This window comes from Streptomyces sp. NPDC006624 (assembly GCF_040611555.1).
Classification (GTDB): domain Bacteria; phylum Actinomycetota; class Actinomycetes; order Streptomycetales; family Streptomycetaceae; genus Streptomyces.
Genome location: NZ_JBEXOM010000005.1, coordinates 226,598 through 281,565, shown reverse-complemented (window position 1 = coordinate 281,565; position 54,968 = coordinate 226,598). Strand labels below are relative to the sequence as shown.

General features: G+C 73.5%; 53 protein-coding genes (2 of these 53 running past the window's edge). 23 read left to right on the top strand and 30 right to left on the bottom strand.

Annotation, left to right across the window (positions count from 1 at the left end):
* A protein-coding gene (gene fdhD, locus ABZY20_RS12025; protein ID WP_356440290.1) for a formate dehydrogenase accessory sulfurtransferase FdhD crosses the window boundary here: on the top strand, window positions 1-401 show its final stretch. 487 nt of this gene lie to the left of the window's left edge; the window shows 401 of its 888 coding nt (coding positions 488-888); its start codon lies off the left edge, out of view; it ends in the stop codon at window positions 399-401.
* A gap of 99 nt (window positions 402-500) precedes the next feature.
* Here the strand turns inward: fdhD and ABZY20_RS12020 are convergent, their stop codons facing one another.
* On the bottom strand, window positions 501-938 hold the full coding sequence (locus ABZY20_RS12020) for a MarR family winged helix-turn-helix transcriptional regulator (RefSeq protein ID WP_356440288.1): 438 nt from the start codon (window positions 936-938) through the stop codon (window positions 501-503).
* A 103-nt stretch (window positions 939-1,041) separates the two neighbouring features.
* On the opposite strand from ABZY20_RS12020, the gene ABZY20_RS12015 reads away from it, so the two are divergent.
* The 3 genes from ABZY20_RS12015 (at window position 1,042) to ABZY20_RS12005 (ending at window position 5,231) form a co-directional block, all read left to right on the top strand.
* Window positions 1,042-1,959, top strand: coding sequence for a zinc-binding dehydrogenase (locus tag ABZY20_RS12015; protein WP_356440286.1), 918 nt, complete (start codon window positions 1,042-1,044; stop codon window positions 1,957-1,959).
* A 153-nt stretch (window positions 1,960-2,112) separates the two neighbouring features.
* Window positions 2,113-3,981, top strand: coding sequence for a sialidase family protein (locus ABZY20_RS12010; RefSeq protein WP_356440283.1), 1,869 nt, complete (start codon window positions 2,113-2,115; stop codon window positions 3,979-3,981).
* An 11-nt stretch (window positions 3,982-3,992) separates the two neighbouring features.
* Window positions 3,993-5,231, top strand: coding sequence for a DUF4185 domain-containing protein (locus ABZY20_RS12005; RefSeq protein WP_356440280.1), 1,239 nt, complete (start codon window positions 3,993-3,995; stop codon window positions 5,229-5,231).
* Here the strand turns inward: ABZY20_RS12005 and ABZY20_RS12000 are convergent.
* Window positions 5,167-6,180 carry a bile acid:sodium symporter family protein gene (locus ABZY20_RS12000; protein WP_356440737.1) on the bottom strand — a complete coding sequence of 338 codons (1,014 nt, stop codon included), beginning with the start codon at window positions 6,178-6,180 and terminating at the stop codon, window positions 5,167-5,169. The two genes, ABZY20_RS12005 and ABZY20_RS12000, sit on opposite strands and share 65 nt — an antisense overlap.
* A 162-nt stretch (window positions 6,181-6,342) precedes the next feature.
* On the opposite strand from ABZY20_RS12000, the gene ABZY20_RS11995 reads away from it, so the two are divergent.
* From ABZY20_RS11995 to ABZY20_RS11985, 3 genes are all read left to right on the top strand, one after another.
* Complete coding sequence (locus ABZY20_RS11995; RefSeq protein ID WP_356440277.1) at window positions 6,343-7,221, top strand: LysR substrate-binding domain-containing protein; 879 nt, start codon at window positions 6,343-6,345, stop codon at window positions 7,219-7,221.
* Window positions 7,222-7,521: 300 nt separating this feature from the next.
* Window positions 7,522-9,348, top strand: coding sequence for an AMP-dependent synthetase/ligase (locus ABZY20_RS11990; protein ID WP_356440274.1), 1,827 nt, complete (start codon window positions 7,522-7,524; stop codon window positions 9,346-9,348).
* 156 nt (window positions 9,349-9,504) lie between these two features.
* The gene (locus ABZY20_RS11985; RefSeq protein ID WP_356440735.1) at window positions 9,505-10,296 is read left to right on the top strand and encodes an aldo/keto reductase; all 792 of its coding nucleotides are present in this window, start codon (window positions 9,505-9,507) and stop codon (window positions 10,294-10,296) included.
* A 78-nt stretch (window positions 10,297-10,374) separates the two neighbouring features.
* Here ABZY20_RS11985 and ABZY20_RS11980 read toward each other — a convergent pair whose 3' ends face one another.
* Both ABZY20_RS11980 and ABZY20_RS11975 read right to left on the bottom strand, forming a co-directional pair.
* Window positions 10,375-11,298 (bottom strand): class I SAM-dependent methyltransferase, encoded by a 924-nt coding sequence (locus ABZY20_RS11980; RefSeq protein ID WP_356440272.1) that lies wholly within the window; start codon window positions 11,296-11,298, stop codon window positions 10,375-10,377.
* Between the two features lie 149 nt (window positions 11,299-11,447).
* The gene (locus ABZY20_RS11975; RefSeq protein ID WP_356440269.1) at window positions 11,448-13,169 is read right to left on the bottom strand and encodes a glycoside hydrolase family 6 protein; all 1,722 of its coding nucleotides are present in this window, start codon (window positions 13,167-13,169) and stop codon (window positions 11,448-11,450) included.
* A 401-nt stretch (window positions 13,170-13,570) separates the two neighbouring features.
* Between ABZY20_RS11975 and ABZY20_RS11970 the strand changes: the two genes are divergently transcribed.
* Window positions 13,571-16,489 (top strand): glycoside hydrolase family 48 protein, encoded by a 2,919-nt coding sequence (locus ABZY20_RS11970; RefSeq protein ID WP_356440266.1) that lies wholly within the window; start codon window positions 13,571-13,573, stop codon window positions 16,487-16,489.
* Between the two features lie 151 nt (window positions 16,490-16,640).
* Entirely contained in the window at window positions 16,641-19,277 is a 2,637-nt protein-coding gene (locus ABZY20_RS11965) for a cellulose binding domain-containing protein (RefSeq protein WP_356440263.1), read from the top strand.
* Between the two features lie 104 nt (window positions 19,278-19,381).
* Here the strand turns inward: ABZY20_RS11965 and ABZY20_RS11960 are convergent, their stop codons facing one another.
* A complete protein-coding gene (locus tag ABZY20_RS11960) occupies window positions 19,382-20,173 on the bottom strand; it encodes a class I SAM-dependent methyltransferase (RefSeq protein WP_356440261.1) in 792 nt (263 codons plus the stop codon).
* 4 nt (window positions 20,174-20,177) lie between these two features.
* The gene (locus ABZY20_RS11955) at window positions 20,178-20,483 is read right to left on the bottom strand and encodes a 4a-hydroxytetrahydrobiopterin dehydratase (RefSeq protein ID WP_356440258.1); all 306 of its coding nucleotides are present in this window, start codon (window positions 20,481-20,483) and stop codon (window positions 20,178-20,180) included.
* 150 nt (window positions 20,484-20,633) lie between these two features.
* On the opposite strand from ABZY20_RS11955, the gene ABZY20_RS11950 reads away from it, so the two are divergent.
* Complete coding sequence (locus ABZY20_RS11950) at window positions 20,634-21,440, top strand: helix-turn-helix transcriptional regulator (RefSeq protein WP_356440255.1); 807 nt, start codon at window positions 20,634-20,636, stop codon at window positions 21,438-21,440.
* On the opposite strand, the gene ABZY20_RS11945 is transcribed toward ABZY20_RS11950, so the two are convergent.
* Window positions 21,422-21,847: a hypothetical protein gene (locus ABZY20_RS11945; protein WP_356440248.1), complete on the bottom strand. Its 426-nt coding sequence runs from the start codon at window positions 21,845-21,847 to the stop codon at window positions 21,422-21,424. The two genes, ABZY20_RS11950 and ABZY20_RS11945, sit on opposite strands and share 19 nt — an antisense overlap.
* Window positions 21,848-22,081: 234 nt before the next feature.
* Here ABZY20_RS11945 and ABZY20_RS11940 point away from each other — a divergent pair, with 234 nt between their 5' ends.
* Both ABZY20_RS11940 and ABZY20_RS11935 read left to right on the top strand, forming a co-directional pair.
* Window positions 22,082-22,945, top strand: coding sequence for a helix-turn-helix transcriptional regulator (locus ABZY20_RS11940; protein WP_356440246.1), 864 nt, complete (start codon window positions 22,082-22,084; stop codon window positions 22,943-22,945).
* Window positions 22,946-23,096: 151 nt separating this feature from the next.
* Window positions 23,097-23,579: a molecular chaperone TorD family protein gene (locus ABZY20_RS11935; RefSeq protein WP_356440244.1), complete on the top strand. Its 483-nt coding sequence runs from the start codon at window positions 23,097-23,099 to the stop codon at window positions 23,577-23,579.
* 49 nt (window positions 23,580-23,628) lie between these two features.
* On the opposite strand, the gene dnaK is transcribed toward ABZY20_RS11935, so the two are convergent.
* The 5 genes from dnaK to ABZY20_RS11910 all read right to left on the bottom strand — a co-directional run bounded on the left by dnaK (window position 23,629) and on the right by ABZY20_RS11910 (window position 29,838).
* Window positions 23,629-25,494 carry a molecular chaperone DnaK gene (gene dnaK / locus ABZY20_RS11930; RefSeq protein ID WP_356440242.1) on the bottom strand — a complete coding sequence of 622 codons (1,866 nt, stop codon included), beginning with the start codon at window positions 25,492-25,494 and terminating at the stop codon, window positions 23,629-23,631.
* A gap of 67 nt (window positions 25,495-25,561) precedes the next feature.
* Entirely contained in the window at window positions 25,562-26,302 is a 741-nt protein-coding gene (locus ABZY20_RS11925) for a glycerophosphodiester phosphodiesterase family protein (RefSeq protein WP_356440239.1), read from the bottom strand.
* A 247-nt stretch (window positions 26,303-26,549) separates the two neighbouring features.
* On the bottom strand, window positions 26,550-26,978 hold the full coding sequence (locus ABZY20_RS11920; protein ID WP_356440236.1) for an OsmC family peroxiredoxin: 429 nt from the start codon (window positions 26,976-26,978) through the stop codon (window positions 26,550-26,552).
* A 138-nt stretch (window positions 26,979-27,116) separates the two neighbouring features.
* Window positions 27,117-29,192 (bottom strand): phage holin family protein, encoded by a 2,076-nt coding sequence (locus tag ABZY20_RS11915; RefSeq protein WP_356440233.1) that lies wholly within the window; start codon window positions 29,190-29,192, stop codon window positions 27,117-27,119.
* A gap of 244 nt (window positions 29,193-29,436) precedes the next feature.
* Entirely contained in the window at window positions 29,437-29,838 is a 402-nt protein-coding gene (locus tag ABZY20_RS11910; protein ID WP_356440230.1) for a hypothetical protein, read from the bottom strand.
* Window positions 29,839-29,921: 83 nt separating this feature from the next.
* Between ABZY20_RS11910 and ABZY20_RS11905 the strand changes: the two genes are divergently transcribed.
* Together ABZY20_RS11905 and ABZY20_RS11900 are read left to right on the top strand one after the other, a co-directional pair.
* Window positions 29,922-30,695, top strand: a complete 774-nt coding sequence (locus ABZY20_RS11905) for an MBL fold metallo-hydrolase (protein WP_356440227.1) — start codon at window positions 29,922-29,924, stop codon at window positions 30,693-30,695.
* Between the two features lie 35 nt (window positions 30,696-30,730).
* Entirely contained in the window at window positions 30,731-31,369 is a 639-nt protein-coding gene (locus ABZY20_RS11900; protein WP_356440732.1) for a VTT domain-containing protein, read from the top strand.
* On the opposite strand, the gene ABZY20_RS11895 is transcribed toward ABZY20_RS11900, so the two are convergent.
* From ABZY20_RS11895 to ABZY20_RS11880, 4 genes are all read right to left on the bottom strand, one after another.
* The gene (locus tag ABZY20_RS11895) at window positions 31,355-32,437 is read right to left on the bottom strand and encodes an MBL fold metallo-hydrolase (RefSeq protein WP_356440224.1); all 1,083 of its coding nucleotides are present in this window, start codon (window positions 32,435-32,437) and stop codon (window positions 31,355-31,357) included. The genes ABZY20_RS11900 and ABZY20_RS11895 overlap by 15 nt on opposite strands.
* Entirely contained in the window at window positions 32,434-33,681 is a 1,248-nt protein-coding gene (locus ABZY20_RS11890) for an aminotransferase class I/II-fold pyridoxal phosphate-dependent enzyme (protein WP_356440221.1), read from the bottom strand. Before ABZY20_RS11890 ends, ABZY20_RS11895 begins: the two co-directional genes overlap by 4 nt.
* A gap of 276 nt (window positions 33,682-33,957) precedes the next feature.
* Complete coding sequence (locus ABZY20_RS11885) at window positions 33,958-34,638, bottom strand: hypothetical protein (protein WP_356440218.1); 681 nt, start codon at window positions 34,636-34,638, stop codon at window positions 33,958-33,960.
* A 157-nt stretch (window positions 34,639-34,795) separates the two neighbouring features.
* Window positions 34,796-35,587: an RNA polymerase sigma factor SigF gene (locus ABZY20_RS11880; protein WP_356440215.1), complete on the bottom strand. Its 792-nt coding sequence runs from the start codon at window positions 35,585-35,587 to the stop codon at window positions 34,796-34,798.
* A 242-nt stretch (window positions 35,588-35,829) separates the two neighbouring features.
* Here ABZY20_RS11880 and ABZY20_RS11875 point away from each other — a divergent pair, with 242 nt between their 5' ends.
* Complete coding sequence (locus tag ABZY20_RS11875) at window positions 35,830-37,623, top strand: thiamine pyrophosphate-requiring protein (RefSeq protein ID WP_356440212.1); 1,794 nt, start codon at window positions 35,830-35,832, stop codon at window positions 37,621-37,623.
* 24 nt (window positions 37,624-37,647) lie between these two features.
* On the opposite strand, the gene ABZY20_RS11870 is transcribed toward ABZY20_RS11875, so the two are convergent.
* The 3 genes from ABZY20_RS11870 to ABZY20_RS11860 all read right to left on the bottom strand — a co-directional run bounded on the left by ABZY20_RS11870 (window position 37,648) and on the right by ABZY20_RS11860 (window position 39,652).
* A complete protein-coding gene (locus ABZY20_RS11870) occupies window positions 37,648-38,640 on the bottom strand; it encodes a nitroreductase family protein (protein WP_356440209.1) in 993 nt (330 codons plus the stop codon).
* A gap of 32 nt (window positions 38,641-38,672) precedes the next feature.
* Window positions 38,673-38,960 (bottom strand): dsRBD fold-containing protein, encoded by a 288-nt coding sequence (locus ABZY20_RS11865; protein WP_356440207.1) that lies wholly within the window; start codon window positions 38,958-38,960, stop codon window positions 38,673-38,675.
* An 89-nt stretch (window positions 38,961-39,049) separates the two neighbouring features.
* Window positions 39,050-39,652, bottom strand: coding sequence for a hypothetical protein (locus ABZY20_RS11860; protein ID WP_356440204.1), 603 nt, complete (start codon window positions 39,650-39,652; stop codon window positions 39,050-39,052).
* Window positions 39,653-39,862: 210 nt separating this feature from the next.
* Between ABZY20_RS11860 and ABZY20_RS11855 the strand changes: the two genes are divergently transcribed.
* Window positions 39,863-40,750, top strand: coding sequence for a universal stress protein (locus ABZY20_RS11855; RefSeq protein ID WP_356440201.1), 888 nt, complete (start codon window positions 39,863-39,865; stop codon window positions 40,748-40,750).
* Window positions 40,751-41,072: 322 nt separating this feature from the next.
* Complete coding sequence (locus ABZY20_RS11850) at window positions 41,073-41,960, top strand: universal stress protein (RefSeq protein ID WP_356440199.1); 888 nt, start codon at window positions 41,073-41,075, stop codon at window positions 41,958-41,960.
* A 96-nt stretch (window positions 41,961-42,056) separates the two neighbouring features.
* Here ABZY20_RS11850 and ABZY20_RS11845 read toward each other — a convergent pair whose 3' ends face one another.
* The 3 genes from ABZY20_RS11845 to ABZY20_RS11835 form a co-directional block, all read right to left on the bottom strand.
* The gene (locus ABZY20_RS11845; RefSeq protein ID WP_356440196.1) at window positions 42,057-43,082 is read right to left on the bottom strand and encodes a 6-phosphofructokinase; all 1,026 of its coding nucleotides are present in this window, start codon (window positions 43,080-43,082) and stop codon (window positions 42,057-42,059) included.
* Window positions 43,083-43,185: 103 nt separating this feature from the next.
* Window positions 43,186-44,181 (bottom strand): alpha/beta fold hydrolase, encoded by a 996-nt coding sequence (locus tag ABZY20_RS11840; RefSeq protein ID WP_356440193.1) that lies wholly within the window; start codon window positions 44,179-44,181, stop codon window positions 43,186-43,188.
* A 271-nt stretch (window positions 44,182-44,452) separates the two neighbouring features.
* Window positions 44,453-44,629 carry a hypothetical protein gene (locus ABZY20_RS11835; protein ID WP_356440191.1) on the bottom strand — a complete coding sequence of 59 codons (177 nt, stop codon included), beginning with the start codon at window positions 44,627-44,629 and terminating at the stop codon, window positions 44,453-44,455.
* Window positions 44,630-44,788: 159 nt separating this feature from the next.
* On the opposite strand from ABZY20_RS11835, the gene ABZY20_RS11830 reads away from it, so the two are divergent.
* The 3 genes from ABZY20_RS11830 to ABZY20_RS11820 all read left to right on the top strand — a co-directional run bounded on the left by ABZY20_RS11830 (window position 44,789) and on the right by ABZY20_RS11820 (window position 46,302).
* A complete protein-coding gene (locus ABZY20_RS11830) occupies window positions 44,789-45,190 on the top strand; it encodes a DUF2795 domain-containing protein (protein ID WP_356440188.1) in 402 nt (133 codons plus the stop codon).
* Between the two features lie 81 nt (window positions 45,191-45,271).
* Window positions 45,272-45,706: a CBS domain-containing protein gene (locus ABZY20_RS11825; RefSeq protein ID WP_356440185.1), complete on the top strand. Its 435-nt coding sequence runs from the start codon at window positions 45,272-45,274 to the stop codon at window positions 45,704-45,706.
* A 53-nt stretch (window positions 45,707-45,759) separates the two neighbouring features.
* Window positions 45,760-46,302: a type 1 glutamine amidotransferase domain-containing protein gene (locus tag ABZY20_RS11820; protein WP_356440182.1), complete on the top strand. Its 543-nt coding sequence runs from the start codon at window positions 45,760-45,762 to the stop codon at window positions 46,300-46,302.
* A 16-nt stretch (window positions 46,303-46,318) separates the two neighbouring features.
* Here the strand turns inward: ABZY20_RS11820 and ABZY20_RS11815 are convergent, their stop codons facing one another.
* Window positions 46,319-46,606 (bottom strand): DUF6158 family protein, encoded by a 288-nt coding sequence (locus tag ABZY20_RS11815; RefSeq protein WP_356440179.1) that lies wholly within the window; start codon window positions 46,604-46,606, stop codon window positions 46,319-46,321.
* Window positions 46,607-46,671: 65 nt separating this feature from the next.
* On the opposite strand from ABZY20_RS11815, the gene ABZY20_RS11810 reads away from it, so the two are divergent.
* Window positions 46,672-47,769, top strand: coding sequence for a Vms1/Ankzf1 family peptidyl-tRNA hydrolase (locus ABZY20_RS11810; protein WP_356440177.1), 1,098 nt, complete (start codon window positions 46,672-46,674; stop codon window positions 47,767-47,769).
* A 43-nt stretch (window positions 47,770-47,812) separates the two neighbouring features.
* Here the strand turns inward: ABZY20_RS11810 and ABZY20_RS11805 are convergent, their stop codons facing one another.
* Together ABZY20_RS11805 and ABZY20_RS11800 are read right to left on the bottom strand one after the other, a co-directional pair.
* Window positions 47,813-49,432, bottom strand: a complete 1,620-nt coding sequence (locus ABZY20_RS11805) for an ATP-binding cassette domain-containing protein (RefSeq protein WP_356440174.1) — start codon at window positions 49,430-49,432, stop codon at window positions 47,813-47,815.
* An 81-nt stretch (window positions 49,433-49,513) separates the two neighbouring features.
* The gene (locus ABZY20_RS11800) at window positions 49,514-50,056 is read right to left on the bottom strand and encodes an MOSC domain-containing protein (protein WP_356440172.1); all 543 of its coding nucleotides are present in this window, start codon (window positions 50,054-50,056) and stop codon (window positions 49,514-49,516) included.
* Between the two features lie 90 nt (window positions 50,057-50,146).
* On the opposite strand from ABZY20_RS11800, the gene ABZY20_RS11795 reads away from it, so the two are divergent.
* Window positions 50,147-51,637 (top strand): diacylglycerol kinase family protein, encoded by a 1,491-nt coding sequence (locus tag ABZY20_RS11795; protein ID WP_356440169.1) that lies wholly within the window; start codon window positions 50,147-50,149, stop codon window positions 51,635-51,637.
* A 101-nt stretch (window positions 51,638-51,738) separates the two neighbouring features.
* Window positions 51,739-52,569 carry a class I SAM-dependent methyltransferase gene (locus tag ABZY20_RS11790; RefSeq protein WP_356440166.1) on the top strand — a complete coding sequence of 277 codons (831 nt, stop codon included), beginning with the start codon at window positions 51,739-51,741 and terminating at the stop codon, window positions 52,567-52,569.
* Window positions 52,570-52,617: 48 nt separating this feature from the next.
* Here the strand turns inward: ABZY20_RS11790 and ABZY20_RS11785 are convergent, their stop codons facing one another.
* The 5 genes from ABZY20_RS11785 to ABZY20_RS11765 all read right to left on the bottom strand — a co-directional run.
* A complete protein-coding gene (locus tag ABZY20_RS11785) occupies window positions 52,618-52,881 on the bottom strand; it encodes a gas vesicle protein K (RefSeq protein WP_356440730.1) in 264 nt (87 codons plus the stop codon).
* 62 nt (window positions 52,882-52,943) lie between these two features.
* The gene (locus tag ABZY20_RS11780; protein WP_003994122.1) at window positions 52,944-53,132 is read right to left on the bottom strand and encodes a gas vesicle protein; all 189 of its coding nucleotides are present in this window, start codon (window positions 53,130-53,132) and stop codon (window positions 52,944-52,946) included.
* A gap of 16 nt (window positions 53,133-53,148) precedes the next feature.
* Window positions 53,149-53,904, bottom strand: coding sequence for a GvpL/GvpF family gas vesicle protein (locus ABZY20_RS11775; protein ID WP_356440163.1), 756 nt, complete (start codon window positions 53,902-53,904; stop codon window positions 53,149-53,151).
* Entirely contained in the window at window positions 53,901-54,239 is a 339-nt protein-coding gene (locus ABZY20_RS11770; RefSeq protein ID WP_356440160.1) for a gas vesicle protein, read from the bottom strand. Before ABZY20_RS11770 ends, ABZY20_RS11775 begins: the two co-directional genes overlap by 4 nt.
* Window positions 54,236-54,968, bottom strand: partial view of an SRPBCC family protein gene (locus ABZY20_RS11765; RefSeq protein WP_356440157.1) — the 3' portion only. 410 nt of this gene lie beyond the right edge of the window; 733 of the gene's 1,143 nt are visible here — the last part of the coding sequence; the start codon falls outside the window, past its right edge; its stop codon occupies window positions 54,236-54,238. The genes ABZY20_RS11770 and ABZY20_RS11765 overlap by 4 nt, the downstream gene beginning before the upstream one ends.

Sequence of the window (54,968 nt, the reverse complement as noted above, 5' to 3'; positions counted from 1 at the left end):
TGCCCGGCCGGCTGCGCGCGGCCCAGCGGGTCTTCGACCGGACCGGTGGGCTGCACGCGGCGGCCCTGTTCTCCGAGGAGGGCGAGCTGCTGGACGTCCGGGAGGACGTGGGCCGGCACAACGCGGTCGACAAGCTGGTCGGCCGCGCCCTGCAGAACGGGGACCTGCCGCTGTCGCGGACGGTCCTGCTGGTCTCGGGGCGGGCCTCCTTCGAGCTGGCGCAGAAGGCCGTGATGGCCGGTATCCCGGTCCTGGCGGCGGTGTCGGCGCCGTCCTCGCTGGCGGTGGACCTGGCCGCCGAGACGGGCCTGACGCTGGTGGGCTTCCTGCGGGGCAGCTCCATGAACGTGTACGCGGGAGAGGAGCGCATCGCCCTGCGGGCCGCGGCCGCCCAGGGCTGAGCAGGTCCCCCCTCGCGACACGGCGGCGGGGCCCCGACCGGCGGGGAGCGCCCCCTGCGCCGCAGGGGCCCCGTCTCGGCCCGGCCCTCTCGCGGAGCCTCAGCCGCCCGTGCCGGATATGCGCCGCAGCATGCCGATGAACTGCTCGCGTTCGGCGTGCGACAGCGGGGCGAGCAGTTCGTCGTTGGCGGCGCGTGCCGCCTGCTCGCAGCGCGTCAGCAGCCGGGCTCCCCGGGCGGTGAGGGACACCGCGTTCTTCCGCCGGTCCTTCGGGTCCGGTTCGCGCACCACCAGACCCGCCGTCTGCAGGTCGTTGAGGATGCCGACCAGGTCCTTCGGGTCCAGCCGGATCCCGCGGCCCAGGTCGGCCTGGGCGACGGGGCCGAGGTCCCGGACGGCGGACAGCACGACGTGGTGCCACATCCGCATGTCCTGCTCGGCCAGGGCCTCGGCCACCAGGGCCCGGCCGCGGGCGGCGGCACGGCCGAGCAGCCAGCTGGGCAGGGAGCGGATCGCGGGGAGGGGGGCTTCCGACATGGCCGCAGCCTAACCAAGGAATCGTTGGTTCTCCCTATGATCGTCCTATACCGTTGGGTGCCCCAACGACTTCATCGGGCTACCGACGACATCCGGAGGTGCGATGCGCCGCGTCCGCTACGAATCCCGAGGCGGCCCCCTGTTCGTGGAGGAGGCACCGGTCCCCGAGCCCGGCCCCGGGGAACTGCTGGTGCGGGCGGAGGCGATCGGCGTCACCCTCCCGGTCGTGCGCGAGGTCGCGGAGGCGGCGGAGCCGGTCCCGCTCGGCGGCGAGATCGCCGGGGAGGTCACCGCCGTGGGCGAGGGCGTCACCGGTTTCGGCCCGGGCGACCGTGTGACCGGGCTCTGCTGCGGCCACGGCTACGCCGACTTCGCGCTCCTGCACGAGGCCATGGCCTCACCGGTCCCGGCCGACGCCGGCGCCGTCGACGCGGTCGCCCTGGTCCGCAGCGGCCTGGTCGCCCTCGGCGCACTGGAGGCGGCCCGGCCCGAGCCGGGCGAGGCGGCCCTGGTCACCGCAGCGGCGAGCGGCGTCGGCCATCTGGCCGTGCAGCTGGCCAGGACGCGCGGCGCCGGACGCGTCGTGGGCGCCGTCTCCGATCCGGCCAAGGCCGCCTTCGTGCGCGGCCTCGGCGCCGACCACGTCATCACCTACGGCGACGACAGCTGGGGCACCCCGGTCGACTACGTCCTCGACGCGGTCGGCGGCGCCCTGCTCACCCCCGCCCTGCACGCGCTCGTGCCCGGGGGACGGCTGGTGGCGTACAGCTCGGGCGGCGGCGCCGTCCAGGCGTACGACCTGCTGACGGGCGCCAAGTCGGTCATCGGGTTCCAGACGGCCCGGGTCGCCCGCTGCAGACCGGAGTTGCACGAGCAGTGGCGCACCGAGCTGTGGCGGCTGTTCGCCTCCGGCTCGCTCAAGCCCGTCGTGCACGGGGAGTTCGCCCTGGAGGACGCGGCGAAGGCGCACGGGGAGATCGAGGCGCGGTCCAACCTCGGCAAGGTCGTCCTGATCCCCTGACGCGGGTCCTTGTGAGGGTTCTGAGAGCCAAGTACCGTCTGTGGCCCGCACATGGGACGTGGGATGTCCGGTTGTCCGCACGACCGCTCCCCGGTCGCCCGTTCCCATGCCCCGGTGGTCCAGCCGACCGACGCATGAAGGGCAGGTCGCACCATGCCGTCAAGTCTTCGCACCCGTCTGAGATCCACCCTGACAGCCGTTCTCGCCGCGGCGGCGCTCCTGGCGCCGTCCGGCCCGGCCCACGGCCAACCCGCTCCGCAGACGCCGGAGTTCGAGCAACAGGTCCTCTTCAAGGCCTCCCAGGACCCCGGTTACGCGTGCTTCCGGATCCCGGCGATCGTGCGGACCACGGCCGGCACGCTGCTCGCCTTCGCCGAGGGCCGCGTCCTCAACTGCGGTGACGCCGCCGACATCGACATCGTCCTCAAACGCTCCACCGACGGCGGCCGCACCTGGGGACCGCTCCAGGTCGTCAACGAGGGCGCGGGCGACACACACGGCAACCCGGCGCCCCTCGTGGACCGCAGGACGGGCCGGATCCTGCTGGCCGAGACGTACAACACGGGCCGCACGGACGCCGGCAACTGCGCCATCCCCTGCGACCGCACCCCGCACCTGCAGTACAGCGACGACGACGGCCGGACCTGGTCCCAGCCGCGCGACCTGAGCGACCAGATCCTGCCCGGGCACTGGAACTCCTGGTACGCCACCGGGCCCGTGCACGGCATCCAGCTCACCCGCGGGAAGCACGCCGGACGGCTGGTGTTCGGCGTCAACACCGAGACGTGGGACGGCAGCCGGGTCTCCGCCAACCACGCGGCGCTCATCGTCAGCGACGACGGCGGCGACCACTGGCGGATCGGCGCCACGGACTCCTGGCCGATAGCGCCGGAGGGCACGTTCCGGCAGAAGCCGTCCGAAGTCACCCTCACCGAACGGGCCGACGGGGCCGTCCTCGTCAGCGGCCGCGAGCAGGACGGCACCGACCTGGGCCACCGCTCCCAGACCCTCAGCCGGGACGGCGGCGACAGCTTCGCCACGCCCTTCCGCGCCCTGCCGGACCTCTACACCCCGCAGGTCCAGGGCGCGACGCTGCGCCTCGGCGACCGGCTCCTGCTGTCCGCGCCCGCCGACCCCGACCGCCGCCGGACGATGATGATCCGCTCCTCCTACGACGGCGGGCGCACCTGGGACAGCGTGGACCGGGGCACGGTCGTCACCCGGGACTGGTCCGGCTACTCCGACATGGCCGTGGCCGGCCCCTCGACGGTGGGCCTGCTGTACGAGGGCGGCGCGGTCGACGCCCGCGACGAGATCCGCTTCGCGCGCTTCAGCGAGGACTGGCTCCAGCCGCGCCGGGGCCGCGACCCGACCACCCGGGACGCCGCGGGCGCCCGGCCCGCAGCCGTGCTGGGCGGCGCCGGACGCACGGCCGGCGTCCGCGGCGGCGCGTTGTCCTTCGACGGCGCCGACGACGCCGTGCGCCTGCCCTACCGCCCCCAACTGGGTTTGGGTGAGGGCGACTTCACGGCCTCGCTGTTCTTCCGCTACACGGCCACGGCCGGGGAGCAGCCCTTCCTGTGGATGGGCGGCATCGGCGGCACCCAGCCGCAGATCTGGCTGCGCGGAGAACCGGCGAGCGACCGGGTCCGGGCGCTGGTCACCACCCGGTCGGGCGCGACGACCGTCCGGACGGCCTCGGTGTGGACCGACGGAGCCCACAACGACGGCCGCTGGCACCACCTGGTCCTGCGCCGGGGCGGCGGACAACTGACCCTGTTCCTCGACGGCACACCGCTGAGCACCCCGGACGTGCCGGGCTCGGTCAGCCGCAACTCCCCCTTCGGCGTGCACATCGGGCAGCGCATGGACAGCCGGGCGTTCCTCACGGGGGCGATCGACGAGGTCCGGGTGTGGAACCGCGCCCTGACCGACCGGGAGCTGGCGTCCGGCGCCCCGGGCGCGGCCTCCCGGGGCACCGTGCTGTGGCTCCCCATGGACCAGGTGAGCGGCAGCAACTAACGTCACGGCACGTGCCCGACGACGCAGCAGCAGCACGAGCACGACAGCGCGCGGGAACCGGGATCGGCGTTCTGCTGGTCCTGGTTCTCGGAGCCGCGCTGCTCATCGCCCTTCCGGGGGACGAGAGTCCGGACGACGGCACCGCCTGCCGGGCGCGCACGGTCGGCTCCTGGCAGGCGGACCACGCCCTGACCGCCGAGTTCGCCCGCTACGGCGACGACGCCTCCCGCACCGACGACTGGACCGGCGGCGACGGCACCCACTCGGTGCGGCTGCCGGACGGCCGGGTGCTGTGGCTGTTCTCCGACACCTACCTGGGCCGGGTGCACGGCCCGCCCAACCCGGCCGGGGAGCCCCACGCCTGGCGGGACGCCACCGCGCCGCTGGTGCGCAACTCGGCCGTGCTGATGCGCGACGGCCGGCTGGAGAGCACCCTGCCCGCACCGCTGTTCGCGGACCCGGCGCCCAACCGGTGGCGCTGGCCGGTCGCCGCCCGCGTCGAACCCCGCTCCCCCGGCTCGCCGGAACAGGTCGTCCGGGTGCTGCTGTGGGTGCGCGAGGCCGGGCAGCCCCCGTGGATCTACGGCGTGCCCACCGCCACCGAGGTCGCCACGCTCTCCCTGCCCGGCCTGCGCCTGGAGTCGGTCGTCACCGTGCTCGACCAGCAACTGGTCCCGGACCCCTCCCGGCGCGTGCTGTTCGGCACCACAGTCGTCGAGGAGGACGGCTGGACGTACGTCTTCGGCGGCGACGACGGCCAGGCCGTCTCCCGCCCCGCCTCGCACGCCCATGTGGCGCGGGTGCCCGAGGGCAGGCTCGCGGAGCCGGCGGCCTGGCAGTACTGGAACGGCTCGGCGTGGGCGGCCGGCGCCCGCCCCCGGCCGGTGCTCGGGGACGGGCGGCGCACGGGTGTGGGCAGTGCCTTCTCGGTCGTCCAGGACGGCGGCACCTACGTCCTGTTCACCATGGCCGCGGGGACGAAGGGCCTGACCACCGTGGCGTCCTACTGGGCCTGCTCCCCGCGGGGGCCCTGGCACGGGCCGGCGAAGGAGTTCAGCCCCTCGCTGCCGCGGGGCCAGGTGGCCGCCTACAACCCGCAGGCGCATCCGGTGCTGAGCGGCGGCGGACGGCTCGTGCTCAGCTACGACGTCAACTGGCTGGAGACGACGACCGCCGCCGACCGGCTCAGCCGGAACGTGTCCCTGTACCGACCGCGCTTCGTGTCGCTGCGGCTGGCTCCGCCCCGCTGACCTCCGCGGCGCCGGGGTCGCGGGCGCGGCGCCCGGCGATCACCGCGCAGACCATCAGCTGCATCTGGTGGAAGAGCATCAGCGGCAGCACGGCCAGCGAGGCCTGCGCGCCGAACAGGACGCTCGCCATGGGCAGTCCGGCGGCCAGGGACTTCTTCGAACCGGCGAACTGCAGGGTGATCCGGTCCTCCCGGACGAAGCCGAGCGCCTTGCCGCCGTACCAGGTCAGCAGCAGCATCACGGTGAGGATCAGCGCCTCGACCACGAGCAGGCCGCCCAGTCGCAGGGGGCTGACCTGGTGCCAGATGCCCGTGACCATGCCCTGGCTGAAGGCGGTGTAGACGACGAGCAGGATCGAGCCGCGGTCCACCAGCCCGAGGACCTTCTTGTGCCGGGTGACGAAGCCACCTATCCAGCGCCGCAGCAGCTGCCCGGCGAGGAACGGCACGAGCAGCTGCAGCACGATCTTCAGCAGCGAGTCGGCCGAGAAGCCGCCGCTGCCGCCGAGCAGCGAGGCCGCGAGCAGCGGGGTGGCGACGATGCCGACGAGGGAGGAGAAGGAACCCGCGCAGATCGCGGCGGGCACGTTGCCGCGGGCGATCGAGGTGAAGGCGATCGAGGACTGCACCGTCGACGGCACGAGGGTGAGGAACAGCAGGCCCTGGTACAGCGGGTCGGTGAGGATCACCGGCACCAGTCCGCGGGCGGCGAGGCCGAGCAGCGGGAAGGCGACGAAGGTCGCGGCCAGGACCGTGAGGTGCAGGCGCCAGTGGCGCAGCCCGTCCAGCGCCTCACGGGTGGACAGCCGGGCCCCGTACAGGAAGAACAGCAGGGCGATCGCCGCCGTGGAGGCGCCGGACGCGACATCGGCGGCCGTCCCGCGCGCCGGGAGCAGGGCGGCGAGCCCCACCGTCGCGAGCAGGAGAAGGATGTACGGGTCGATCGGCATCCGGCGCGGCCGGCGCAGGCGTTTCACGGTGCTCCACTGACTCGGTTCGGTCGGGCGGTCCGGGGCCGGGACGGCCCCCTTCCATCCTGCTCCCCGGACCGGCGATCGGGAATCCCGTACACCGCTCTCACTGCTATCACGTATCGCGATAGCCTTGCGGACATGTACGACCCCTCCCATCTGCGGACGTTCCTCTCGGTGGCGCAGACGCTGAGCTTCACGCAGGCCGCGCGGCGGCTCGGGCTGCGGCAGTCGACCGTCAGCCAGCACGTGCGGCGGCTGGAGGACGCCACCGGGCGGACGCTCTTCAGCCGGGACACGCACTCGGTGGAGCTGACCGAGGACGGCGAGGCCATGCTCGGTTTCGCGCGCCGGATCCTGGAGGTGCACGAGCAGGCGGCGGCGTTCTTCACGGGCACCCGGCTGCGCGGCCGGCTGCGCTTCGGCGCCTCGGAGGACTTCGTCCTGACCCGGCTGCCGGAGATCCTGGAGGGCTTCCGGCACGAGCACCCGGAGGTCGACCTGGAGCTGACGGTCGAGCTGTCGGGCACGCTGCACGAGCAGCTGGCCGCCGGGAAGCTGGACCTCGTCCTGGCCAAGCGGCGCCCCGGGGACCCGCAGGGCGAGCTGGTCCGGCACGACCGACTGGTGTGGATCGGCGCCGAACGCCTGCGGCTCGACCCGGACCGGCCGGTGCCGCTGATCGTCTACCCGCCGCCGGGCATCACCCGCGCGCTCGCCCTGGAGGCGCTGGAGCGGCAGGGCCGCGAGTGGCGCGTGGTGTGCACGAGCGGCAGCCTGAACGGCCTGGTCGCGGCGGCGAGGGCGGGGCTGGGGGTGATGGCCCACTCCCGGGGGCTGATTCCGCCGGGGCTGGTGCGGGTGCCGGACCGGGCGGGGCTGCCGGAGCTGGGCCAGGTGGACTTCGTGGTGGTCCACGGCCGGCGCCGCCCCTCCGCGCAGGGCGCGGCCGACGCCCTGGCGGCCGCGCTCCTGTCCGGCGGGGACCGGCTGCACCGCAGTGCGCGCAAGGGCCTGTGACCGGGCGGAGTGACGAAATCAGCCGCCGTTGCGCTGACAGAAGAGACCCCGCTCCGGGACACCCCTGCCCCCGGCCGGACTCGTACAGATTCGGTGGAGATTACGGTACCGAAACTTACTCAACCGTCAGGAATCTGTCCGACCCTTCCCCATGTGAGCGCATTTTCCCTCGCTGACCAGCGCGGACGAGAGCGCTGCTCACCTTCCGCCCCCCTCCCGGACCCCGGTCGGGTGGGGTAGCTTTCACGGCGCTGTGCGGAGCGTCACTCAACCGAAGCGCTGAGGAGCGGGGAGCGGGGTTTGCGCGAGTTCACCAACCCTCCGTTGGCGTTGGCACCTCCGGTGGGCGGTCTGGCCGACGTGGTCTTCCAGCATGCCCAGGACGATCCGTTGCGCATCGCGCTGGGCCGCAAGGACGACTCCGGCCGGTGGCGGGACGTCACGGCCGCCGAGTTCCGCGACGAGGTGCTCGCGCTGGCCAAGGGGCTGCTGGCGAGCGGCATCCGGTTCGGCGACCGGGTCGCGATCATGTCGCGGACCCGCTACGAGTGGACGCTGTTCGACTACGCGCTGTGGACGATCGGCGCCCAGGTGGTGCCGGTCTACCCGACGTCCTCCGCCGAGCAGTGCTTCTGGATGCTGTACGACGCCGAGGTGTCGGCCGCGATCGTGGAGCACGAGGACCACGCGATGACGATCGCCACCGTCATCGACCGGCTGCCGCAGCTGCGCCGCCTGTGGCAGCTGGACTCCGGCGCCGTGCACGAGCTGTACGACGCGGGCGCGCACCTGGACGACGAGGTGGTGCACCGCCACCGGCAGGCCGTCACACCCGACTCGGTCGCCACGATCATCTACACCTCGGGCACCACCGGCCGCCCCAAGGGCTGCGTCCTGTCGCACGGCAACTTCATGTACGAGGCCGACACGGTCATCGAGCGCTGGGAGCCGGTGTTCCACTCCAAGCGCGGCGACGAGGCCGCGACCCTGCTGTTCCTGCCGCTCGCCCACGTCTTCGGGCGCATGGTCCAGGTCGCCGGGATCCGCGGCAGGGTGAAGTTCGGCCACCAGCCGCAGCTGAACGCGGCGGCCCTGCTGCCGGACCTCGCCGCGTTCAGGCCGACGTTCTTCCTGGCCGTGCCGTACATCTTCGAGAAGGTGTTCAACGCCGCCCGCCGCAAGGCCGAGAAGGAGGGCCGCTCTGGTCCCTTCGAGAAGGCCGTGGACGTCGCCATCAAGTACGCGGACGCGCTGGAGGCGAAGGCGTGGGGCATCGGTCCCGGCCCCTCAGCGGGGCTGCGGATGCAGCACCAGCTGTTCGACAAGCTCGTCTACTCCAAGATCAGGGCGGCGATGGGCGGCCGCATCCGGCACGCCATGTCCGGCGGCTCGGCGATGGACCGGCGGCTGGGGCTGTTCTTCGCCGGCGCGGGCGTGCACATCTACGAGGGCTACGGCCTGACCGAGTCGACGGCCGCCGCCACCGCCAACCCGCCCGGCCGCACCCGCTTCGGCACGGTCGGGCAGCCCATCCCCGGCATGACCGTGCACATCGCCGACGACGGCGAGATCTGGCTGCACGGCGAGAACGTCTTCCAGGGGTACCTCAACAACCCCAAGGCCACCGACGAGGCCCTGCACGACGGCTGGCTGGCCACCGGTGACCTCGGCTCGCTCGACGAGGACGGGTTCCTGACCATCACCGGCCGCAAGAAGGAGATCCTGGTCACCTCCGGCGGCAAGAGCGTCTCGCCCGGTGTCCTGGAGGAACGCGTCCGCGACCACCCGCTGGTCAGCCAGTGCATCGTCGTCGGCAACGACCGCCCCTACATCGCCGCGCTCGTGACCCTCGACCAGGAGGCCGTGGAGCACTGGCTGACCATGCGGAACAAGCCGCCGATGTCCCCCGCGGAGCTGGTGCGGGACGCGGATCTGGAGACGGAGGTGCGCCGCGCGGTGGTCGCCGCGAACACGCTCGTGTCACAGGCCGAGTCGATCCGCACCTTCCGCATCCTGGCCCAGCCCTTCACGGAGGAGCACGGACTGCTCACGCCGTCGCTCAAGCTGAAGCGCAAAGCGATCGAAAGAGCATACGAAAACGAGGTCGAGGCGCTCTACCGGGCGTGACCCGGCTCCTCCGGGGCAGGTGAGGTCCGGAATTCTCCCGTCAGGAATGCATCACCGCTCGTGATCGTTGACGATGGGAGCACACCTGACCACTTACCGAAGGATCGAGAGCTCGTGAGCAAGGTCCCCCCGATCATCCTGAACAACGGCGTCGAGATGCCCCAGCTGGGCTTCGGCGTCTGGCAGGTGCCGGACGACGAGGCCGAGTCGGCCGTCGCGACGGCGCTGGAGGCCGGCTACCGCAGCATCGACACAGCGGCGATCTACGGCAACGAGGAGGGCACCGGCAAGGCCATCGCCGCGTCCGGCCTGCCCCGCGAGGAGCTCTTCGTCACCACGAAGCTCTGGAACGCCGACCAGGGGTACGACGCCACGCTGCGCGCCTTCGACACGTCGCTGGACAAGCTCGGCCTGGACTTCGTCGACCTGTACCTGATCCACTGGCCGACCCCTGAGCGCGGTCTGTACGTGGACACCTACAAGGCGTTCGAGAAGCTGCACGCGGACGGCCGGATCCGGGCCATCGGCGTCTCCAACTTCCTCCCGGAGCACCTGGAGAAGCTGATCGGCGAGACGTCGGTCGTCCCGGCGGTGAACCAGATCGAGCTGCACCCGCACCTGCAGCAGCACGCCTCCCGCGAGTACCACGCGGAGCAGGGCATCGCCACCGAGGCCTGGTCGCCGATCGGCCAGGGCAAGGGCCTGCTGGAGGTCCCGGCGATCGTGGCCATCGCCCGCAAGCACGACCGCAGCCCGGCCCAGATCGTGCTGCGCTGGCACGTCCAGCTGGGCAACGTGGTGATCCCGAAGTCCGTGACGCCCTCGCGGATCAAGGAGAACATCGAGGTCTTCGACTTCAGCCTGGACACCGAGGACCTGGCCGCGATCAGCGCCCTCAACGAGGACCGCCGCCTGGGCCCGGACCCGGCCAAGTTCAACGAGGCCTGAGCCTCCCGGCAGAACAGCGCCCCGGCCTCCCGCGGCCCTGCCGGGCCGGCACCGGGGCGCTGCCGGCAGCCCGCGGGCTCAGACCGGCCGGACCGCCGTGTGCACCGTGTGCGCCTCCAGGACGAACACGTCCGGGCGGTGGTGCAGGCTCGCCTCGTCGTCGGGGTCGAGAAGACGGTCGACGGTCGCGAGGTCCTCGGCGTCGAGCCCTTCGGCGAGCTTGTCGCGCATGTGCGACAGCGACGCCACGGCATACGCACGCGCCCGGTCCGAGGCCGGCGCCGGGAGGTCGAGCAGGAAGCTGTGCGTCCGGGTGTGCTTCAGGCCCGCGGCGTTCAGCAGGGCCGGCCAGTCCTCCGTCTCGGCGACGTGCCCGGGCAGGTCGGTGCGCATCCGGGTGAACCAGTCCGCCTCCACCGCGTCGATCCGCGCCTGGAGCCCGGGCCGGCCCATGCCGATGTCGCGCGGCAGGAACCGCGGGGGCAGGCCGCCCTCCATGAGGGCCAGCGTGCCGCCGGGAGCCAGCCGGGCCGCGAACGCGGCGAGCGCCGCCCGCTGGTCGCCGAGGTGGTGCAGACTGCGACTCGCCCACAGCAGATCCGCCGGATAGTCCAACTCACCGAGGACGTCCGGCAGTTCACCGGCCAGGGTGCTGAAGCGGTCGGACACCCCCAGCCGCCCGGCCCGCGCCCGCGCCCGTTCCAGCAGCGGCTCCGAGCCGTCCACGGCCACGATCCGCGCGCCCGGGAACGTCTCGGCGAACAGGCAGGACACGACGCCCGGCCCGCTGCCCGCGTCGACGATCAGCCCCGGCTCCGTCACCTCCTGCGCCAGCCAGCCCAGCGCCCGCTCGTACAGGGACGCGAACAGCTCCGCCGAGGACTCCAGCATCGGGCCCATCTCGGCCCAGTCGAGGTCCGTGTGGCCGTGGTGGTGGCCCTGCCCGGGCTTGTGCCCGTGCCCATGCCCGTGTTCGTGCTCGTGCTCGTGCTCGTGTGCCATGGTGGTCAGCCTCTCGCTCGGATGCGGTCAGCGTGCGCCGACGCACCGCGAGAAGGCCACCTGTGTTGCCGCTCCCGCAAATTCCCGCACACGGATCCGCCGGGGCGGCAAGCCCCGGCGGACCCGTGGGGACGGGGATGCTCAGTGCGTCACGACAGCGGCGGGTACGCGTTCTGCATCAACTGCCGGAACTGGGCGGAGAACCAGTGCCCGGAGACCGGCGCGTCCGGCAGGGCACCGGACATGTTGTTGTTGTTGCGCGGGTTGCCCGTGTAGGTCGGGTCGCACATGCGGTCGAAGCCCTTGCCCTCGTCGTTGTCGATGGCCTTGCTCGACCCGTCGGACTCGCCCGGCGGCTTCATCCACACGTAGGCGTCGATCCCGGCGGCCGGGTTGGCCTGCGGGCGCTCGCCGAGACCGGCTCCGGCCTGGTTGCACCAGTTGCCGGTGTTGAGGCGGCGGTCGTAGCGGCCGCCGTCGACATAGGCGTCGACGGAGGTCTGCGGACCGGGACCGGCGGGCCGGGCGCTGCCGCCCCAGCCGTTGCGGGAGGTGTCGATCAGCATGCCGATGCCCGACGGGAAGCCGACCGAGACCAGCTGGTTGCGGAAGGCCTGGGCGAAGGACAGCTCGTCGGTGTAGCGGTTCCAGTCCAACCACTTGGACTCGCGGACGGACTTGCCCGCCACGGTGTCGGTGATGGAGAAGTTCTCCTCCTTCAGGGCGCTGTAGTTCGCGGTGTTGGTGATGAAGCCGTGGACGTCGTTGACGGTCGCGCCCTCGGCGGACGCCGCCTCCTTGAACAGGGTCGCGGAGGGGCCGAAGTTGTCGTCCCAGCCGATCCAGCCGTGGTGGCCGGCGTCGACGTAGTTGTAGACGTTCGGCACGTCGCCGAGCTTGTTCAGCGCGTAGCCGACGCCCTTGACGTAGTTGCCGTTGGCCTTCATCACGTCGCACTGCGGGGTGGCCGTCGGGCGGCTTCCGGTGTTGGTGACGAGGTTGGGCAGCGAGTCGATCTCGACCGTGGTGACGATCCGCAGCGAGGCGTACTTGGAGTCCGCGAGGATCGCCTTGATCGGGTCGATGTACTCGGTCTTGTAGCGGCCGATCTCATCGGCCTTCAGCTCGCCGTTGGAGGCCAGGGCCGCGCAGTCCCGGCCGGGCAGGTTGTAGATCACGAGCTGGACGACGAGTTCGCCCGAGCCCTTCTGGCGCAGCGCCTCGTCGAGGTGCTCGCGCAGCCCCATCTTGCCGCCGGCGCCGTTGATCGCGGCGATCCGGTCCAGCCAGACCCCGGTCGGCTGGTTGGCGATACGGCTGCCGCCCGGCTCGGCGGCGGCGTTCGCGGACCACTCCGGGTTCACGTACACCTTGGCGCCGGCGTAGGGGTTGTCCACCCGGCCGGAGGGACCGCCCGGGTCCGGCGGGTCCGTCGGTCCGCCGGACCCGCCGTCGTCGACGTTGCAGGTCACGCCGTCGAGGGTGAAGGTGGCGGGGATCGCGTTGCTGCCGCTGTAGCTGCCCTGGAAGCCGAAGCTGACCGAACCGCCGGTCGCCAGCTGGGCGTTGTAGCTCTCGTTGGCGGCGGTGACGGTGGCACCGCTCTGGCTGAGCTTGGCGTTCCAGCCGCTGGTGACCTTCTGGTTCCCGGCGTAGGACCACTTCAGGGACCAGGAGGACTTGGCGGCGCTGTTGTTGGTGACCGTCACGGCGGCGGTGAAGCCGGTGCTCCACTCGTTCTGGATCTTGTAGTCCACGGTGCAGGGGACCGCCGCGGTGCCGACGCCGTCCGGGTCGACGGCGAACGCGGTGCCGGTCGCGCCGGCGACCAGGGCCATGGCGGCGAGTAACGCTGTTCTCGTACGGCTCATGAGTGCGGGTTTCCCTTTCGGTGATGTGGGGTGTCAGCCGTTCGGGGGACGCTCCGACAAGGACATGAGGAACCCGCCACCGGCACTCGCGCAGCCGGGGACGACCGCGTCGGCGGCGGCTAAAAGTACTGAACGCGAGAGGTGTCGCATGAGCGACTCCTTGCAGGCCGGGCCCGTCGTGACGGACGCGTCGACTGATGGAATCGCTCCCACTGGTGTCATGGAAGGTAGCGCCAAGTCCCGGCGAAGAACAGGGGAGCCGCCGACTTTCGCGTATCCGGGGCGTCGAAGTTTTTCGACTCTTCAAGGCCCTTGACCGAGACCTGACGCGACAGCACCATGGGAGCGCTCCCACTGGTTCAAGCCTTGACATCTCCGAGCCGCAAGGAGGAACCAGCACCATGCATCCCCCACCCCGGAGACGCGGGGCGGTGCGGCGTCTGTGGACCGCCGCCCTCGCCGCTCTCGCGCTTCCGTTGACGATGCTCTCCTCAGGGTCGACTCCCGCTCAGGCGGCGGCACTTCAGTGCAGCGTCGACTACAAGACGAACGACTGGGGCTCCGGTTTCACGGTGGACCTGACCCTCACCAACCGCGGCACGGACGCCATCGACGGCTGGACGCTGACCTACGCCTACTCCGGCAACCAGAAGCTGGGGAACGGCTGGAACGGCACGTGGTCGCAGTCCGGCCAGACCATCACCGTGAAGAACGCCGCCCACAACGCGCGCGTCGCCGCGAACGCCGCCGTCTCCACCGGCGCCCAGTTCAGCTACAGCGGCACCAACACCGCGCCGACCTCCTTCTCCGTCAACGGCACCCCCTGCACGGGCGCCCACCAGCCGCCGATCGCCGTGCTGACCAGCCCGGCCGCCGGCGCCGTCTACACCCAGGGCCAGGCGGTCCCGCTGGCGGCGACCGCGGCCGCCGCGGACGACGCGACCATCAGCAAGGTGGAGTTCTACGACGACACCAAGCTGCTGGGCACGGACACCAGCGCGCCCTACACGCTCTCGGTCTCCGACCTGGCCGTGGGCAGTCACTCCCTGGTGGCGAAGGCCCACGACAGCATGGGCGCCTCCGCCGACTCCACACCGATCGGCATCACCGTCACCGCCGGCCCGACCGTCGTCGCCTCCCCGCTGCAACTGGGCGTGCAGTCGGGCAAGTCCGGCACGTACGAGGTGAAGCTGTCCAAGCAGCCCGCCGCGAACGTGACGGTCGCCTCTGCCCGCGCGAGCGGCAACACGGGCCTGTCGGTCACGGGCGGCGCCTCGCTCACCTTCACCCCGCAGAACTGGAACACCGCGCAGAAGGTGACCGTCACGGCGGACGGCTCGGGGGCCGGCTCGGCCGTGTTCGAGTCGACGGCCGCCGGGCACGCCAAGGCGTCGGTGACCGTGACGCAGCTCGCGGCGGCCAAGGCGTACGAGGCCCGTTTCCTGGAGCTGTACGGGAAGATCACCAACCCGGCGAACGGCTACTTCTCCCCCGAGGGCATCCCCTACCACTCGGTCGAGACGCTGATCGTCGAGGCGCCCGACCACGGCCATGAGACCACCTCGGAGGCGTACAGCTACCTGCTGTGGCTGCAGGCCATGTACGGCAAGGTGACGGGCGACTGGTCGAAGTTCAACGGGGCGTGGGACCTCATGGAGAAGTACATGATCCCCACGCGCGCCGACCAGCCGACCAACTCGTTCTACAACGCCTCCAAGCCGGCGACCTACGCGCCCGAGCTGGACACACCCGGTGAGTACCCGGCCAGGCTCGACAGCGGGGTCTCGGTCGGCCCGGACCCGATCGCGGCCGAGCTGAAGAGCGCCTACGGCACGGATGACGTCTACGGCATGCACTGGCTGCAGGACGTCGACAACGTCTACGGGTTCGGCAACTCGCCCGGCAAGTGCGAGGCGGGTCCCTCGGACACCGGCCCGTCGTACATCAACACCTTCCAGCGCGGTGCGCAGGAGTCGGTGTGGGAGACGGTGCCGCAGCCCACCTGCGACGCCTTCAAGTACGGTGGCAAGAACGGCTATCTGGACCTGTTCACCGGTGACGCCTCCTACGCCAAGCAGTGGAAGTTCACCAACGCGCCGGACGCCGACGCGCGGGCCGTGCAGGCCGCCTACTGGGCGGACCTGTGGGCCAAGGAGCAGGGCAAGGGCCAGGACGTCTCCGCGACGGTCGCCAAGGCGGCCAAGATGGGCGACTACCTGCGCTACTCCATGTTCGACAAGTACTTCAAGAAGGTCGGCAACTGCGTCGGTCCCACCGCCTGCCCGGCGGGCACCGGCAAGGACGCCTCGCACTACCTGATGTCCTGGTACTACGCCTGGGGCGGTGCCACGGACACCAGCGCGGGCTGGGCCTGGCGCATCGGCTCCAGCCATGCCCACGGCGGCTACCAGAACCCGCTGGCCGCCCACGCGCTCGCCAACTACGCCCCGCTGAAGCCGAAGTCGGCGACCGGCGCGGCCGACTGGGCCAAGTCCCTCGACCGGCAGCTGGAGTTCTACCGCTGGCTGCAGTCGGACGAGGGCGCGATCGCGGGCGGCGCGACCAACAGCTGGGCGGGCCGGTACGCGACACCGCCTTCGGGCAAGTCGACGTTCTACGGCATGTACTACGACGAGAAGCCCGTGTACCACGACCCGCCGTCCAACCAGTGGTTCGGCTTCCAGGCGTGGTCCATGGAGCGGGTCGCCGAGCTGTACCAGCAGACGGGGAACGCCAAGGCCAAGACGGTCCTCGACAAGTGGGTCGACTGGGCGCTGTCCGAGACCACGTTCAACCCGGACGGCACCTTCCGTGTCCCGTCGACCCTGCAGTGGTCGGGCCAGCCCGACACCTGGAACGCCTCCAGCCCCGGCTCCAACAGCTCGCTGCACGTCACCGTCGCCGACTACACCAACGACGTGGGAGTGGCGGCCGCGTACGCCAAGACGCTGACGTACTACGCCGACCGCTCGGGTGACACCGAGGCCGCGGCGGCCGCGAAGAAGCTGCTGGACGGCATGTGGGACAACCACCAGGACGCTCTCGGGATCGCGGTCCCGGAGAACCGGGCCGACTACAACCGGTTCGACGACCCGGTGACCGTCCCCAGCGGCTGGACGGGCACGATGCCGAACGGTGACGCGATCAACGCGTCGTCGACGTTCGACTCGATCCGCTCCTTCTACGAGGACGACCCCGCCTGGTCGAAGATCGAGAGCTATCTCGCGGGCGGTGCGGTGCCGTCCTTCACGTACCACCGGTTCTGGGCCCAGGCGGACATCGCCCTGGCCATGGGCTCGTACGCGGAGCTTCTCGAATAGCCCCCGCCGGGCGCTCCGCGACAGGTGCGTCCGAAGCCCCGCGTACGTGGCCCCGCACCTGACGCGGGGCCACCCCGGCCGGGCGGCTCCACCCGCACGGGAGCCGCCCGGCCCTCGCACGTTCCCCCTCCCCCACGGAAGGAACCCCACCGTGCGAAGAACCCGTATCGTCACGGCCGTTCTGGCGCTCGCGGCCGGTCTGCTGTCGGGCGCCCCCACCGCCCTGGCCGCCGGCCCTCCGGCGGCGGAGATCACCGCCGACACCTACACGTGGAAGAACGCCCGGATCGACGGGGGCGGCTTCGTCCCCGGGATCGTCTTCAACCGGTCCGAGAAGAACCTCGCCTACGCCCGGACCGACATCGGCGGCGCCTACCGCTGGCAGGAGTCCTCCCGGACCTGGACGCCGCTGCTGGACTCCGTCGGGTGGGACGACTGGGGGCACACGGGGGTCGTCAGCATCGCGACCGACTCCGTCGACCCGGACCGGGTGTACGCGGCCGTCGGGACGTACACCAACGGCTGGGACCCGGGGAACGGCGCGGTCATGCGCTCCACCGACCGGGGGGCGAGCTGGAAGAAGGCGGACCTGCCGTTCAAGCTGGGCGGCAACATGCCGGGACGGGGGATGGGCGAGCGGCTGGCCGTCGACCCGAACCGGAACAGCGTGCTGTACCTGGGCGCGCCCAGCGGCAAGGGGCTGTGGCGGTCGACGGACTCGGGGGCGACCTGGTCGCAGGTGACGGCCTTCCCCAACGCCGGCAACTACGTGCAGGACCCCAGCGACACCTCCGGCTACGCGTCGGACAACCAGGGGATCGTCTGGGTCACCTTCGACGAGTCCACGGGGACCGCAGGGAACGCCACGAAGACGATCTACGTCGGGGTCGCCGACAAGGACAACGCGGTGTACCGGTCGACGGACGCGGGCGCGAGCTGGCAGCGGCTGGCGGGTCAGCCGACCGGCCACCTCGCCCACAAGGGCGTGCTGGACGCGGAGAACGGCCACCTCTACCTCGCCTACAGCGACAAGGGCGGACCCTACGACGGCGGCAAGGGCCGGTTGTGGCGCTACACGACCGGGACGGGCACCTGGACGGACATCAGCCCGGTGGCGGAGGCCGACACGTTCTACGGCTTCAGCGGGCTGTCCGTGGACCGGCAGAAGCCGGGCACGGTGATGGCGACCGCGTACAGCGCCTGGTGGCCGGACACGCAGATCTTCCGCTCCACGGACAGCGGCGCGACCTGGACGAAGGCGTGGGACTACACCTCGTACCCGAACCGCGAGAACCGCTACACCATGGACGTCTCGTCCTCGCCGTGGCTGACCTGGGGCGCGAACCCGCAGCCGCCGGAGCAGACCCCGAAGCTCGGGTGGATGACGGAGGCGCTGGAGATCGACCCGTTCGACTCCGACCGGATGATGTACGGGACGGGCGCGACGATCTACGGCACGGAGAACCTCGGGAACTGGGACAGCGGGGCCAAGTTCACCGTCGAGCCGATGGTGCGGGGGCTGGAGGAGACGGCGGTCAACGACCTGGCCTCTCCGCCGTCGGGCGCCCCGCTGCTCAGCGCGCTCGGTGACATCGGCGGCTTCCGGCACACGGACCTGACGAAGGTCCCGTCGATGATGTTCACGCAGCCGAACTTCACGACGACCACCAGCCTGGACTTCGCCGAGTCGAACCCGGACACGGTGGTGCGCGTGGGCGACCTGGACTCGGGGCCGCACATCGCGTTCTCGACGGACAACGGCGCCCACTGGTCCGGGGGGACCGATCCCGCGGGCGTGAGCGGCGGCGGCACGGTCGCGGCGGCCGCGGACGGCAGCCGGTTCGTGTGGAGCCCGGAGGGCGCCGGGGTGCACCACACGACGGGCTTCGGCATGTCGTGGCAGGCGTCGGCCGGGATCCCCGCCGGGGCGATCGTGGAGTCGGACCGCGTCGACGCGAAGACCTTCTACGGCTTCAAGTCCGGCAGGTTCTACGTGAGCCGGGACGGCGGGGCGACGTTCGAGCAGTCCCCGGCCACCGGGCTGCCGGCCGGCGACAGCGTCCGCTTCAAGGCGCTGCCGGGCGGGAAGGGCGACGTCTGGCTGGCGGGCGGCGCGCCGGACGGCGCGTACGGCCTGTGGCACTCCACGGACGGCGGCGCGAGCTTCACCAGGCTGGCGAACGTCGAGCAGGCCGACACCATCGGCTTCGGGAAGGCCGCGCCGGGCGCCTCGTACCAGACGCTCTACACCAGCGCGAAGATCGGCGGTGTGCGCGGCGTCTTCCGCTCCACGGACCGGGGCGCGCACTGGACCCGCGTCAACGACGACGCCCACCAGTGGGGCTGGACGGGCGCGGCGATCACCGGCGACCCGCGGGTCTACGGCCGCGTCTACGTCGCCACCAACGGCCGCGGCGTCGTCTACGGCGACACCTCCGACGCCGGCCCGGCCGACCCGGGCCCGACGGGCGCCTGCACGGTGACGTACACGGTCACCGGCCAGTGGCAGGGCGGCTTCCAGGCGGAGGTACGCCTCACCAACTCCGGTCCCACCGCCTGGAACGGCTGGTCCCTGGGCTGGACCTTCCCCGACGGCCAGAAGCTGACCGCGTCCTGGAACGCCGAGACCACCCAGTCGGGTACGACGGTGACGGCGAAGAACACCGGCTGGAACGCCACGGTCGCACCGGGATCGTCGGTGAGCTTCGGCTTCACGGCGAACGCACCGTCCACGAACACGAAACCGACCACGTTCAGATCGGGCGACGGGGACTGCACGGCTGCCTGACCTGCCCGCGGTGGTGGCCCTGGGTTCCGCTTGCCGCCGATCCCGCACGAGCGCAACGCCTGGGTGCGGCATCTGCTCGCACCCGAAGTGCCGGACCTGCGGGGCTACTTGGCGGACTCCCTGGCCGAGGGGACGACCGGGGGCCGCTGCTGAGCGGCCGGCTTCCGGAACGCCCGCAGGCCGAACACCGGGTCGGGGCGGGGGCGGTCCTGGTCCGGCAGTCGCCTCAGGCGGGCGGCGAAGCCGTCGGCCAGCGGGTCGCCGGGCGGCAGGGTGACGAACCAGCCCCGGCGCAGGTCGGCGACCGTGCGGCGGGGGCTGCGGCCCTGCCCGTGGCCCCGGAAGCGGGCCTGCCCGGCCGGGACCAGGCCGTGGGCGGCGGCGTGGGCCTCGACGTCCGCCGCCGCGTCCCGGACCGGGCTGGGCGGGCGTGAGGACAGCACGACATCGATGTCGCTGCCCACGTTGTGGGAGGCGGCCTTGTCGACCGTCGTGACGTACACCCCGCCGGGCCGCAGCACCCGGGCGCACTCGCCGACGATGGCCCGTACCTCGGCGGGTCCGGGCGCCAGGTGCAGCAGCCAGACACTGGTGACGGCGTCGAACTCGCCGTCCCGGAAGGGCAGTCTGCGGCTGTCGGCGAGTACCACGGCACCCGGCAGCCGGGCGGCGGCCCGCCGGGCCATGGCGGGTGCGAGGTCCACGCCGGTCACGCGCATGCCGTCGCGGTCGGCCGCGAGCCGTCTGGTCACGATGCCGGTGCCGCAGCCGACGTCCAGCAGAGTGCGGGCGGTGGCCGGTACGAGGCTCAGCACCGCTTGTGCGGCGGCGGCCGCCCTGGGCTCACCACCGCGCGAGGCGTCGTACCGCTCCGCTTCCTTGTCGTAGTCGAGCACCCGGTCAGTGTGCACCGTGGCCGGGGGCCAGGTCCTCCACCCTGCGGGCGAGCTCGAAGTCCTTCTCGGTGACGGCGCCGCCCGCGCTGTGGGTGTGCACGGACACAGCGACGGTGTTGTAGCCGAGGGTGAGGTCGGAGTGGTGGTCCAGTTCCTCCTGCACCTGGGCGATGTGCACGACCATCGCCGTCGCGGCGAAGTGCGAGCCGAGCCGGTAGGACCGGGTGATCCGGTCCCCGTCGAGCGACCAGCCCGGCAGTTCGGCCAGCCGGTCCTCGACCTCCTTCTGCGACAGCGGTTCGACGGGCATGAGCTGCGTCCCTTCCCTTGCGCCGGGCCTCCTGGCGGGGTCCTCACCGCGTCCCCGCGGTTCTCTCAGCCTGCCACAGGGCGGCGCCGTAGGCCCTGGTCGCAGCGGTGTGCCTGTCCGGTCCGGCCGGTTCTCGACTACGGTCCTGGCATGACCACTCACCCGTCCACCGCCGGCCAGGGCGTGGGCCCGCTGCTGCGGGCCTGGCGGGAGCAGCGGCGGGTCAGCCAACTGGAGCTGGCCCTGCGCGCGGACTCCTCGGCCCGCCACATCAGCTTCGTCGAGACCGGCCGGTCCCGGCCCAGCGAGGAGATGGTGCTGCGGCTGGCCGAACACCTGGACGTGCCGGTACGGGAGCGCAACGCGCTGCTGCTGGCGGCCGGTTACGCCCCGCGCTTCCCGGAGACGCCGCTGGACGACCCGGCGCTGGGCACCCTGCGCGAGGGCATCGAGCGGCTGATCGGCGGCTACGAGCCGTACCCGGCGCTGGTGGTGGACGCGCTGTACGACGTGGTGGCGGCCAACCGGGGGATCATGGCGCTGGTCGACGGTGTCTGCGAGTCGCTGCTGGAGCCGCCGCTGAACGCGATGCGCCTCGCCCTGCACCCGCGGGGCCTGGCGCCCCGGATCCGCAATCTGCGCGCCTGGCGCGGGCACCTGCTGGAGCAGATGGAGCGGCAGATCGCGCTGCACCGCTCCGGGCCGCTGCGGGCGCTGTACGAGGAGGTGGCGGCGTATCCGGTGCCGGACGAGGACCCGCCCGCGGAGCCCTCGGAGCCGGTGCCGTACTTCGCGCTGCCGCTGCTGATCGAGCACGGGGGGCGGACGCTGTCGTTCATCTCCTCGATCTCCACCTTCAACACGCCCATGGACGTGACCGTCGCCGAGCTGGCCGTCGAGACGCTGCTGCCGGCCGACCCGGCGACGGCGAAGTACCTTCAGGGGCTGCTGTCCTGACGTGCTTTCAGGGCGAGGTGCTGCAGGACGGCGAACCCGGCCACGGTCAGCGCCTGGAGCACCGTCCACACACCGCCCGCCGTGCTCGGCGAGAGCCACAGCGCCAGGGCCGCGAGGCTCAGCACGGCCCAGGCGAGGTTGGCCTCGACGACGGCACGCACGAGGGGCGCCGGTGGCTGCCGGCGGGCGGCCGGCAGTGCCACACCCGCCGTGTAGAGGGCGAGGAAGGCGCCGAGGGCGAGCAGCAGGCCGGAGCCGACGCCGAGGAACCGCCCGAGCGGGCCGGACAGGGCGAGGTAGGCGAGCGCGTTGGCGCCGGTCACCACCGCGTCCAGGGCCAGGAAGCGGCGGAGCATCGACTGCGGCTCGGGGGTCCGGGCGAGTGCGGCGAGCTGGATCGCGGACATGGGACATCACCTTCCGTCGGGCGTGGTGCGGTGGCGGGAGCCGGGTCCCGGGCCGGAGTGCGCCGGCCCGGGACCCGGTGGGTTCACCCTCCCGCGGGCGCCGGCGTCCGGTCGATTACCCGCGAGGTCATGCCGGCCGCTCGTCCGTTCCCGCGATCTCCTCGCCGTCGCCTCTGGGAGAGGACCGGCCGGCGTGTCAGACTGATCGCCGGGCCGGGCGCGTGGGAGGCGGGCGTGAGTGAACGGCGGGCCGCACCCACCGTGGGTCAGGTGGTGCTCGGCAAGCGGCTGCAGGAACTGCGCGAGGCGGCGGGTCTCAGCCGCGACGAGGCCGCCCGGGTGCTGCGGGTGGCCCCCGCGACCGTGCGGCGGATGGAGACCGCGGACGTCGCCCTGAAGATCCCGTACGTGCAGATCCTGCTGACCGCCTACGGGGTCGCCGAGGACGAGGTCGGCGCGTTCGTCGAGCTCGCCGAGGAGGCGAACCGGCCGGGCTGGTGGCAGCGGTACCACGACGTGCTGCCGGACTGGTTCAGCCTGTACGTGAGCCTGGAGGGCGCCGCCCGGATCATCCGCTCCTACGAGCCGCACTTCGTGCCCGGGCTGCTGCAGACCGAGGAGTACGCGCGGGCCGTGCTGGAGGCCGGGACCATCGCGAACGCGGGCCCGGAGGCGGTGAAGCGGCACGTGTCGCTGCGGATGGAGCGGCAGCGGCTGCTGGACCGCGCGAACCCGCCGCACCTGTGGGTGATCATGGACGAGACGGTGCTGGCCCGGCCGGTCGGCGCCGGCGGCCGGGTGATGCGCGAGCAGCTGGACAAGCTGCTGGAGCTCTCCGCGCGCGACCGCGTCACGCTGCAGGTCGCCGAGTTCCGGGACGGCCCGCATCCGGGGACGTACGCGCCGTTCTCACTGTTCCGCTTCGCCGAGCCGGAGCTGCCCGACATGGTCTTCACCGAGTACCTGACCGGCGCGCTGTACCTCGATGCGCGCAAGGAGGTCTCCGCGCACCTGGAGGTGCTGGACCACATGACGGCGAGGGCCGGTTCCGCCCAGCGCACCCAGGAACTGCTGCGGGAGTACCGCGACCGCTGCTGAGCCCGTTCAGCGGCGGGCCGGCTGCGGCAACGGGGGTCTCGCGGCGGCCGGCGACGCCGCCCGGCCGCCCTGACCCGTACGGCCCTCTCCGGCGGGTGTGCCCTTGCGCCCGCCCCTAGCGTCGGGTCCACGGGGACGCGAAGGAGGTCCGATGCCCGGGTTCGAGGTGCTGTACCAGGCCGCCGCGCTGTGCCTGATGTTCCCCGACGACGACTTCCGCGCCCGGCTGCCGCTGCTGCGCGAAGCAGCCCCGCAGCTGCGGCAGTTCGCCGACCACGCGGCGCTCACCCCGCCGGGTGAGCTGGCGGCGCACTACGTCGAGGTCTTCGAGGCGGAGCCGGACCACAGCCTGTACCTCAGTGCCTGGCGCGAGGCGGCCCCGGCGCCCTCCGAGGAGCTGTACCGCTCGCACGGCCTGGAGACCACCGGGGAGGAACCGCCGGACTTCCTCCCCGCGGTCCTCGAATGCGCGGCCCGCACCGGCGACACACAGCTCCTGACGGACCACCGCGACGGCCTGGACCGGCTCCGCTCCCGGCTCACGGAGTTCGGCACGCCGTACGCGACCGTCCTGGACGCGGTGTGCGTGACGCTGCCGTCCGCCGCGCCGGGACGCCAGGACCCGCCGTCGTAGTCCCGGCGTCGCCGTCGCGCCGGACTCTTCCGGCCCGGATGCGGGGTGCCTAGGCGGCGCCGTCCTTGCCGTCGCGCCGGTCCTTCTCCTCGTCGACGATCTCCGCGTCGACCACGCCGTCCTCGTCCTGCGGCGCGTGGCGGGACTCCTCGGTGGGGGTCTGCTGGGCCTGGGCGTACATCGCCTGGCCCATCTTCTGGCTGACCGAGGCGAGTGCGTCGACGGCGGCGCGGAGGGCGGCGGTGTCCGCCTGCTGCTCCAGCCGCGTCTTCACCTCGGTGAGGGCCGCCTCCACCTCGGACGTCGTGTCGGCCGGGATGCGGTCGCTGTTGTCGCGCAGGAACTTCTCGGTCTGGTAAACGAGTTGCTCGGCCTGGTTGCGGGTCTCGGCGGCCTCGCGGCGCCTGCGGTCCTCCTCCGCGTACTGTTCCGCCTCGCGCATCATGCGGTCGATGTCGTTCTTGGGCAGGGCGGACCCGCCGGTGACGGTCATCTTCTGCTCGCGGCCGGTCGCCATGTCCTTCGCGGAGACGTGCATGATGCCGTTGGCGTCGATGTCGAAGGCCACCTCGATCTGCGGCACTCCGCGCGGGGCCGGCGGCAGGCCCGTCAGGTCGAAGACGCCGAGCTTCTTGTTGTAGGCGGCGATCTCCCGTTCGCCCTGGTAGACCTGGATGCCGACCGAGGGCTGGTTGTCGGCGGCCGTGGTGAAGATCTCCGAACGCCGCGTCGGGATCGTGGTGTTGCGTTCGATGAGCTTGGTCATGATGCCGCCCTTGGTCTCGATGCCCAGGGACAGCGGGGTGACGTCGAGCAGCAGGACGTCCTTGACGTCGCCGCGGATGACGCCTGCCTGGAGCGCGGCGCCGACGGCCACGACCTCGTCGGGGTTGACGCCCTTGTGCGGGTCCTTGCCGGTGAGTTCCTTGACCAGGTCGGTCACCGCGGGCATCCGCGTGGAGCCGCCGACCAGGATCACGTGGTCGATCGCCGACAGCTTCACGCCCGCGTCCTCGACGGCCTGGTGGAAGGGCTTCTTGCAGCGGTCCAGCAGGTCCTGCGTCAGGTCCTGGAACTGGGCCCGGGTCAGCTTCTCGTCGAGGTGCAGGGGCCCTTCGGCGGAGGCGGTGATGTAGGGCAGGTTGATCGTCGTCTCGGTGGAGCTGGAGAGCTCGATCTTGGCCTTCTCGGCGCCCTCGCGCAGCCGCTGCACGGCCATCTTGTCCTTGCCGAGGTCGACGCCGTACTGCCCCTTGAAGCGCTTGACCAGGTGCTCGACGATCCGCTGGTCCCAGTCGTCGCCGCCGAGGTGGGTGTCGCCGTTGGTGGCCTTCACCTCGATGACGCCCTCGCCCATCTCCAGCAGCGACACGTCGAAGGTGCCGCCGCCCAGGTCGAAGACCAGGACCGTCTGGTCGTTCTCCTTGTCCAGGCCGTACGCGAGGGCGGCGGCGGTCGGCTCGTTGATGATCCGCAGGACCTTCAGGCCCGCGATCTCCCCCGCCTCCTTGGTCGCCTGGCGCTGGCTGTCGTCGAAGTACGCCGGGACGGTGATCACCGCGTCGCTGACGTCCTCGCCGAGGTAGGACTCCGCGTCCCGCTTCAGCTTCTGCAGCACCCGCGCCGAGAGTTCCTGCGCGCGGTAGCGGGTGCCGTCGATGTCGCCGTGCTCCGGGAAGCGCCAGCCCGAGTCGCCCATGTACCGCTTGACCGAGCGGGCGGTGCGCTCCACGTTCGTCACCGCCTGCCGCTTGGCGACCTCCCCGACCAGCACCTCGCCGTTCTTGGCGAACGCCACCACCGAGGGGGTGGTCCTGGCGCCCTCCGCGTTGGCGATGACGGTGGGCTCGCCGCCCTCCAGCACCGCGACCACCGAGTTCGTGGTTCCGAGGTCGATCCCGACCGCTCGTCCCATCGCTGTCCCCTTCCGCCCGGGCGACGACTCTCCACACACTCCAGCACAAAACTTGAGTGCGCTGTTGTCAATGCCGCCTCGGGGTGAGGGGGCCGCGCAGCGCCACGGCGCGCCGGGGCCGGTCGGTGACGAGCACGTCCACGCGCGGATGGGCGAGGAAGGCCCGCATGAGGGTGTCCTCGTTGACCGTCCAGACCATGGTGAACAGGCCGTGCCGGGTCGCCGCGCGCAGCACGCTCGTGCGGGCCAGCCGCTGGTGAACGGCGACGCCGTGGGCCCCGCAGGCGCGGATGCGGCGGGCCGGGAACAGCTCGCTCAGCCGGGTCGCGGGCAGCCGGGCCGGCGCCAGGTCGCCTCGGGCGCGGCCCAGGGACAGCGCGGTGCGCACCCCCGGGTACCGCTGTGTGACGGCGGCGACGGAACGGTCCTCCAGCGTGGTCACGACGAGCCCGTCCTTGCCGAGCAGGGCGACCGCCCGGTCGACGACCTCCCGCTCGTAGCCGGCCTCCTTCAGGTCCAGGTGGGCCACGAGCCGTCCGGCGATCAGCGCCATGACGTCGTCCACGACGGGCACCTCGTACCCGGCGCGCGCGCTCAGCTCCGCGTGGGTGAGCGCGGACAGCGGCGGGCCGGTGCGGCCGACCCGGGGGTCGTGGTAGACGACCAGGACACCGTCCGCCGTGCGGCGGATGTCGAACTCGACGTACTCGGCGCCGGAGGCGAGCGCGTCCTCGTACGCCTCCCAGGTGGCGGCGCCGGCGCGCTCGGAGCCGCCCCGGTGGGCGGAGACGGCGGGGCGTGGCGTCATGGGCGTGGGCTCCCGGAGGGCGGGCGCGGGGGCGGTACGGGGGCGAAGCCGTCGCCGGACGGGTGAGCGGGACCGTGGCCCACCACCCGGGGGCGGCGGGCGGACGAGGCGGGCCGTCCGGGAGCCCCGGCCGGGGAGCCGCCGACGACCCGCACGAGCCGCCCCGCCGCGGCACCCTCGGCGGGGATTGCCGGCGCTCGCGCGGGCGCCCCCGTCGGGGCGCCCGCGCGGCGTGCCGCGGAGGGGGTCAGGCGAGCTTCGCGGTCAGGGTGATCGGCGTGGCCTTGAGGGCCTGGCTGACCGGGCAGCCCACCTTGGCCTCCTCGGCGGCGGCGAGGAAGGCCTCCTCGTCCATGCCGGGGACGGTGCCCTCGACGGTGAGGTGGATGCCGGTGATGCCCTCGCCGGGCTGGAAGGTGACGTCGGCGGACGTGACCAGCCTGGTCGGCGGGGTGCCGGCCTTGTCGAGGATGTTGGAGAAGGCCATCGAGAAGCAGCTGGAGTGGGCCGCGGCGATCAGCTCCTCGGGGCTGGTCTTCCCGCCCGGCTCCTCCGTGCGGGCGGCCCAGGTGACCGGCTGCTCGGCGAGGATGCCGGAGGAGTCGAAGGTGACGGCACCGTTGCCCTTGAAGAGGTTGCCTTCCCAGACGGTGTGGGCGGAGCGCGTGGCTGCCATGAACGCATCCTTTCGATGAGTATCCGGAACCATGACCGGGTTCCTGGGCACCATCCGATCACACTCCGGATCGGCTCACCCGCAAGACCGGGCCTCCGGCACCGAACGGCAGGCCGCCGCGGCCGTGGACGCGCCAAGTCAGGCGGCGCGTTCCTCGCTCGTCTCCAGCGGCACCTGGGGCCCGTCGGACTCGCGCAGCCAGCGGCGCAGGACGCGGTGGACGCGCTCGGCGCCGACGAGTTCGGCCCCGTCCGGCACGGGCGCGGACAGGTCAAGCGGCGACAGCAGGAAGGGCCTGCCCTGGGCGCCGCCGAGGCCGCCGTGGGAGCCGATCTGCTCCTCGAAGGCGAGGACCTCGCCGTCGGACGGGTCGTGGAAGGAGTTGACCATGATGTCGGCGGTGTGCGGGAAGGAGTGCGTGCGGCGCACCGCGTCGGCGGCGCCGGGGCCGAACGGGGCGAGCGGACCGGGTTCGTCGTCGAGGTCGGCCAGCGGGATCTGCGCGCCGTACGCGCCGAGGACGACACCGCCGTGCTCTTCGCTGCGGACCAGCAGGAAGCCGACGCCGGGGTGGTTGGCGAGGGTCGCCAGCAGGGCGGGGTGGCGGGCGTCGATCTCCTCCTTGCTCATCCGGTGCGGCACGTCCGGGAAGGAGACCAGGCCGAGGTTGCCGGAGGCCAGCACGATCGGCTCCTCGCGGCGCACCGGGTGGTGCTGCTCGCCGGCCTCCTCCACCGGGCGGCGCAGCGCGGCCCGGACGGCGGCCCGGGCCTCCGCCCCGCTGCGGGTGCGCTCGGCCCTGCGCGGCACGTGCAGCCCGCAGCCGGCCCGCACGAGGTCGCCGAGGGTGAGCCCGTAGCGGGAGCGGAAGGTCTCACCGGGGCTCTGGCCGTGGTCGGACAGCACGACGATGCGGTAGGGGCGCGGGGCGTGCTCGGCGACGTTCTCGATCAGGGCGAGCGACCGGTCGAGGCGGGCGAGGACCTTCCGGGCGTCGCCGCTGGCCGGGCCGGAGTGGTGGGCGACCTCGTCGTAGGCCACGAGGTCGGCGTAGATGGCGGTGCGCCCGGTGAGCATGTCGCCCATGACGGCGGCGACCACGACGTCCCGCTCGATGACGGTCGCGAAGGCCCGGATGAACGGGTAGAGGCCCGCCCGGGAGACCCGGGGGCGCTGTTTGCGCATCCGGGCCCGGGTCGACTGGGCGATCTCCCGGCCGGCCTCGGCGACGAAGGACAGGGCGGTGCGCACGGCGTTGGCCGGGTCGGAGAAGTAGGCGAAGTAACCCGACCGGGAGCGGTTCTCCGGGCCGCGGCGGCGGGTGGTGATGGACAGCACGAGGGCCTGTTCGTCGGCGCCGCCGCTGAAGAGGTTGCCGCGGCTGGCGCCGTCGACGGTGAGCAGCCCGCCGTGTCCCGCGAAGCCGACGGCGCGGCGCTGCAGTTCGGCGGCGCTGGTCGGGCGGTTGCAGACGACGACCTCGCGGGTGTCCTTCTCGTACCAGCGGAACGCGGGCACGTCGTGGTTGCTGCCGTGCAGGATGCCGAGCTGGCTGGCGCCGGTCTGGCTGGACCAGTCGGTGCGCCACGGGGTGAGCCGGTGAGTGGGGCCGGTGCCGTCGCCGTCGTCCAGCCAGCGGGCGACGGTGGGCATCAGGCCTCTCTCCACGGCGTCGAGCAGGACGTCGTGGCCGACGCCGTCGAGCTGGAGGAAGAGGGTGCCGGGGCTGGCCGGACCGGGCGGGCCGGATCTGCGGCGGCGGCGGCCGGAGAGGCGGTACAGCCTGCGGCGGTAGGCGTCGTCGTCGCGCACGGCGAGGGCGCCGCCGGTCGCGGACGCCACGGCCGACATCACGGCGGCGACCACGACGGCGGTCTGCGGGGCGGCGGTGCCCTGCTCGGCGGGGGTGAGGCGCAGGGCGAGCAGGAACAGGGCGCCGTTGAGGAAGAACACCAGCAGGCCGAGCACCAGCGCCGGGACGAGGAGCAGCAGCCGGACGAGCAGCGGCCACACCAGGGCCGAGAGCAGACCGAAGGCACCTGCGCCGACAGCCGCCGTGACGGCGATGTCGGTCGCGCTGTCGCCGCTCTCCGAGCGGAGCCGGAAATCCGGCAGGATCCCGGCGAGCACCAGCATGGTGAGCGTGGAGACCGCCCACACGGCGACGCTCCGCCCCACCTGACTCGCGACCCGCCGCCACCGCACGCCCCGCACGTCCAGCCACCTTCACGTCCCGGCCCGCCGTCGTCGTCGCGGGCTTCTCCGTACAGTCTCTCAACGCCTGTCGGACGGCCGCCTGTCCCCGGCACGCCGCCACCGGCGGGGGACGTCTCCCCGTGCCCACCGCTGTCTCGTGCTCACCGGGGGCGCGACCATGCCGGTCTCCTGACCCCCAGGTCTCCTCGGCGAGTGGGTGCCGTCACCGCGCGGACCGCTTGCGGTGCGCCCGGCCGGTTCGTCAGCGTCCGTCGTAACCGGCCGTCGGCATGGACAGCCGGCGGTGCACGCACGCCTTCATCGCCGCGTCGTAGGCCGGTTCCGCGTGGCCCACCGTCTCGACCCGCACCCCGCGCCGCGCGCACTCCGCGGTGAACTCCTCCACGGACGCGAGCGCGCTCTCCAGGACCCGGCGGCTGGGCGCCACGAACACGTCGCGACCGGGCCGGACGCCGTCCCACAGGGCGCCGTGGTCGGGCCGCAGCCCGCGTACCAGTAACTCCCGGCTGATCACGTATCCCCGCTCGGCGGCCCAGCGGGCGCACATCGCGTGCTGGCTCCGGGAGTCGACCAGGAACGGGTCGTCGTCCAGCTCCTCCAGCGGCGTCAGACTCGCGATCGCCGTGACCCGGACCGGCCCCATGGCGTCCCCCCTCACCTCCGGTTTCGCCGCCGACCCTACTCCTGCACGTAGGCTTCGGGGAGTCGCGCGAAGGAGGCAAAGAAGTGCCGGTGGAGATCACCTGGTGGGGTCACGCCACTTGCACCGTCCAGGACTCGAACGTACGCGTGCTCACGGATCCGTTGTTCGCACGCCGGCTCGCGCACCTGCGCCGCCGGCGCGGGGCCCTGCCGCCCCCCGGCGCGCACCACGCGGACGTCGCCCTCGTCTCGCATCTCCACGCCGACCACCTGCACGTACCGTCGCTGATGCGCCTGGCGCCGGGCACGCGCCTGCTCGTGCCCCGGGGCGCACGCCGGGCCGTCCCCGGTCTGCGCCGGCTCACGCACCTGCGGATCAGCGAGGTGGCCCCGGGCGACGAGACCGCGGTCGGCGACGTCGTCATACGGGCGGTGCCCGCGCGGCACGACGGGCGGCGGGTGCCGCTGGGACGGCACCGCTCCCCCGCGCTCGGCTATGTGGTGGCGGGCGAGGCCCGGACGTACTTCGCCGGGGACACCGGGCTGTTCGACGAGATGGCCAAGGAGGTCGGGCCGGTCGACGTGGCGCTGCTGCCGGTCGGCGGCTGGGGGCCGTACCTGGGCGAGGGGCACCTGGACGCGGGCCGGGCGGCGGAGGCGCTGGCGCGGCTCGCGCCGTGCAGTGCGGTGCCGGTGCACTACGGCACGTACTGGCCGATCGGCATGGACGCCGTGCGCCCCCACGAATTCCACGCGCCGGGCGACGAGTTCGTCCGGCTGGCGGCCCTGCGCGCACCCGGCGTCGCGGTGCACCGCCTGGAGCACGGGGAGAGCGTGTCCCTGGGGGGCGCACGGTGATCTGGTCCGGGCCCGTGGCGCACGTCGTCGCGCCCCTGCTGGCGGCGTCGGCCGTCACACCGGCGGCCGTGGTGCCGGAGTCCACGCAGCGGGCGCTCGGCTATCCCACGCTGTTCCTTCTGGTCCTCATCGGGGCGCTGGTGCCGGTGATCCCGACGGGGGCCCTGGTGAGTTCGGCGGCGGTGGTCGCGCTCCATCAGACGGCGCCGGTCTCCCTGGCGCTGGTGTTCGTGACGGCCTCGATGGCGGCGTTCCTGGGGGACGGGACGCTGTACTGGCTGGGGCGGCGGGGGCTGACGTCGAAGAACGGGTCGCGGTGGCTGGAGGCGCTGCGGGCACGGGCGCCGGAGGACCGGCTCGAGCAGGCGCAGGGGAAGCTGGCCGACCACGGGGTGGCCGTGCTGGTGCTGTCCCGGCTGGTGCCCGCCGGCCGTATCCCCGTGATGCTGGCCTGTCTGCTCGCGAAGTGGCCGCTGCGCAGGTTCTCCCGGGGGAACCTTCCGGCCTGTCTGGCCTGGGCCCTGACGTACCAGCTGATCGGGATCCTCGGCGGGTCGCTGTTCGACGAGCCGTGGCAGGGGGTGCTGGCGGCGGTGGGGCTGACGCTGGTCGTCAGCGCGGTGCCGGCCGTGCTGCGGCGGGTGCGGTACGCCCGGGGGTCACAGCACCCGTGAGGCGCCCACCGGGAGGTCCCACAGGTTCTCCCGGGGCAGGCCCGTGCTGTCCCAGGCCGCCCGGACGCGGGTGAGCGGCTCCAGGACCGGCTCCGCCGACAGGACGAAGGTCGCCCAGTGCATCGGTGCCATCCGGGCCGCGCCGAGGTCCTGGGCGGCTCGGACCGCCTCCTCCGGGTCGCAGTGGACGTCGCTGAGCCACCAGCGGGGGTCGTAGGCGCCGATGGGCAGCAGCGCGAGGTCGATGCCGGGGTAGCGGCGGCCGATGCGGGAGAACCAGTGGCCGTAGCCGGTGTCACCGGCGAAGTACACCCGCCGCCCGTCCCGGTCCGTGAGCACCCAGCCGCCCCAGAGGCTGTGGCAGGTGTCGGTGAGGGTGCGCTTGGACCAGTGGTGGGCCGGGACGAAGTCGAAGCGGACGCCGTCCAGTTCGGCCGCCTCCCACCAGTCGAGCTCCGTGACGCGGGTGAAGCGGCGGCGGTGGAACCAGCGGGCGAGCCCGGCCGGGACGAACACCGGGGTGTCGCGCGGGAGTCTGCGCAGCGTCGGGGCGTCGAGGTGGTCGTAGTGGTTGTGGCTGATGACGACGGCGTCGACGCGCGGCAGGTCCTCCCAGGGCACGCCGACGGGGGTGACGCGGGCCGGGGTGCCGAGGATGCGGCGGGACCAGACCGGGTCGGTGAGGACGGTCAGCCCGCCGATCCGCACGACCCAGCTGGCGTGCCCGGCCCAGGTGACGGCCACCGCGCGCCGGCCGACGCGGGGCAGCGGGGCCGGGGCGTAGGGCAGGCGGGGGATGTCGGCCAGGCCTTCCGGGCCCGGCCGCACCGCGCCTTCGCGGGCGAAGCGTGCCATGGCCTTCAGGCCGGGCAGCGGGGCGGTCAGCCGGTCGTGGAAGGTGCGCGGCCACACTCTCCGCTCGGCGAGCGGCCGGGGCTCGGCCAGGGGCGGGTACGGGGCGGCGAGGGGAGACCGGAGAGGCGGGCCGGCGGCTTCCCGGGTGGTCGTGCCGGTGGTCGGGCCGGTGGTGGTCGCGCCGGTGGTGGTCGACTCGGACTGCTGCGTCATCGCGGAGGCTCCCATCGCTGAGCGTCGTCGCGGAGATCGTCGAAGACCGACTTCAGACGGATCAACGCCCGTTGCACGTGCGGCAGTTCCAACGGCGTGGGCGAGGTGAGGCATTCCGCGCGTTCCGGGTCGGAGCCGGACACCAGTGCGCCGGTCGAGAGCCGCACGCGCGGGGCTTCGAGATCGTCGCCGAAGCGGTGGCCGCCCGGTGCGGGCATGCCGAGGCGGGCGGAGAGGAAGTCCTCCAGTTCCTGTGCGTCGCCGACGCCGTGCGCGGGCAGGGCGGGGCGCAGCGGGGTGAGGTCGACGTACAGGTGGCGGCCGGCCCGCGGGGGCCGGGCGAGGGCGCCGGCGGCGACGACGGCGGAGTGCGCCTCGGCGGCCAGGCGCGCGTGCAGGCGCACGGTGGCGGCCACGCGCGCGGTGACGGGCTCGGGCTCCCCGAGGGCGTACCCGGCCGCCGCGGCGACCGGGGCGGCGACGCGGGCGTCGAGTGCGGTGAGGACGTCGAGCACGCGCGCGTGGAGGCCGTCGGCCTCCTCCCCCGCCGGGAAGCGGGCCACGGCGGCGGGCCAGCCGGGCGGGAGCAGGGCACCGGCCAGGTCGCTGACGACGGTGACCCGGCCCGGCAGCATCTCGGCGGGGCTGAGCAGCACGGTGTCGTGCGGGTCGTGCAGGGTGTCGCGCCAGGTCTCGTCGGCGGCCAGGTGCAGGCCCTCGCCCTGGGCGGCCTCCACGGTCTCGTGCAGCAGCTCGGGCGGGGCGACGCTCGCGGTCGGGTCGTCGGCGACGGACAGCACCAGCAGCCGCGGGTCGCCGCCCTCGGCGCGGACCCGGCGCACGGTCTCCAGCAGCGCGTACGGGTCGGGCACGCCGCCGCTCTCCGGCGGCGTCGGCACGTGGAAGGCGGGGCGTCCCAGCAGGCGGGCGTACGGCGCCCACCAGGCGGCGCAGGGCCTCGGCACGAGCACGTCGCCGCCGAGCGCGGCGGTCAGCGCGAGCAGCAGGGCGGGCGCGCCGGGTGCGGCGGCCACCCGCCCGGGTTCGCAGGGCAGTCCACGCCGCCGCCAGTAGCCGCAGGCGGCCTCCCGCAGGGCCGTGCCGCCGCCGACCGGCTCGTGGTCGCCGCGGGACGCGGCAGCGGCCAGCACGGCGGACAGCTCCGGCAGTACGGGCAGCCCGTCCTCGGGGAGCGGCGGCCCGAAGCGGACGGGGCCGTGGCCTTCCGGGTCCGTCCGCCGCATCCGTACCTCCGCAGTGCCTGGTGCCGCCGTGTTCCGTCGCCCTCGGCGCGTGTGCCGTCCGGTGCCCGGGGTGATCGCGGTGCGCTCACACCCTCGGGTGATCGAGTACCCCGTGTGCCGCCGCCCCATGGGTCACAGCCGTGGCAGGGACGGTCACGGCCGGGTAGGGACGGTCGCGGCCTGACCGGGCCGGGCCGGGCCGGGCCTGACCGGGCCTGACCGGGCCTGACCGGGCCGGTCCGGGGAAGCCGCGGGCCGCCGAGGCGGCGGGGCCGGTCAGCGGCCGGGGTCGCTCTCCCGGTTGCGCAGCCGGTGCACGGCGGCGCCGCACGCGCCCGCGATCAGCACCCCGCCCGCGACCAGCGCCGGCACGGAGTCGCTGAAGGCACCGCCGTCACCGGCCCGCACCCCGCGCTGGACGGCCGCCGCGCCGCAGTCGGTGTGGTGCGGTTGCGGGTGGTGCGGCCGGGGGTGGTGGGTCGGCTCCGGGCAGGGGTGGTGCGTGGGCCGGTGGGAGGGTTTGTGGTGACCGGGGCGGTGGGTCACCGTGAACGTCGTGCTCCACTGCTTGCCCTCCCCGCCGTGCGCGGCCGGGCAGGTCCCGTCGACGGACCACGCGGAGCTCTCGCCCGGGGCGTCCGGGTCGCCCTCGAAGTTCTCGGCGGAGGCGATCCGCGCCGTGCCCCGGTAGGCCGGGCCGGACACCTTGTGGTCGTCGCCGGTGACCAGGCGCAGCGGCACCGTGCCCTCGTCGAAGGCCTGGGAAGTGGCGTCGATGCTGTCGGGCGGCGGCCCTCCGGTCGGGTCGCAGGTGACGGAGACGGTCACCGTCCCGCCGGGCTCGACGGTGGCGGGAGCGACCTCGGCGGACGGTTCGGCCGACGCGAGGGGCGCGAACCCCAGGAGGGCGGTTCCGGCGAGGACCGCCGCGGACACGGCGTGCAGGGTGCGGCGCATGGAGGGGACTCCTTCGGTAGCAATGCCCCTCTGCCATGACAGCCCGCCCGCGGCGGGCCCGCGCGCAACCGGACCCCATTAGCGGGACGGCGCCCGCCGACCGGGTGACGGCGCGCCCGCCCGCGCGTGCGGGGCCGCACCGGCGCGCCGGGCCCGGCTAGGCGGCGTCCCGCATGACCTGATCCCGGACCCGCCCGCAGCACCGGCTGATCAGCCGGGACACGTGCATCTGGGAGATCCCCAGCTCCTCGGCGATCCGGCTCTGCGTCATGTCGGAGAAGAACCGCATGTAGAGGATCGTCCGCTCCCGCTCCGGCAGCTCCGCGAGCCGCGTCTTCACGGCCTCGCGGTCCACGACCGTCTCCAGCGCCGGGTCCGTGGACCCCAGAGCGTCGCTGAGGGAGTACCCGTCCTCGCTGCCGGGCAGCTCCGCGTCCAGGGAGAGCGCCGAGAAGCTGTCCAGGGCCTCCAGACCCGCCCGGACGTCCTCCTCGCTCATCGTCGCGTGCGCGGCGATCTCGGCCACCGTGGGGCGGCGGCCCGGGATGGTCTGGGACAGCTCCTGGGAGGCGACGCGCACACGGTTGCGCAGCTCCTGGACGCGACGGGGTACGTGCAGCGTCCACATGTGGTCGCGGAAGTGCCGCTTGATCTCGCCGGTGACGGTCGGTACGGCGTAGCTCTCGAAGGCGTGGCCGCGTTCCGGGTCGTACCGGTCGACGGCCTTGACCAGGCCGAGGGCGGCGACCTGGCGCAGGTCGTCGAGGCTCTCGCCGCGGTTGCGGAAGCGGCCGGCGATGCGGTCGGCCATCGGCAGCCAGGCTTCGACGATCTCGTCGCGGAGGGCGTCGCGCCCGGGCCCGTCGGGCATCGAGCCGAGCCGGGAGAAGGATTCGGCGGTGTCGGGGGCGTCGTCGTGGGAGTGCTTGGTGCTCGTGCGTGTCGGCATAGTGCTTCGCGATCCCCTGATAGGTGCTCTGGATGGACGGTCACCGTGGGAGCGCATCCGCTGCGGGACGGGGCCGCCCGGGTGACGGCGCTCGGCGCCGGTCCCACGGACGTGCCTCCTGTCCGAAGCACTCATGTGCGCCTGCCCTGCGCCCCCGGGCCCAAACCCCGCGCAGGTTTCCGGCGGGAACGCGCGGTGACTCGTACGGGTGGCCCCGTCCCTCACCGTCCGGGAGGTCGTACATGAGCACCAAGGTCGCCGACCACGTCCTGCACAGGCTCCGCGAGTGGGGGGTGGAGCACGTGTTCGGCTATCCGGGTGACGGCATCAACGGCCTGCTCGCCGCCTGGGGCCGGGCCGAGAACGAGCCGCGTTTCGTGCAGTCGCGGCACGAGGAGATGTCCGCGTTCCAGGCGGTCGGCTACGCGAAGTTCAGCGGCCGTCTCGGGGTGTGCGTGGCGACGTCGGGTCCGGGCGCGATCCACCTGCTGAACGGGCTGTACGACGCCAAGCTGGACCATGTGCCGGTGCTGGCGATCGTCGGCCAGACGCACCGCAGCGCGATGGGCGGCTCCTACCAGCAGGAGGTGGACCTGCACACGCTGTTCAAGGACGTCGCCTCGGACTTCGTGGAGACGGTGACGGTGCCGGAGCAACTGCCGAACGTGCTGGACCGGGCGATCCGCACCGCCTACGCGCGCCGCTGCCCGACCGCGGTCATCATCCCCGGCGACGTGCAGGAGCTCGACTACAGCCCGCCCACGCACGAGTTCAAGATGGTGCCCTCCAGCCTGGACCGGGGCTCGTGGACGGCCGTGCCGTCCGAGGACTCGGTGCGCCGGGCCGCCGAGATCCTCAACTCCGGTGACAAGGTGGCGATCCTGGTCGGCCAGGGCGCGGCCGGCGCGCGGGCCGAGGTGGAGCGCCTGGCGGAGCTGCTCGGCGCGGGCGTCGCCAAGGCGCTGCTCGGCAAGGACGTCCTCAGCGACGAACTGCCCTACGTCACGGGCTCGATCGGGCTGCTGGGCACCCGCCCGTCGTACGAGCTGATGCGGGACTGCGACACGCTGCTGACGATCGGCTCGTCGTTCCCGTACTCCCAGTTCCTGCCGGAGTTCGGCAAGGCCCGGGGGGTGCAGATCGACATCGACCCGCACATGGTCGGGATGCGCTACCCGTACGAGGTGAACCTGATCGGCGACGCGAAGGCCACCCTGGAGCGGCTGATCCCGCTGATCGAGGGCGGGCGCGGGCGCGAGTGGTACGACACGGTGTGCGACAACGTGACGCACTGGCGCGACGTGATGGAACGCCGGGCGGCGATCGAGGCCGATCCCATCAACCCCGAGTACGTGGCCCGGGCGCTGGACCCGCTGCTGCCGGACAACGCGATCGTCACCTCCGACTCGGGCTCGACGGCCAACTGGTACGCGCGGCACGTGACGATGCGGCCGGGCATGCGCGGGTCGCTCTCCGGCACCCTGGCGACGATGGGCTGCGGGGTGCCCTACGTCATCGGCGCGAAGTTCGCGCACCCGGACCGGCCCGCGATCGCGCTGGTCGGGGACGGGGCGATGCAGATGAACGGCATGGCGGAGCTGATCACGGCGGCGAAGTACCGCCACCAGTGGGACGATCCGCGGCTGGTGGTCGGGGTGTGGAACAACCACGACCTGAACCAGGTCACCTGGGAGCTGCGGGCCATGGGCGGCGCGCCGTCGTTCCTGCCGTCGCAGGAACTGCCGGACGTGCAGTACGCGGCGTTCGCGCGCTCCCTGGGGCTGACCGGCATCCGCGTGGAGAAGCCGGAGGACGTCGAGGCGGGCTGGCGGGCCGCGCTGGAGGCGGACGGCCCGGCGGTGGTCGAGTTCCTCACGGACCCGGCGGTCCCGCCGGTCCCGCCGCACGCCACGTGGGAGCAGATGGAGTCGACGGCCGCGTCGATCCTGAAGGGCGACGCGGACCGGGAGTCGATGGTGAAGCAGGGCTTCAAGGCGAAGGTGCAGGAGTTCCTGCCGGGGCGGCAGAGGAAGTAGCGGGGCGCACCGGCCGGTGGTCCCTCAGGGCAGGATCTCGACGATGTCCGGGACCGGGCGGCGCGGGGTGGCGGGGACCGGCGGGCCGTAGCCCAGGCGCAGCACCATCTGGGGGCAGCCCCTTCCGGTGACGGGGTCGCGCAGCGGCCAGCGCAGGTCGGTCCATTCGAGGGGCTGGGTGGCGAAGGAGCCGGACAGTCCCTCCAGCGTGGCCAGCAGCAGGACCCGTTCCATGGCCTGCCCGGCGCGCAGCCAGTCCTCCGGGTGGTCGCGGGGGGTGCTCAGCAGGGCCAGGTGGGGGTTGCGTTCGAAGTCCGTGGCCGCCCGGCCCGGCGTCCGCCGCGTCCCGGCGAAGTCGCGCATCGGGGCCTTTCCTCCGCGCAGGCGCGGGCCGAAGGCGTAGGACGGGACTCCGTCACCGGCGGTGCTCTCCTGCGGGGCACCGCCCCGGGTCCACCGGGCGAGGTCCTCGTCGCTGCCCCGGTCGGTGAGGTTGCGGGTCTCGGCCTCCCGGGCGAGTTCCAGCACCTCCTGCAGATGCCACGAGGAGGGGAAGGCCAGGGTCACTCCCTCGGCCTGCGCGGCGGCGGCGAGGGCCGAGCGCACGTCCGCCGGGATGTCCCGCTCCTCGAAGGGGTAGCGGTTGGTGTGCCGCCGGGGGATCGCGGGATGCAGCGCGGCCAGGCCGCCGGGGTCGCCGTCCCGGCCGGTCAGCCGGACGGTCGCCAGCAGGGCCCGGTCGGTGGGGTCGGGCAGCAGCAGGGTCTCCGTGCGCCACCCCGCGTGGGCCAGCGCGACCCGCAGGTTCAGCAGGGCCGCGCCGCATCCCAGGTGCAGGGCGCGGGTGTCGGGGTCCGCGTGCGGCATGGCGCGCCCGAAGTCGGCCCGGACCTCGAAGGTGTGCTCGCGCCGGTGGTAACGGAAGCGCCAGGGCTGTGCGTTGTGCATCGACGGGGCTGCGGCGGCGTCGCGGACCAGCGCCGCCACGTCCGCGTCGGACAGCCGGTGTCCGCTCATGGGACCCTCCCTCGGGGCTCGGGCCGTACCGGTCACAGGGGCCATGCGAGGGCATGCCGGGTGCGCGGTCGTGCCGCGCCGACGCCCTCGATGTCGCGCTCGGCGGCGTCCAGCAGGCGCTGGGCCAGGTCCCGTACGGCCCGGCCGGCCGCCAGTTCCTCACCGATCTCCGGCACGTCCGGGTCCGCCGGGTGGCGGTGCGCCCTGCCGCGGCCGGTGATCGTCGTGGTGCCGGTGTCGAGCACCACCTGTGCCTCGGTCCCTCCCCGGTCGTCCTCGAACAGGTGGAGCCGGACCCTCCATTCCTCCGTGTGCGGCATCGCCGTCCTCCTCGTCCCGGTCCGGACCGGGCGTCCGGACGTACGTCGTCGCGCCGGCCGGCGCGCCGCGCGCCGGCCTCCCGCGCCCGTCAGCGGCGGAAGCGTGCGGACCACTGCGGCTCCACCAGCTCCCACTCGGCGTCCCACCGCGCGTACCTCCTGCGGTCCACGACCAGGCTGACGCCGCCGCGGGTCGCCCCGAGGCACACGGCCAGCCCCAGCGCGGCCATGCCGCCGGCGAAGACGCCGGTCGTCCAGGCGGTGACGGAGTTCGCCGGCGGACCGGTGACGTGACCGTCCTGGTCGACCCACAGCCGTATGGTGGCGCCCTCGGACGTCCCCGGCCGCACCGGCACCGTCGCCGTCCTGAGGACGCCGCGGTCCGTCCAGCGGACCGATGCGGGCTGCTTGGCCATCTCGTTGTCGCCCGGCACGTCCGCGGTCAGCCGGGCGCCGACCTCGTGCCGCTGCGCGGTCTGCTCGTGCACGGTGCGCATCGACGACTCGTACGCCGTGTGCCCCACGCCGATCGCCGTCAGGGGGAGCCCCACGACGAGGACGAGCATCAGGAAGCGGCGGAACCAGGCCTCGAACCGGTCGGACGGACGCCTGAGCGGGTTCGGCCCCGGGGTCCCGTGCTGCCCGTGCGGCGCGGGCGGGCCGGGTGGGTGGGGCGATCCTCGCGTACTCATGAGCGGGCCTCCGGCGACTGTCCGATCCGTTCTCCACCTCCTGCTCCCACCATGGACGCGGGCGGACCGCGGTCACAGGGCCGGAAGTCCCTGCGCGTGCGCGAACCGGCCCTGCCGCGCCGCCGCGCGGCCGCTCCCCCGGCGCGGTGCGGCGGCGTCGGGGCGAACCTGGAGGTGGACCCGTGTCGGCATCTGCACGAGGGGGCCAGGGTGAGCGGTCTCGTGGTGGTGGGCGTGGACGGTTCGGCGTCGAGCCTGACCGCGGTGGCGGTGGCGGCGCGGGAGGCGCGCCTGCACGGCGCCGGGTTGCGGGTGGTGCACGCGTGCGGCGGCCCGGTGCCGTGGGCGGGTCCGCCGCCGCAGGACGGCCGGCGGGCCTGGGCCGACCGTGTCGTCGCCGAGGCGGTGGACCGGGCGCGGGCGGAGGCTCCCGGGGTCGAGACCCGGCATGTCGTGGTCGCGGCCGAGCCGGTGACGGTCCTGGAGGCGCAGTCGCGCGCCGCCCTACTGGTGGTGATCGGCTCCCGGGGCAGGGGTGGTCTCGCCGGGCTGCTCGTGGGATCGACGGCGGTGCATCTGGCGGCGCACGGCTCCTGCCCGGTGCTCGTCGTACGCGGGCCGCCGCGGCCCGGCGGGCCGGTCGTGCTGGGCGTCGACGGGTCGGCCGCGGGGCAGCGGGCCGTCGACTTCGCGTTCGCCGAGGCCGCGCTGCGCGAGGTGCCGCTGGTGGCGGTGCACACCGTCGGCGGCGCGCCGGGGCCGGTGTCCCCGGGTGCGGCAGCGCCGCACCCGGACCCGGCGGCACCGGCCGGGCGCGAGCGTCGGCTGCTGTCGGAGGCGCTCGTGGGCCGCCGGGAGCGCTACGGGGACGTGCCTGTGCGGCATGAGGTGGTGCGCGGGGGCCCGCGCGAGACGCTCATCGAGGCGAGCCGGTCCGCCCAGCTGGTGGTGGTCGGAGCGCGAGGCCGGGGCGGTTTCACCGGCCTGCTGCTGGGATCGGTCAGCCAGGCGGTCCTCCACCATGCGCACTGCCCGGTGGCGGTGGTGCGGGGGGAGCATCGTGTGAGGGGTGAGGGTGGGCGGGGCGGGGGGTGGTGAGGGTGGGAGGGCTGTGAGGTGCGGGCGCTGGAGGGGGTGGGGGTGGGGGGACGTTCCGGGTGCTGGGGGCGGGTGCGGGCGCGCCGGGGGTGTGGAGGGCGCCGGTGCCGGTGCCGGCCCCACTGCCGTCCACGCCCACCCACCCCTCCCGTCGGGCCCGCCACCTGACCACCGATGCTCCGACTGCTCCCGCACCGCCGCACCGCCCGCCCGTCCGGGCGCCGAGCCCGTCCCGTCGTGGAACAGTGGAAATGAAGAGACAGCCGTGGACAGCCGTTCGGGGTGGTCCGCGGGTGTGGGCCGCCGGGGCGAGGAGGCCGGGATGCGTCAGCCTGTGCTGGTAGGCGTCGATGGGTCCGAGCGCAGTGCGCAGGCCGCCGACTGGGCGGCCCGGGAGGCGGCGCTGCGCGGTGTCGGGGTGCGGCTGCTGCACGCCTCTCCGCCGCTTCCCGGGAGCCCTGTGCCGGGTCCCACCCGGGACCGGCTGCACCACATGGGTGCCCGGTTGCTCCAGCAGATGGTCGCCGGGCTCCGCGACCGGCATCCGGACGTCGACGCCTCCATCGAGCAGTCCGACGAGCCGCCCGCCGCGGCGCTGATCGCCGCCGCCCGCGAGGCCGCGCTGCTCGTCGTGGGAACCCGCGGAACGGGCGGGTTCGATGAGCTGGCGGTCGGCTCCGTGGCGCTGCGGACCGCGGCGGCGGCCCCGTGCCCGGTGGTGCTGGTCCCGGACCGGCCCGGCGCCTTCGCCGAGGGCGCGCCCGCCGGGCACGGCACCGGCCAGGTCGTGCTGGGTCTCGACGCGCACCGGCCGGTGGGCGAGGTGGCGGAGTTCGCCTTCTCCGCCGCCGAGGCGCGCGCGGCGCGGCTGCGGGTGGTGCAGGCCTGGGCCTTCCCCGCCGAGTCGGTGTCGCCCCGGACCCTGGTGGTGACCGAGGAGGACCGCGCCACCTGGGAGGACCAGGAGGTCCTGGGGCTCTCCGACGCCCTGCGCGGCTGGCGGGAGAAGTACCCGGGGGTGACGGTCGGCACCGACGTCATGCTGCTGCACCCCGCGGAGGCGCTCCTGAACGCCTCGCGGGAGGCCGACCTGCTCGTCGTGGGCCGCCGCTCCGATGCGCGGGCGGCCGAGGGCCGTCTCGGCCCGGTCACGCACGCGGTGCTGCATCACGCCCGCTGCCCGGTGGCGGTCGTCCCGCACGGCGCGTGAGGACCGACCCCGCGGAAGCGACGGAGCGACGGAGCGTGAGGGCCGGGCGTGAGGACCGGCCCCCGCGGAAGCGACGGTGCGTGAGGGCCTGGCCGGTCAGCCGTAGAACGTCTCGAACTCGTCGTACAGCGCCGGATCGACCAGCTTGTTGCGGGCGATGGCCTCGTCGAGGGGAAGGCGGACGATCTCGGTGCCGTGCAGGGCGACCATGGTGCCGAAGTCGCCGTCCTTGACGGCGTCGACGGCGTGCAGCCCGAAGCGGGTGGCCAGCCACCGGTCGAAGGCGCTCGGGGTGCCGCCGCGCTGGATGTGGCCCAGGACCGTGGTGCGGGCGTCCTTGCCGGTGCGTTCCGAGATCTCGCGGGCCAGCCATTCGCCGATGCCGGACAGCCGGACGTGGCCGAACTCGTCCAGCGAGCGGTCCTTGAGGACCAGTTGGCCCTCCTTGGGCGCCGCTCCCTCCGCCACCACGACGATCGGCGCGTAGTTGATCTTGAACCGGTTCCTCACCTGCTCGCAGACCGCGTCGATGTCGAACGGCCGCTCGGGGACGAGGATCACGTTGGCGCCGCCCGCGATGCCGGCGTGCAGGGCGATCCAGCCGGAGTGCCGTCCCATCACCTCCACCACCAGGGTCCGCATGTGGGACTCGGCCGTGGTGTGGAGGCGGTCGATGGCCTCGGTCGCGATGCCGACGGCGGTGTCGAAGCCGAAGGTGTAGTCGGTGCCGGAGACGTCGTTGTCGATGGTCTTCGGCACCCCGACGATGTGGATTCCCTGCCGGCCCAGCTCGACGGCCGCGCCCAGGGTGTCCTCGCCGCCGATCACCACGAGCGCGTCCACCTCGTGCGCGGCGAGGGTCTCGCGCACCCGCTGCAGGCCGTCCTGGTGCTTGAAGGGGTTGGTGCGGGAGGAGCCGAGGATGGTTCCGCCGCGCGGGAGGATCCCGCGCACCGTGGAGACGTCCAGGGGGCGGACGTCGTTCTGCAGCAGTCCGAGCCAGCCGTCGCGCACCCCGACGAACTCGAAGGCGTACTCCTGCACGCCTTTGCGGACGACGCTGCGGATCACGGCGTTGAGGCCGGGGCAGTCACCGCCGCCGGTCAGTACTCCGACCCTCATGGGCTCTCTCCCATCCGCTGGACGGCCTTCTCCCAGACTCCCTCCGTTCGATCCGGCACGGCCACTCGGCGGGGCCCGGCCGGGGGCCCGTCCGCACCGCCGGCTACCGGGCGGCCCGCCCCGACGGGGTCGCCTCCAGGATCACGCGGGCGACGGCGTCGGGAGCGTCGTTCATCGGCACGTGACCGCAGCCGGGCAGGTGCACGAGCCGGGCCCGGGGGATCATGGCCTGGACGCGCGCGGCCTGCCGGGGCGGCAGCACGCGGTCGCAGGTGCCCCAGACCACGGTCACGGGCACGTCGGGGATGTCCCCGGTGAACAGGGCCGGTGCCCGGCCGGCCCGCAGGGTCGCGCCGAAGGCGGTGGCGTCCCGCAGCGCCCGCAGGTCGGTGATCAGCGTCTCGGTCCGGCAGCTGTCCGGCAGGCCGTGGATGGTGCCGGCCAGCGCGTTGCGCACGGCCGAGGTGCCCGCCAGCCGGACCACGACCCCCTCGGGCAGCCACCGCACGCTCTGCCGGGCCGTGGTGAGCATCGCGTAGGTGTGCCGGCGCTCCGCCTCGGTCCAGAAGCCCGCCGGCGCCAGGGCCGTCACGCTGCGCGCGAGTCCGGCCTGTCCGAGGCGCAGCGCGATCAGCCCGCCCAGCGAATGCCCGACGACGTGCGGCCGTTCCAGTCCGAGTTCCTCCAGCACGGCCCCCAGCCAGGCCACCGCCGTCCGCAGGTCGTGCGGTACGCCCGGGCTCAGGTCGGGTGACTCGCCGAACCCGGGGAGGTCGAGCGCGATGGTCCGCCGCTGCCCGGCCAGCATGGGCACGACCGCGTCCCAGGCGTGCCGGTGGTGCCCGACGCCGTGCAGCAGGAGCAGCGGTTCACCCTCCCCGCGCTGCTCGTAGGCCACGGTCACCGGCCCCAGCCCCAGCGGGCGGCCCCGTACGAACGACGGGGGGCTCACCGGGGCGGTCTCCTCGCCGACGCGGCGGTACGCGCCCAGGAGCAGGGGCTGTGTCGCGGTCCAGCGGCCTCGGAGGTATCCCGCCGCCGCGCGGACCGAGCGGCCCGGCCGGTCCGCGGCGTTCATGAACGAAGAGATCAGGGCCATGGTCCGACACCTACCTCACCGTAGGGCGCACCTTCCTCAGAAGGAAGCGCTGTCACGATGGTACGTCCGCGGCGGCTGCCGGGCCGGATGTCGAGGGCCGCAGGGGGCGGCCGGCCGGGCCGCCCGGGGCACGGCGGCCGGGGTCGTCCGGGCTGGTCGGGGCGCCGCGGCCGGGGTCTTCCGGGGCATGGCGACGCCGTCGGCCCACGGGTGGGCGGACGGCGTTCGTGAGGGGGAAGCGTGAGGCGGAGGCGGTGACGCGGGGGCGGGGTCAGGCCGTCGGGGTGCCGGCCGTCTCCCGCGCGGCCACCGCGGCCGGAGCCGGCGTCATCCCGGCCGACTCGCGTCCGCGGGCCTCCTCCGGTGGCAGCAGCAGTTCCTCTATGCGGCCCATCAACAGCACCACGCCCAGCATGAGCAGCGGGATGATCACAGCGAGCAGCGCCATGGCATGTCCTTCCCCAGAGAGGAGTTGGGGGGGCGGTCCGGGTCTCCCGCCGGCGGTGGCGCAAACCCGCGGGGACGGCGGCGATCCGGGCCGCGGATCCGGTGTCGCCTCCCGGTGTTCGGGTACGCGGTGCGGGCCCCCGAACGTCTGGAGGGAGACATGCAGCGAGGCAGCGACCGGCTGAGCGTCCACCGGGACGACGAGATGAAGCACGAACTGCAGGGTCTGCTCAGGTCCGGGCACCCCACGCGCAGCGAGGAGTGGCACGATCCGGAGCCGTCCGCCGAGGACGACCCGGAGGTCGCGTACGGGCCGGTGACGCCGAGCCGCGCGCCGACGTCCCTGGAGTCGGTGCGCCTGGAACTGGCCCGGATGCTGGGCCGCCGGGCGTTCCCGGCGAGCGCGCGTGAGCTGGCCCGCGAGTTGCGCGGCCACCAGGCTCCCGACGCGCTCGTCGAGGACCTGGAGCGGCTGCCGCGCCGGGAGCGCTACGGCAGCGTCCAGGAGCTGGCCGAGGCGCTGGTGCGGGTCAGGGAGACCGGGCCGGAGGAGTACGCGTAGCGGCCGTCCGGGGGCACCGCGAGCCGCGCCGGAAGGTGCGCCGCGGTGCCCCCGACGGCCTGGTGTGGGACGGAGGGCCCCGTGAAGGGCGAGTTGGTGAAGGACGTGATGACCGCGGGCGTGGTCGCCGTGCGCCCGGACGCCTCGCTGGTCGAGGCGGCGCTGTTGATGCGCTCGCAGAACATCGGCGACGTGGTGGTGGCCGAGGGGCAGGACGTGATCGGTGTGCTCACCGACCGTGACATCACGGTGCGGGCGGTGGCCGACGGTTCCGACCCGGCGACGGTGAGCGCGCGGGCCGTGTGCACGAAGGACCCGGTGACGGTGGGTCCGGAGGACCGGGTGGCGACCGCGGTGACGCTGATGCGGGAGCACGCGGTGCGCCGGCTGCCGGTGGTGGAGAACGGCCTGCCGGTCGGGATGGTGAGCCTCGGTGACGTCGCCGAGGCCGAGGATCCCGCCTCGGCGCTCGCCGGCATCAGCCGCGCCGAGCCGGACACCCGCGGCGGCGCCTGAGCGCACGGGGGCATCCACCGCAAGAACATCTCGAAGAGAGGACGTGGAACATCATGCGTATCGCGTTTCTGGTCGCGCACGAGGGTGTCGAGCAGGTCGAGCTGACCGATCCGTGGCAGGCGGTGAAGGACGCCGGTCACGAGCCCGTGCTGGTGTCGACGAAGCAGGGCGAGATCCAGGCCTTCAACCACCTGGACAAGGCGGACACCTTCCCCGTCGACGAGGTGGTGGGCGAGGCCTCGCCCGGCTCGTTCGGCGCGCTGGTGCTGCCGGGCGGCGTCGCCAACCCCGACTTCCTGCGCATGGACGGCAAGGCCGTGGCGTTCGTCCGGGACTTCTTCGAGCAGGGCCGTCCCGTCGCGGCGATCTGCCACGCGCCGTGGACGCTGATCGAGGCCGATGTCGTACGCGGCCGGGTGCTGACCTCGTGGCCGAGTCTGCGGACGGACATCCGCAACGCGGGCGGCACCTGGGTCGACGAGCAGGTGAAGGTCTGCGACCACGGTGCCGGCAAGCTGGTCACGAGCCGTAAGCCGGACGATCTGAAGGCGTTCTGCGAGACGTTCCTCGACGTCTTCGCGCAGGAGGCCGCCTGAGGGTTCCGCGAGGGGCTCAGGTGCCGGGGGTGGTGGGGGTCACCGACTGCCCGCTCCCCCGCTCCCGGGCCCCTTCGCGTGTGCGGCCGGCGGCCACCGTGCGGCGCGGGTTGCGGCGCAGGTACTCGCCCTCGAGCTGCGCCATGCGCTCGTTGTGGGCCCGCAGCGCGTCGTCCGAGCCGTACAGCAGCGTGTCGTGGCGCGTGCGGTGGATCGTCTCCAGCTCTTTCATGAGCTGCTGGTCGTCCAGCCGGTCAGGGTCCACTCCGGTCATGATCTCGCCCCGCTCGTCGTGTTCGTTCATGCGGTCCGGGTACCCGCCCCGGGAGCAACTGAGCACTACCCCCGAGCGGCATCCGGAGGGAAGCCATGGATCTCGCTTTTCTGCACCCACTGTACGAACACCCCGGCCCCTGGGCCTCCGTGTACGTGGACACCTCCCGGCATACGGAGGACACCCCGCACGAGCGCCGGCTGACGGCCCAGGCCATGGCGAGGGAGCTCGCCTCGCAGGGCGCGGACGAGGCGACCTGCCGGGCCGTGCAGAGCGCGATCGAGGATCTGCGGCACTCTTCCGAACCGCATGGACGGGCCCTTTTCGCCCGTGCCGGCGAGGTGGTCCTCGACCCGCCGCTGGTCCGCGCCCCGCAGGCCGACTGGGCCGAATGGGCGCCGCTGCCCCGGGTCACGCCGCTGCTGGAGCTGGCCGGCGAGGACCCGGTGTGCGTCGTGGCGTACGTGGACCGCAAGGGCGCGGACTTCGAGCTGCGCCACGCGCTGGGCCGGGAGGACGCGGGCAGTGTCACCGGCCGGCAGTGGCCCGTGCACCGGACCAGTTCGGTGGACTGGTCCGAACGGCATTTCCAGCTGCGGGTGGAGAACACCTGGGAGCACAACGCCGCGGAGATCGCCGACGCGCTGGCCGTGTGCCAGGAGGAGACGCGGGCCGACCTGCTGATCCTCGTCGGTGAGGACCGCGAGCGGAAGTCCGTGCGCGAGCGGCTGCCCAAGCGGCTGCACGACCTCGTCGTGGAGGCGCCGCACGGCAGCGGCAGCCGGCTGCTCGACGAGGACGTGGAGCGGGCCCGGGCCGAGCACGTGGCACGGCAGGCCGAGGCGGAGCTGGAGCGGTTCCGGGCCGCGCGCGCCCCGGACGACGAGGGCCGGGCGGCGGCCGTGGAGGGCGTTCCCGCGCTGGTCGAGGCGGCGCGCGAGCACCGCATCGGGGAGCTGCTGATCAGGGTCGACGGGCCCGACGCGCACCGCGAGGTGTGGATCGGGGAGGATCCGGACCAGCTGGCGGTGCGGCGCACGGACCTGAAGATCCTGGGCGAGCAGCACTCGTGGCCGGCCCGGGCGGACGACGCGCTGATCCGCTCCGCCGTGGCCACGGACGCGCCCGCGCTGTCCGTGTCCGAGCAGGAGGTGCCGGTGGGCGGCCTGGGGGCGCTGCTGCGCTGGAAGTAGGAGCGGGCGGGGCCCCCGGGCCCGGCGACGGTGACGACGGTCCCTAGCGGGCCCGCTCCACTCTGCGTTCGTCCCAGACCGGGTCCGGGGTCTCCCGGACCCGGCCGTCGCTGCCGAAGACCAGGAAGCGGTCGAAGGAGCGGGCGAACCAGCGGTCGTGGGTGACCGCGAGGACCGTCCCCTCGAACGCCTCCAGGCCCTCCTGGAGCGCCTCGGCCGACTCCAGGTCCAGGTTGTCCGTCGGCTCGTCCAGCAGCAGCGCGGTCACGCCCTGCAGTTCCAGCAGCAGGATCTGGAAGCGGGCCTGCTGGCCCCCGGAGAGACGGTCGAACGTCTGCTCGGCCTGCCGGGTCAGCTCGTAGCGGCGCAGGCGGGACATCGCGGCGCCGCGGTCCTGTGCGTGCTCCTTCCACAGGATGTCCAGGAGTGTGCGGCCCTCCAGCTCGGGGTGGGCGTGGGTCTGGGCGAAGTGGCCGGGTACGACCCGGGCGCCCAGCTTCCACGTCCCCGTGTGCGCCACGTCGTCGCCGGCGAGCAGGCGCAGGAAGTGGGACTTGCCGGAGCCGTTGGAGCCCAGGACCGCGACGCGTTCGCCGTAGAAGACCTCCAGGTCGAAGGGCTTCATCAGCCCTGTCAGCTCCAGCCGCTCGCAGGTGACGGCCCGGACGCCGGTGCGACCGCCCTTGAGCCGCATCCTGATGTCCTGCTCGCGCGGCGGCTCCGGGGGCGGGCCGGCCTCCTCGAACTTGCGGAGCCTGGTCTGGGCGGCCTGGTAGCGGGACGCCATGTCGGGGCTGACGCTGGCGGCCTGACGCAGGTTCAGCACCAGCTTCTTCAGCTGGGCGTGCTTCTCGTCCCAGCGGCGGCGCAACTCCTCGAACCGGGCGAAGCGTTCACGGCGTGCCTCGTGGTAGGTGGCGAAGCCGCCGCCGTGGACCCAGGCGTCGGCACCGGCCGGGCCGGGTTCCAGGGAGACGATCCGCTGGGCGGCGCGGGCGAGGAGCTCGCGGTCGTGGGAGACGAACAGCACGGTCTTGCGGGTCTCGGCGAGGCGCTCCTCCAGCCAGCGCTTGCCGGGCACGTCGAGGTAGTTGTCGGGCTCGTCGAGGAGCAGGACCTCGTCGGTGCCGCGCAGCAGGGCCTCCAGGACCAGGCGTTTCTGCTCGCCGCCGGAGAGGGTGCGCACCTGCCGCCACTGCGCCTTGTCGTACGGCACGCCGAGCGCCGCCGTGGTGCACATGTCCCACAGCGTCTCGGCCTCGTAGCCGCGGGCCTCCGCCCAGTCGGAGAGGGCCTGCGCGTACCGGAGCTGGGCCGCCTCGTCGTCGACGGTCATGAGGGCGTGCTCGGCGGCGTCGACGGCGCGGGCCGCCTCGCGGATGCGGGGAGCGGCGACGGAGACGAGCAGGTCGCGCACGGTCGTGTCGTCGCGGACGGAGCCGACGAACTGCCGCATCACGCCGAGGCCGCCGCCGACGGTGACGGACCCGCCGTGCGGTTTGAGCTCCCCGGCGAGCATCCGCAGCAGGGTCGTCTTCCCGGCCCCGTTGGGCCCCACGAGGGCCACGACGGCCCCCTCCCCCACCCGGAACGACACATCACCCAGCAGCGCCCTCCCGTCGGGCAGGTAGTACTCCAGGTGCGCGGCTTCGAGGTGACCCATGGGCGCGATTGTCCGTGTCCGCGTGGGGAGCGGGCAAACCCATTTCGGCGGTCCCCGGCCCGGCCGCGGCGGCGGGAGCCGTCAGACGCGCTCCAGCGGCCGGTGCGCTCCGGCCGGGAGTTCCACCTCGATCGCGTCGCCGGGCCGGACGACACCGCCCTCGCGCACCACGCTCATGATCCCGGCCTTGCGCACCACGTTCCCCCGCTCGTCGCGGCCGGCCACCTGCTTCAGCAGCCCGTCCTGGAACAGGTCGATCTGCAGGCAGGGGTTGCGCAGCCCGGTGACCTCCAGGACCGCGCCGTCGCCGAGCCGCAGCAGCGCGCCGGTCGGCAGGCCGAGCAGGTCGATCCCCCGCGTGGTGATGTTCTCGCCGAGGTCGCCGGGTCCGACCTCGAACCCGGCCTCGCCGACCTCGGCGAACAGCTCCTCGTGGATCAGGTGCACCTGCCGCAGGTTCGGCCGGGTGGGGTCCTGTGCGACGCGCGAGCGGTGCTTGACCGTCACCCCGGCGTGCACGTCCCCCTCCACCCCGAGCCCCGCCAGCAGCGTGATGCTGTCGCGGTTCGGCTTGGTGAACGCGTACTCCCCGTTGCTGCTGACCGCCGTCACACGCCCGCTCATGCCCGATTCCCCCTGTCCGGTACGGATGATCACCCCGAGCCTGCCCCGGCACGACCGGTGTGTCCACCCCCCGCCAGGTACCCGCAGGGCATGAAGACGCCCGACCTGGACCTCGCGACCACGAAACCCGGGCACCCTCCCCTGCGCGACCGCGCCCTGGCCCTGGACCACCGCCTCTTCGAGACCCTGGCGTCCCGGTGGCCGGGCGCCGGCACCGCGCCGTCCCGTCCCGGCCGGAGTGCGGGCGCCGTGCTCTGGTGCGCGGCGGCGGCCGCCCTGGCGGCCAGCCGCACCCCCCGCGCCCGTCGCGCCGCGACCCGCGGACTGGCCTCCCTGGGTGTCGCCGCCGCCGCTCTGGGCGCCGTGGGCAAGCGCCCGGTCCGCCACCCCCGCCCGGCGACGGGCCGCCTCCCGCTGCCCGGGTGGCTGAGGGGGCGGCCGGTCACCACGTCGTTCCCGTCCGGGCACGCCGTGTCCGCCGCCGCCTTCGCGACCGGTGTGGCCCTGGAGTCACCGGCCTGGGGCGCGGTCGTCGCACCGGTGGCCGCGTCGGTCGCCGTCTCCCGGGTCGGCGCGGGGGCGCACTTCCCGAGCGACGTGCTGGCGGGCGCGGCCCTGGGCGCGGGCGCCGCGTTGGCCGTACGGGGGCTGGTGCCGACGCGGGGCCAGGTCACCCCGCCCGCCCGGCCCCTGGCCGAGGTCCCGGCGCTGCCGGAGGGCGAGGGGCTCGTGCTCGTGGCGAACACCTCCTCGGGAAGCGCCGAGCGCGCCCGGGCCCTGCGCGACGCCCTTCCGCGCGCCGAGGTCGTGCTGTGCGCACCGGCGGACGTGACCGCGGAGCTGGAGAAGGCGGCCGGCCGCGCCCGGGTGCTCGGGGTGTGCGGGGGCGACGGCACCGTGAACACCGCCGCCCGGGTCGCCCTGCGCTGCGGGCTGCCCCTGGCGGTCCTGCCCGGCGGCACCCTCAACCACTTCGCCTACGACCTGGGGGTGGAGGACGTCCGCGACCTCGCCCGCGCGCTGCGCCAGGGCGACGCCGTGCGCGTGGACGTGGGGCGGTACTCCTGCGGCGGCCGGCACGGCGTGTTCCTGAACACCTGCAGCCTCGGCGTGTACCCGGAGCTGGTGCGCGAGCGGGAGCGCTGGTCGCACCGGATCGGCGGCTGGCCGGCCGGGGTGCTCGCGGCCGTGCGCGTGCTGCGGGCCGACCGGCATCCGCTGGAGGCGGAGTTCCGGGGGCGGACGCATCCCCTGTGGCTGCTGTTCGCGGGGAACGGCACCTATCACCGGATGGGGCTGGCGCCCGGCCGGCGGCTGGACCTCGCGGACGGCAGGCTCGACGTGCGGGTGGTGCACGGCGGCCGCCGTCCCGCCGCGCGGCTGCTCGCCGCCGCCCTGGCCGGGCCCCTGACCCGCTCCCCCGTGCACGCGGCGGTACAGGTGGGGCGGCTGCGGCTGGACCGCGTGGCCCCGGGCACGCTCCTCGCCTACGACGGCGAGGTGACGGAGGTGGAGGGCCGCGTGACGCTGGAGAAGCTGCCCGAGGCACTGACCGTGTACCGGCCGGTCCCCGATTACTGACACTCCGTCAGTCCATATGGCAGGACGCGGGTCTCATGATGCGGGCGGACTGCGTACGGTGATCCCCTGCCGACCGGAACACGGAAGGGGTGGCGTCCGCCATGCCGGAACCACGGGAGACCGCCGTCTACACGCACGGGCACCACGAGTCCGTGCTGCGCTCGCACACCTGGCGGACCGCCGCCAACTCGGCCGCGTACCTGCTGCCTTCGCTCGAACCGGACATGAGGATCCTGGACGTCGGGTGCGGCCCGGGCACGATCACCGCCGACCTGGCGGAGCGGGTGCCCGACGGGCACGTCACCGGGGTCGACCGGGCGCCGGAGATCCTGGACCGGGCGCGGGCCACGGCCGCCGGGCGGGGGCTCGCCCACGTGGACTTCGCGGTCGCCGACGTGCACGCCCTGGACTACCCGGACGACACGTTCTGCGTGGTCCACGCCCACCAGGTGCTCCAGCACGTCGGGGACCCGGTGCAGGCGCTGCGGGAGATGCGGAGGGTCACCAGGCCCGGCGGTCTCGTCGCCGTGCGCGACGCCGACTACGCGGCGATGACCTGGTACCCGGCCTCCGAAGGGCTGGACGCCTGGCTGGACCTGTACCGCAGGGTCGCCCGCGCCAACGGCGGGGAGCCGGACGCCGGGCGCCGGCTGAGGGCCTGGGCGCTGCGGACCGGGTTCACCGACGTCACGGCGACCAGCGGCACCTGGACCTTCGCCGCCCCCGGGGAGCGGGAGTGGTGGAGCGGGCTGTGGGCCGACCGGACGGTGGCGTCGTCGTACGCGGACCGGGCGGTGCGGGGCGGGCACGCGAGCGCGGAGGAACTGCGCGGCGTGGCCGAGGCCTGGAGGCAGTGGGGCGCGCGGGAGGACGGCTGGTTCGGGGTGCTGCACGGCGAGGTCCTGTGCCGGAAGGACCCGGACCCGAGGTGAGCCGAGTGGAGCGCGCCGGGCCCTCCCCGGGACCGGACCAGTACCGGATCAGTCCCGGGGAAGCAGCGGCCCGAGCGGGCCGAGGTCCAGGTTGAGGTCCTCGGGGCGCAGGCCGTAGCGGTCGCGCAGTTCGGCCATGCGCTCTTCGAGCAGCATCAGGGTGAGCCCGATCCGCTCCTCCTGCTCCTCGCTCAGGTCGCCCACGTCGAAGCGGCGCAGCGCCTGGCGTTCCATGAGCTGGCGCAGCAGCTCCACCACCGTCAGCACGAGCTTGATCAGGTCGCGTTCGACGGTGTCGGGCTCCAGCTCCAGCCGGTTGCGTCCCGGGCGGGACTCCCGCGGGAGGTTCTCGGGCTCGGGGGACGCGGGGGACGTCACAGCAACTCCTCGAACGGTGAGGGCACCTGGGCGTTCACCGAGCTGATCAGCGCGTTGAGATCGATACGGACGAGGTCGACGTCGGCGATCCGCAGCGTGATGTCCCCCGTGATGACCACGCCGCCGGCGAGCAGCCGGTCCAGCAGGTCCACGAGGGCGACCTCACGGCGTTCCACTACGGTCACGACTTCTCCCCGCCCTTCATGTGGTGTCTCCCGCGAACGAGTAGGCCGCCCACGGGCCGGTGAGTTCGACCCGCAGTCCGGGCACCTCGCCCTTGGTGCGGTCGACCAGCTCCACGAACTCCTCGGAGTGCGCGCGGGGCACGAGATACGCGGCGTTCAGCACGTTCCGGCCCGACGCCTGGGACAGCGCCGGGTTCTGCGGCGCGTGCAGCCGGGAGTCCTCCGCGAACGCGGAGAGCTCCTCGTGCAGGCGGGTCGAGAAACTCTCGGCCTTCTGCCACATCTCCTCGTGCGACCTGGTCTGCATACGCCGCTGCCGCAGGTAGTCCCGGCCCGACGCCGCCTTCGGCGCGGGCCGGGCGCTCTCCTGCGGCTCGGACTCGGCGTACACCTTGACGCCCCACTCGACGCGGCCCTCCAGCCGGTCGAGCGTGCGCCGGAACTCCTCCTCGCGGGCCTCCATCATCGTCCGTACGCCGCTGTCGTCGTGGAAGACGGTGCCGAGCCGCAACGGCAGCGGGGTCGTGACGGTGGTGAGCGCGTCGATGACGCCCTGGTGGGCCCGCGCGGTCGCGGTGAGCCAGTCCAGGTCCTCCAGATGGGCGCGCAGCGGTTCCTCCGCGAAGTCCCGCTCCGGCACGTGGCTGACGACGGCCACCAGGCCGCGGTGGTTCAGCGCCCTGGGCGGATCGCCGGCCACCCCCGTGAGCTGGGACTGGAGCGGGGTTCCGAAGGGGCGGCAGACGGCGTAGACGTACCGCAGTCCGGTCACGGTGCCTCCTTCTTCTCCGCGCGGCCGGGCTCCAGTTCCTCCAGCCGCGCCAGCCTCTCGCGCAACTCCGCGTTCTCGCGGGTCAGTTCGTCACGACGGGCCCGCGAGGACAGTGACGGGTCGCTCTCCCACCAGTCGATGCCCATCTCCTTCGCCTTGTCGACGGAGGCCACGATCAGCCGCAGCTTGATGGTGAGCAGTTCGATGTCGAGCAGGTTGATGCGGATGTCGCCCGCGATCACGATGCCCTTGTCGAGCACCCGTTCCAGGATGTCGGCGAGATTGGCGCCGCCCCCCTGGCCGTAGGGTTCGGGCATCCTGCTGGGCATCGTCATCGCCGGCTCCCGCTCTCGGCGGGCTCGTCCTCGTACTCGACGTCCTCGTCCTCGTCCTCGTACTCGCCCTCAGGCTCGCCCTCGGGCTCCTCCTCTTCCTCCTCGCCCTCCTCGTCCTCCTCGTCGTAGTCGGCCTCTGCCTCGTCCTCGTCCTCGTACTCGCCCTCGGGCTCCTCCTCGGTGCCCTCCTCGGACTCCTCGTCGTACTCGCCCTCCGGCTCCTCGCCCTCGGGGCGCTCCTCCTCGCCCTCGGACTCCTCCTCGGCGACGGCGTCGTCGTGGCTGCGGACGACCTCGCCGTCGCGGATCTCACCGCGCCAGCCGTCCTCCGCCTCACCCTTGATCGTGATGAAGCGCACGAAGTTCTTCAGGTCGAGCCGGGCGCGGCGGCCCTGGGCGCGCCAGATGTTGCCGGTCTTCTCGAACAGGCCGGAGGGGTAGTACTCGATGACCAGCAGGACGCGGGTCAGGTTCTCGCCGAGCGAGTGGAAGGAGACGACGCCCTTCGTGGTGCCCTTGGCGCCCTCCGACGTCCAGGCGATGCGGTCGTCGGGGACCTGCTCGGTGGTCTTCGCCTTCCAGCTGCGGTTGGACCACCAGATCTTCGCCTGCCAGTCGGAGGTGGTGTCGTCGGCGCGGCTCGCGCTCTTGACGCCCTTGGCGAAGGTGCTGAAGTCCTGGTACTGCGTCCACTGGTCGTAGGCGGTGCGCACCGGCACGCCGACGTCG

Bases quoted from the DNA above. Each gene is read 5' to 3' on its own strand.
- ABZY20_RS11850 (WP_356440199.1), top strand. From the start codon at position 41,073: ATGCGTCAGCCTGTGCTGGTAGGCGTCGATGGGTCCGAGCGCAGTGCG.
- ABZY20_RS11975 (WP_356440269.1), bottom strand. From the start codon at position 13,169: ATGAGCCGTACGAGAACAGCGTTACTCGCCGCCATGGCCCTGGTCGCC.
- ABZY20_RS11910 (WP_356440230.1), bottom strand. From the start codon at position 29,838: ATGGGGCCGGTCCGGGTCACGGCGATCGCGAGTCTGACGCCGCTGGAG.
- ABZY20_RS11865 (WP_356440207.1), bottom strand. From the start codon at position 38,960: ATGCCGCACACGGAGGAATGGAGGGTCCGGCTCCACCTGTTCGAGGAC.
- ABZY20_RS11830 (WP_356440188.1), top strand. From the start codon at position 44,789: ATGCAGCGAGGCAGCGACCGGCTGAGCGTCCACCGGGACGACGAGATG.
- ABZY20_RS11885 (WP_356440218.1), bottom strand. From the start codon at position 34,638: ATGCGCCGCACCCTGCACGCCGTGTCCGCGGCGGTCCTCGCCGGAACC.
- ABZY20_RS11970 (WP_356440266.1), top strand. From the start codon at position 13,571: ATGCATCCCCCACCCCGGAGACGCGGGGCGGTGCGGCGTCTGTGGACC.
- ABZY20_RS11890 (WP_356440221.1), bottom strand. From the start codon at position 33,681: ATGCGGCGGACGGACCCGGAAGGCCACGGCCCCGTCCGCTTCGGGCCG.
- ABZY20_RS11935 (WP_356440244.1), top strand. From the start codon at position 23,097: ATGCCCGGGTTCGAGGTGCTGTACCAGGCCGCCGCGCTGTGCCTGATG.
- ABZY20_RS12010 (WP_356440283.1), top strand. From the start codon at position 2,113: ATGCCGTCAAGTCTTCGCACCCGTCTGAGATCCACCCTGACAGCCGTT.
- ABZY20_RS11790 (WP_356440166.1), top strand. From the start codon at position 51,739: ATGCCGGAACCACGGGAGACCGCCGTCTACACGCACGGGCACCACGAG.
- ABZY20_RS11800 (WP_356440172.1), bottom strand. From the start codon at position 50,056: ATGAGCGGGCGTGTGACGGCGGTCAGCAGCAACGGGGAGTACGCGTTC.
- ABZY20_RS11955 (WP_356440258.1), bottom strand. From the start codon at position 20,483: ATGCCCGTCGAACCGCTGTCGCAGAAGGAGGTCGAGGACCGGCTGGCC.
- ABZY20_RS11880 (WP_356440215.1), bottom strand. From the start codon at position 35,587: ATGCCGACACGCACGAGCACCAAGCACTCCCACGACGACGCCCCCGAC.
- ABZY20_RS11860 (WP_356440204.1), bottom strand. From the start codon at position 39,652: ATGAGTACGCGAGGATCGCCCCACCCACCCGGCCCGCCCGCGCCGCAC.
- ABZY20_RS11805 (WP_356440174.1), bottom strand. From the start codon at position 49,432: ATGGGTCACCTCGAAGCCGCGCACCTGGAGTACTACCTGCCCGACGGG.
- ABZY20_RS12020 (WP_356440288.1), bottom strand. From the start codon at position 938: ATGTCGGAAGCCCCCCTCCCCGCGATCCGCTCCCTGCCCAGCTGGCTG.
- ABZY20_RS11795 (WP_356440169.1), top strand. From the start codon at position 50,147: ATGAAGACGCCCGACCTGGACCTCGCGACCACGAAACCCGGGCACCCT.
- ABZY20_RS11875 (WP_356440212.1), top strand. From the start codon at position 35,830: ATGAGCACCAAGGTCGCCGACCACGTCCTGCACAGGCTCCGCGAGTGG.
- ABZY20_RS11810 (WP_356440177.1), top strand. From the start codon at position 46,672: ATGGATCTCGCTTTTCTGCACCCACTGTACGAACACCCCGGCCCCTGG.
- ABZY20_RS11920 (WP_356440236.1), bottom strand. From the start codon at position 26,978: ATGGCAGCCACGCGCTCCGCCCACACCGTCTGGGAAGGCAACCTCTTC.
- ABZY20_RS11995 (WP_356440277.1), top strand. From the start codon at position 6,343: ATGTACGACCCCTCCCATCTGCGGACGTTCCTCTCGGTGGCGCAGACG.
- ABZY20_RS12015 (WP_356440286.1), top strand. From the start codon at position 1,042: ATGCGCCGCGTCCGCTACGAATCCCGAGGCGGCCCCCTGTTCGTGGAG.
- ABZY20_RS11950 (WP_356440255.1), top strand. From the start codon at position 20,634: ATGACCACTCACCCGTCCACCGCCGGCCAGGGCGTGGGCCCGCTGCTG.
- ABZY20_RS11925 (WP_356440239.1), bottom strand. From the start codon at position 26,302: ATGACGCCACGCCCCGCCGTCTCCGCCCACCGGGGCGGCTCCGAGCGC.
- ABZY20_RS11870 (WP_356440209.1), bottom strand. From the start codon at position 38,640: ATGAGCGGACACCGGCTGTCCGACGCGGACGTGGCGGCGCTGGTCCGC.
- dnaK (WP_356440242.1), bottom strand. From the start codon at position 25,494: ATGGGACGAGCGGTCGGGATCGACCTCGGAACCACGAACTCGGTGGTC.
- ABZY20_RS11815 (WP_356440179.1), bottom strand. From the start codon at position 46,606: ATGAACGAACACGACGAGCGGGGCGAGATCATGACCGGAGTGGACCCT.
- ABZY20_RS11945 (WP_356440248.1), bottom strand. From the start codon at position 21,847: ATGTCCGCGATCCAGCTCGCCGCACTCGCCCGGACCCCCGAGCCGCAG.
- ABZY20_RS11980 (WP_356440272.1), bottom strand. From the start codon at position 11,298: ATGGCACACGAGCACGAGCACGAGCACGAACACGGGCATGGGCACGGG.
- ABZY20_RS11845 (WP_356440196.1), bottom strand. From the start codon at position 43,082: ATGAGGGTCGGAGTACTGACCGGCGGCGGTGACTGCCCCGGCCTCAAC.
- ABZY20_RS11820 (WP_356440182.1), top strand. From the start codon at position 45,760: ATGCGTATCGCGTTTCTGGTCGCGCACGAGGGTGTCGAGCAGGTCGAG.
- ABZY20_RS11840 (WP_356440193.1), bottom strand. From the start codon at position 44,181: ATGGCCCTGATCTCTTCGTTCATGAACGCCGCGGACCGGCCGGGCCGC.
- ABZY20_RS11985 (WP_356440735.1), top strand. From the start codon at position 9,505: ATGCCCCAGCTGGGCTTCGGCGTCTGGCAGGTGCCGGACGACGAGGCC.
- ABZY20_RS11770 (WP_356440160.1), bottom strand. From the start codon at position 54,239: ATGACGATGCCCAGCAGGATGCCCGAACCCTACGGCCAGGGGGGCGGC.
- ABZY20_RS11895 (WP_356440224.1), bottom strand. From the start codon at position 32,437: ATGACGCAGCAGTCCGAGTCGACCACCACCGGCGCGACCACCACCGGC.
- ABZY20_RS11835 (WP_356440191.1), bottom strand. From the start codon at position 44,629: ATGGCGCTGCTCGCTGTGATCATCCCGCTGCTCATGCTGGGCGTGGTG.
- ABZY20_RS12000 (WP_356440737.1), bottom strand. From the start codon at position 6,180: ATGCCGATCGACCCGTACATCCTTCTCCTGCTCGCGACGGTGGGGCTC.